This window comes from Blastomonas sp. (assembly GCF_046294995.1).
GTDB lineage: Bacteria > Pseudomonadota > Alphaproteobacteria > Sphingomonadales > Sphingomonadaceae > Blastomonas.
In genome coordinates, this window is record NZ_JBKBOG010000006.1 from 110,094 (window position 1) to 163,694 (window position 53,601).

The 53,601-nt window shown below is 61.8% G+C and carries 45 protein-coding genes and 1 tRNA gene (1 of these 46 cut by a window edge); 24 read left to right on the top strand and 22 right to left on the bottom strand.

Annotated elements, in window-relative coordinates; all coding sequences use genetic code 11:
- Nucleotides 1-118 carry the 3' portion of a 3-hydroxybutyrate dehydrogenase gene (locus ACK4R0_RS09445; RefSeq protein WP_409673571.1) on the top strand. The gene continues 665 nt to the left of window position 1, outside the view, so the window shows 118 of its 783 coding nt (coding positions 666-783); the start codon falls outside the window, past its left edge; its stop codon occupies nt 116-118.
- A 73-nt stretch (nt 119-191) separates the two neighbouring features.
- Here the strand turns inward: ACK4R0_RS09445 and ACK4R0_RS09450 are convergent.
- A tRNA-Leu gene (locus ACK4R0_RS09450) sits at nt 192-274 on the bottom strand.
- A 410-nt stretch (nt 275-684) separates the two neighbouring features.
- Here ACK4R0_RS09450 and tig point away from each other — a divergent pair.
- The 4 genes from tig to ACK4R0_RS09470 all read left to right on the top strand — a co-directional run bounded on the left by tig (nt 685) and on the right by ACK4R0_RS09470 (nt 8,413).
- Nucleotides 685-2,316, top strand: coding sequence for a trigger factor (gene tig, locus ACK4R0_RS09455; protein WP_409673573.1), 1,632 nt, complete (start codon nt 685-687; stop codon nt 2,314-2,316).
- A 293-nt stretch (nt 2,317-2,609) separates the two neighbouring features.
- Nucleotides 2,610-3,236 (top strand): ATP-dependent Clp endopeptidase proteolytic subunit ClpP, encoded by a 627-nt coding sequence (clpP, locus tag ACK4R0_RS09460; protein WP_409673575.1) that lies wholly within the window; start codon nt 2,610-2,612, stop codon nt 3,234-3,236.
- A gap of 164 nt (nt 3,237-3,400) precedes the next feature.
- On the top strand, nt 3,401-4,678 hold the full coding sequence (gene clpX, locus ACK4R0_RS09465; protein ID WP_409673577.1) for an ATP-dependent Clp protease ATP-binding subunit ClpX: 1,278 nt from the start codon (nt 3,401-3,403) through the stop codon (nt 4,676-4,678).
- 432 nt (nt 4,679-5,110) lie between these two features.
- Nucleotides 5,111-8,413, top strand: coding sequence for a carboxypeptidase regulatory-like domain-containing protein (locus ACK4R0_RS09470; RefSeq protein WP_409673578.1), 3,303 nt, complete (start codon nt 5,111-5,113; stop codon nt 8,411-8,413).
- Nucleotides 8,414-8,560: 147 nt separating this feature from the next.
- Here ACK4R0_RS09470 and thrS read toward each other — a convergent pair whose 3' ends face one another.
- Nucleotides 8,561-10,573, bottom strand: coding sequence for a threonine--tRNA ligase (gene thrS, locus ACK4R0_RS09475; protein WP_409673579.1), 2,013 nt, complete (start codon nt 10,571-10,573; stop codon nt 8,561-8,563).
- A gap of 521 nt (nt 10,574-11,094) precedes the next feature.
- Between thrS and ACK4R0_RS09480 the strand changes: the two genes are divergently transcribed.
- From ACK4R0_RS09480 to ACK4R0_RS09500, 5 genes are all read left to right on the top strand, one after another.
- Nucleotides 11,095-11,271, top strand: a complete 177-nt coding sequence (locus ACK4R0_RS09480) for a hypothetical protein (protein ID WP_409673581.1) — start codon at nt 11,095-11,097, stop codon at nt 11,269-11,271.
- 3 nt (nt 11,272-11,274) lie between these two features.
- Nucleotides 11,275-11,694 carry a hypothetical protein gene (locus ACK4R0_RS09485; RefSeq protein ID WP_409673582.1) on the top strand — a complete coding sequence of 140 codons (420 nt, stop codon included), beginning with the start codon at nt 11,275-11,277 and terminating at the stop codon, nt 11,692-11,694.
- Entirely contained in the window at nt 11,694-11,885 is a 192-nt protein-coding gene (locus ACK4R0_RS09490; protein WP_409673583.1) for a helix-turn-helix transcriptional regulator, read from the top strand. Before ACK4R0_RS09485 ends, ACK4R0_RS09490 begins: the two co-directional genes overlap by 1 nt.
- Nucleotides 11,886-12,233: 348 nt before the next feature.
- Complete coding sequence (locus tag ACK4R0_RS09495) at nt 12,234-13,037, top strand: class I mannose-6-phosphate isomerase (protein WP_409673585.1); 804 nt, start codon at nt 12,234-12,236, stop codon at nt 13,035-13,037.
- Nucleotides 13,038-13,052: 15 nt separating this feature from the next.
- Complete coding sequence (locus tag ACK4R0_RS09500) at nt 13,053-14,135, top strand: mannose-1-phosphate guanylyltransferase/mannose-6-phosphate isomerase (protein WP_409673587.1); 1,083 nt, start codon at nt 13,053-13,055, stop codon at nt 14,133-14,135.
- A gap of 48 nt (nt 14,136-14,183) precedes the next feature.
- Here the strand turns inward: ACK4R0_RS09500 and ACK4R0_RS09505 are convergent, their stop codons facing one another.
- From ACK4R0_RS09505 to rfbA, 11 genes are all read right to left on the bottom strand, one after another.
- Entirely contained in the window at nt 14,184-15,647 is a 1,464-nt protein-coding gene (locus ACK4R0_RS09505) for a sugar transferase (RefSeq protein WP_409673589.1), read from the bottom strand.
- A gap of 207 nt (nt 15,648-15,854) precedes the next feature.
- On the bottom strand, nt 15,855-16,487 hold the full coding sequence (locus tag ACK4R0_RS09510; protein WP_409673591.1) for a class I SAM-dependent methyltransferase: 633 nt from the start codon (nt 16,485-16,487) through the stop codon (nt 15,855-15,857).
- 67 nt (nt 16,488-16,554) lie between these two features.
- Nucleotides 16,555-17,397 carry a GDP-mannose 4,6-dehydratase gene (locus ACK4R0_RS09515; RefSeq protein ID WP_409673593.1) on the bottom strand — a complete coding sequence of 281 codons (843 nt, stop codon included), beginning with the start codon at nt 17,395-17,397 and terminating at the stop codon, nt 16,555-16,557.
- Nucleotides 17,397-18,428, bottom strand: coding sequence for a GDP-mannose 4,6-dehydratase (gmd, locus tag ACK4R0_RS09520; RefSeq protein WP_409673594.1), 1,032 nt, complete (start codon nt 18,426-18,428; stop codon nt 17,397-17,399). The genes ACK4R0_RS09515 and gmd overlap by 1 nt, the downstream gene beginning before the upstream one ends.
- A gap of 38 nt (nt 18,429-18,466) precedes the next feature.
- The gene (locus ACK4R0_RS09525; RefSeq protein ID WP_409673596.1) at nt 18,467-19,621 is read right to left on the bottom strand and encodes a glycosyltransferase family 4 protein; all 1,155 of its coding nucleotides are present in this window, start codon (nt 19,619-19,621) and stop codon (nt 18,467-18,469) included.
- A gap of 4 nt (nt 19,622-19,625) precedes the next feature.
- A complete protein-coding gene (locus tag ACK4R0_RS09530) occupies nt 19,626-20,669 on the bottom strand; it encodes a glycosyltransferase family 2 protein (RefSeq protein WP_409673597.1) in 1,044 nt (347 codons plus the stop codon).
- 16 nt (nt 20,670-20,685) lie between these two features.
- Nucleotides 20,686-21,840, bottom strand: coding sequence for a DUF1972 domain-containing protein (locus tag ACK4R0_RS09535; RefSeq protein ID WP_409673599.1), 1,155 nt, complete (start codon nt 21,838-21,840; stop codon nt 20,686-20,688).
- A gap of 20 nt (nt 21,841-21,860) precedes the next feature.
- On the bottom strand, nt 21,861-22,934 hold the full coding sequence (gene rfbB / locus ACK4R0_RS09540; RefSeq protein WP_409673601.1) for a dTDP-glucose 4,6-dehydratase: 1,074 nt from the start codon (nt 22,932-22,934) through the stop codon (nt 21,861-21,863).
- Nucleotides 22,935-23,090: 156 nt separating this feature from the next.
- Nucleotides 23,091-23,948, bottom strand: a complete 858-nt coding sequence (gene rfbD / locus ACK4R0_RS09545; protein WP_409673602.1) for a dTDP-4-dehydrorhamnose reductase — start codon at nt 23,946-23,948, stop codon at nt 23,091-23,093.
- Nucleotides 23,945-24,487: a dTDP-4-dehydrorhamnose 3,5-epimerase gene (gene rfbC, locus ACK4R0_RS09550; RefSeq protein WP_409673661.1), complete on the bottom strand. Its 543-nt coding sequence runs from the start codon at nt 24,485-24,487 to the stop codon at nt 23,945-23,947. The genes rfbD and rfbC overlap by 4 nt, the downstream gene beginning before the upstream one ends.
- On the bottom strand, nt 24,487-25,386 hold the full coding sequence (gene rfbA / locus ACK4R0_RS09555) for a glucose-1-phosphate thymidylyltransferase RfbA (protein WP_409673604.1): 900 nt from the start codon (nt 25,384-25,386) through the stop codon (nt 24,487-24,489). The genes rfbC and rfbA overlap by 1 nt, the downstream gene beginning before the upstream one ends.
- A gap of 311 nt (nt 25,387-25,697) precedes the next feature.
- Here rfbA and ACK4R0_RS09560 point away from each other — a divergent pair, with 311 nt between their 5' ends.
- Nucleotides 25,698-26,408, top strand: a complete 711-nt coding sequence (locus tag ACK4R0_RS09560; protein WP_409673606.1) for a class I SAM-dependent methyltransferase — start codon at nt 25,698-25,700, stop codon at nt 26,406-26,408.
- Between the two features lie 63 nt (nt 26,409-26,471).
- On the opposite strand, the gene ACK4R0_RS09565 is transcribed toward ACK4R0_RS09560, so the two are convergent.
- The gene (locus ACK4R0_RS09565; RefSeq protein WP_409673608.1) at nt 26,472-27,935 is read right to left on the bottom strand and encodes a flippase; all 1,464 of its coding nucleotides are present in this window, start codon (nt 27,933-27,935) and stop codon (nt 26,472-26,474) included.
- 261 nt (nt 27,936-28,196) lie between these two features.
- On the opposite strand from ACK4R0_RS09565, the gene ACK4R0_RS09570 reads away from it, so the two are divergent.
- Nucleotides 28,197-29,534, top strand: a complete 1,338-nt coding sequence (locus ACK4R0_RS09570; RefSeq protein WP_409673610.1) for an O-antigen ligase family protein — start codon at nt 28,197-28,199, stop codon at nt 29,532-29,534.
- A gap of 148 nt (nt 29,535-29,682) precedes the next feature.
- Here ACK4R0_RS09570 and ACK4R0_RS09575 read toward each other — a convergent pair whose 3' ends face one another.
- The 7 genes from ACK4R0_RS09575 to ACK4R0_RS09605 all read right to left on the bottom strand — a co-directional run bounded on the left by ACK4R0_RS09575 (nt 29,683) and on the right by ACK4R0_RS09605 (nt 40,412).
- Nucleotides 29,683-30,729 (bottom strand): acyltransferase family protein, encoded by a 1,047-nt coding sequence (locus tag ACK4R0_RS09575; protein WP_409673612.1) that lies wholly within the window; start codon nt 30,727-30,729, stop codon nt 29,683-29,685.
- A gap of 82 nt (nt 30,730-30,811) precedes the next feature.
- A complete protein-coding gene (locus ACK4R0_RS09580; RefSeq protein ID WP_409673614.1) occupies nt 30,812-32,026 on the bottom strand; it encodes a tetratricopeptide repeat protein in 1,215 nt (404 codons plus the stop codon).
- 13 nt (nt 32,027-32,039) lie between these two features.
- Nucleotides 32,040-34,241, bottom strand: a complete 2,202-nt coding sequence (locus tag ACK4R0_RS09585; RefSeq protein WP_409673616.1) for a GumC family protein — start codon at nt 34,239-34,241, stop codon at nt 32,040-32,042.
- A 19-nt stretch (nt 34,242-34,260) separates the two neighbouring features.
- Nucleotides 34,261-34,977 (bottom strand): polysaccharide biosynthesis/export family protein, encoded by a 717-nt coding sequence (locus ACK4R0_RS09590; protein WP_409673618.1) that lies wholly within the window; start codon nt 34,975-34,977, stop codon nt 34,261-34,263.
- A gap of 10 nt (nt 34,978-34,987) precedes the next feature.
- Nucleotides 34,988-36,445, bottom strand: a complete 1,458-nt coding sequence (locus ACK4R0_RS09595) for an O-antigen ligase family protein (protein WP_409673620.1) — start codon at nt 36,443-36,445, stop codon at nt 34,988-34,990.
- A gap of 291 nt (nt 36,446-36,736) precedes the next feature.
- Entirely contained in the window at nt 36,737-38,524 is a 1,788-nt protein-coding gene (locus ACK4R0_RS09600) for a hypothetical protein (RefSeq protein ID WP_409673622.1), read from the bottom strand.
- Between the two features lie 235 nt (nt 38,525-38,759).
- Nucleotides 38,760-40,412 carry a glycosyltransferase family 39 protein gene (locus tag ACK4R0_RS09605; protein ID WP_409673624.1) on the bottom strand — a complete coding sequence of 551 codons (1,653 nt, stop codon included), beginning with the start codon at nt 40,410-40,412 and terminating at the stop codon, nt 38,760-38,762.
- 233 nt (nt 40,413-40,645) lie between these two features.
- Between ACK4R0_RS09605 and ACK4R0_RS09610 the strand changes: the two genes are divergently transcribed.
- The 8 genes from ACK4R0_RS09610 to ACK4R0_RS09645 all read left to right on the top strand — a co-directional run bounded on the left by ACK4R0_RS09610 (nt 40,646) and on the right by ACK4R0_RS09645 (nt 47,832).
- On the top strand, nt 40,646-41,581 hold the full coding sequence (locus tag ACK4R0_RS09610; RefSeq protein ID WP_409673626.1) for an NAD-dependent epimerase/dehydratase family protein: 936 nt from the start codon (nt 40,646-40,648) through the stop codon (nt 41,579-41,581).
- Between the two features lie 70 nt (nt 41,582-41,651).
- The gene (locus tag ACK4R0_RS09615; protein WP_409673628.1) at nt 41,652-42,941 is read left to right on the top strand and encodes an NAD(P)/FAD-dependent oxidoreductase; all 1,290 of its coding nucleotides are present in this window, start codon (nt 41,652-41,654) and stop codon (nt 42,939-42,941) included.
- Complete coding sequence (locus tag ACK4R0_RS09620) at nt 42,938-43,408, top strand: GtrA family protein (protein ID WP_409673630.1); 471 nt, start codon at nt 42,938-42,940, stop codon at nt 43,406-43,408. The genes ACK4R0_RS09615 and ACK4R0_RS09620 overlap by 4 nt, the downstream gene beginning before the upstream one ends.
- Nucleotides 43,405-44,856 carry a UbiA family prenyltransferase gene (locus ACK4R0_RS09625; RefSeq protein ID WP_409673632.1) on the top strand — a complete coding sequence of 484 codons (1,452 nt, stop codon included), beginning with the start codon at nt 43,405-43,407 and terminating at the stop codon, nt 44,854-44,856. The genes ACK4R0_RS09620 and ACK4R0_RS09625 overlap by 4 nt, the downstream gene beginning before the upstream one ends.
- Nucleotides 44,856-46,190, top strand: coding sequence for an FAD-binding protein (locus tag ACK4R0_RS09630; protein WP_409673634.1), 1,335 nt, complete (start codon nt 44,856-44,858; stop codon nt 46,188-46,190). The genes ACK4R0_RS09625 and ACK4R0_RS09630 overlap by 1 nt, the downstream gene beginning before the upstream one ends.
- Nucleotides 46,191-46,919, top strand: coding sequence for an SDR family oxidoreductase (locus ACK4R0_RS09635; RefSeq protein ID WP_409673636.1), 729 nt, complete (start codon nt 46,191-46,193; stop codon nt 46,917-46,919).
- A gap of 12 nt (nt 46,920-46,931) precedes the next feature.
- Nucleotides 46,932-47,558 (top strand): DedA family protein, encoded by a 627-nt coding sequence (locus tag ACK4R0_RS09640; protein WP_409673638.1) that lies wholly within the window; start codon nt 46,932-46,934, stop codon nt 47,556-47,558.
- An 82-nt stretch (nt 47,559-47,640) separates the two neighbouring features.
- A complete protein-coding gene (locus ACK4R0_RS09645; RefSeq protein ID WP_409673640.1) occupies nt 47,641-47,832 on the top strand; it encodes a hypothetical protein in 192 nt (63 codons plus the stop codon).
- A 100-nt stretch (nt 47,833-47,932) separates the two neighbouring features.
- On the opposite strand, the gene ACK4R0_RS09650 is transcribed toward ACK4R0_RS09645, so the two are convergent.
- On the bottom strand, nt 47,933-50,854 hold the full coding sequence (locus ACK4R0_RS09650; protein WP_409673642.1) for a M16 family metallopeptidase: 2,922 nt from the start codon (nt 50,852-50,854) through the stop codon (nt 47,933-47,935).
- A gap of 171 nt (nt 50,855-51,025) precedes the next feature.
- Here ACK4R0_RS09650 and ACK4R0_RS09655 point away from each other — a divergent pair, with 171 nt between their 5' ends.
- From ACK4R0_RS09655 to ACK4R0_RS09670, 4 genes are all read left to right on the top strand, one after another.
- Nucleotides 51,026-51,601 carry a NifU family protein gene (locus ACK4R0_RS09655; protein ID WP_409673644.1) on the top strand — a complete coding sequence of 192 codons (576 nt, stop codon included), beginning with the start codon at nt 51,026-51,028 and terminating at the stop codon, nt 51,599-51,601.
- Nucleotides 51,602-51,666: 65 nt separating this feature from the next.
- Complete coding sequence (locus ACK4R0_RS09660; RefSeq protein ID WP_409673646.1) at nt 51,667-52,266, top strand: malonic semialdehyde reductase; 600 nt, start codon at nt 51,667-51,669, stop codon at nt 52,264-52,266.
- A gap of 12 nt (nt 52,267-52,278) precedes the next feature.
- Nucleotides 52,279-52,944 (top strand): tRNA (adenosine(37)-N6)-threonylcarbamoyltransferase complex dimerization subunit type 1 TsaB, encoded by a 666-nt coding sequence (gene tsaB / locus ACK4R0_RS09665; protein ID WP_409673648.1) that lies wholly within the window; start codon nt 52,279-52,281, stop codon nt 52,942-52,944.
- Nucleotides 52,945-52,949: 5 nt separating this feature from the next.
- A complete protein-coding gene (locus ACK4R0_RS09670) occupies nt 52,950-53,471 on the top strand; it encodes a GNAT family N-acetyltransferase (RefSeq protein ID WP_409673650.1) in 522 nt (173 codons plus the stop codon).
- Nucleotides 53,472-53,601: the final 130 nt, after the last annotated feature.

Here is a 53,601-nt window from a genome sequence, read left to right on the forward strand (position 1 = left end):
GGGCCAGTTCGTCACCCCCGAACAGATCGGCGAGCTTGCAGCGTTCCTGTGCAGCGATGCTGCCGCCCAGATCACCGGCATCGCGCTGCCGATCGATGGCGGCTGGACGGCGCAATAGGCGGGCGGCCCTTGGCGGCCTCGGCCCAGGGCGGGCAGATGGGTGCGCGTTTGTCCGTGCATGCGAGGGGGTGTGGTGCGGCTAGAGGGACTCGAACCCCCACGGTCTCCCGCTTGGACCTAAACCAAGTGCGTCTACCAATTTCGCCATAGCCGCGAAGGGTGCAGCCTATAGCGGCCAGGATTTGGCGAGCAAGCAAATCGTTCGGGTCTTTGCCGAGCACTGCCAGCCAGGCGCTGCGCATGACGCCCTGCCGCGCTGCTCAAACTTTGCCGCCAGACATTTCATGGCTGGTCATGAGCGGCCGCGTTGACTATGTGGCTCAATTTTAAGATTAGGCGTGTCCGTTTGTGACCAGAGCGTGTCCGGACAGAAGTGGATCGCCGCCGAACAGAACGCGTTGATAACATATCGACTTTTGGGTGATCCGTCACCGATATGCTGGATTTGGGTTCTGGTATCGCAAGATGTGGGGGTTTTAGGTCCTTCGACCGCACCATCGCTCCGATGGCCGGGCAAGGGATCGATTACCCTTTCAAAACATGGAAAGACAAGAGTTTAAGCCGATGCAGATTGTCGAGACGCTGAACGAGGGCCTCAAGCGGGCCTATACCATCACCATCGCTGCCAAGGATCTGGAAGCGCGGGTGGATGCCGAAGTGAAAAAGATTGCGCCGCAGGTGCGCATGCCCGGCTTCCGCCCCGGCAAGGTGCCCGCCAATCTGATTCGCAAGATGCACGGCGAATCGATCCATGCCGATGCCCTCAACGCATCGATCCAGGAAAGCGTCGACAAGGCGATCCGCGACAACGGCCTGCGCCCCGCGATCCAGCCCTCGATCGATCTCAACGACGATTACGCCGCGGGCAGCGATGCGCAAGTGACGATGTCGCTCGAAGTTCTGCCCCAGGTTCCTGCTCCCGCGATCGATGCGATCACGCTCGAGCGCCTGATCGTCGAGCCCGGCGATGAAGCCGTCAACGAAGCGCTGCAGCGCATCGCCGACGGCCAGAAGAGCTATGAAACCGCCGCCAAGAGCTACAAGGCCAAGGAAGGCGATCAGGTCCTGATCGACTTCGAAGGCAAGGTTGATGGCGTTCCGTTCGAAGGCGGCAAGGGCGAAGGCATGGCCGTCGTCATCGGTTCGGGCCAGCTGATCCCCGGTTTCGAGGACCAGCTCATCGGGCTGAAGGCCAATGACGAAGCCGTCATCAAGGTCACCTTCCCCGCCGAATACGGCGCCAAGGACCTGGCCGGCAAGGACGCTACCTTCGACATCGTCGTCGGCGAAGTAAAGAAGCCTGCCGAAACCAAGCTTGACGATGATTTCGCCAAGTCGCTCGGCCTCGAAAGCCTCGAGCAGCTCACCGGTCTCATCAAGGGCCAGCTCGAGCAGGAGCTGGGTGGCCTGACCCGCACCCATATGAAGCGCCGCCTGCTCGATCAGCTCGCAGCTGCTCATGATTTCGAGGTTCCCCCCTCGATGGTGGAAGCCGAGTTCGAGCAGATCTGGGCCCAGCTTCAGCAGGAAGCATCGCAGGAAGAAGACGTCGAAGCCGCAAAGGCCGAGATGGAAAAGGACCGCGAAGAATATCGCTCGATCGCCGTGCGCCGCGTGCGCCTTGGCCTGCTGCTTTCCGAGATCGGCCAGACCAATGGCGTGGAAGTCTCGCAGCAGGAAATGAGCATGCTGGTCGCGCAGGCCGCGCAGCAGTATCGCCAGGAAGATCGCCAGCGCTTTGCCGAATACATCCAGAAGGACCCGATGGCCGCAGCCCAGCTGCGCGCGCCGCTGTATGAAGACAAGGTCGTCGATTTCCTGTTCGACAAGGCGACGATCACCGAGCGCACCGTGACCCGCGAAGAGCTCGAAGCTGCGATCGAAGCTGAGGAAGACGGCGCCGTCGGTGGTAGCGGCGGTCATGTTCATGGCCCCGATTGCGATCATGACCATGACCACGCGCACGACGAAAAGCCCAAGGCCAAGAAGGCCGCTCCCAAAAAGGCAGCGGTGAAGAAGGACGCCGAAGCTGCGCCTGAAGCTGAAGCTGCTCCGGAAGCGGCTGAAAAGCCCGCCAAGAAGGCGCCTGCCAAGAAGGCTGCTGCCAAGACCGAAGAGCCTGCTGCGGACACTGCCGAAGCCAAGCCAACTGCAAAGAAGGCCGCTCCGAAAAAGGCTGCCGCCAAGAAGGCCTGATCATCACGTTTTGCCCAACCCTCTCCCTTGATGGGAGAGGGTTGGGCAGACTTGGCAGCTTGCTGCCTAGTCGAAGCTGGGTGAGGGTGTCAGCGACGCTGGCGTTTTCCCATCACCCTCATCCAACTGCGCCTAGCCGCGCTTGGCACGGCAAGGCTGCGTATCCTTCTCCCATCAAGGGAGAAGGCTGGCCCGCTGCCAAATCAGCACCGCGCCGCCATCGGGGCTTGAACTCTTGCACAAACAGGCCGATTTAGACGGCTGATATACAAGAGCAGAAAGAAGGCCCGTTTATGTACGATACCGTCCGCGATGCTTTGGTTCCGATTGTCATCGAGCAGTCGAACCGCGGAGAGCGCAGCTTTGACATTTTCTCGCGGCTGCTGCGTGAGCGTATCGTGTTCGTCACCGGCGAGGTCGAGGACAACATGGCCTCGCTGATCGTGGCGCAGCTGCTGTTCCTCGAATCGGAGAATCCCAAGAAGGATATCTCGATGTACATCAACTCGCCCGGCGGCGTGGTGACGGCGGGCATGGCGATCTACGATACCATGCAGTACATCCGGCCCCGCGTGGCGACGGTGTGCATCGGCCAGGCCGCATCGATGGGCAGCTTCCTGCTCGCTGCGGGTGAACCCGGCATGCGCACCGCGCTGTCGAACGCGCGGATCATGGTGCACCAGCCTTCGGGCGGCGCGCGCGGCATGGCGTCGGACATCGAGATCCAGGCGCGCGAGATTCTGCGCATTCGCAAGCGGATGAACGACCTTTACGTGCAGTTCACGGGCAAGAAGCTGGAAGACATCGAGCGCGCGATGGACCGCGACACCTTCCTTGAAGCGCACGAGGCCAAGGAGTTTGGCCTGGTCGATCATGTGATGGAAAAGCGGCCCACTCCGGCGGATGATTCAGGGAAATAACAGGTTTTGCCACCTATATCAGGGCGGCGATATGCCTTTGCGGCAACAGGTTGGCACGCAACGCCCTCTATATTGTGGGTGTTGCGTGTTGAATTCTGCGTTTTTGGCACTAGGCTGAAACGTCACGTTCCGGGCACGCAAGCGCCGGAACAGAAGGAAGAGCTATGACCAAGCTGAGCGGTTCCGATTCGAAGAGCACCCTGTACTGCTCTTTCTGCGGAAAATCGCAGCATGAAGTGCGCAAGCTGATTGCTGGGCCCACCGTGTTCATCTGCGATGAATGCGTCGAGTTGTGCAACGACATCATCCGGGAGGAATCCAAGGCTGGCCTGGCCGGCAAGAAGGATGGTGGCGTGCCCACCCCGCAGGAAATCTGCGACGTGCTCAACGATTACGTCATCGGCCAGAACCGCGCCAAGCGGGTGCTGTCGGTTGCGGTGCACAATCACTACAAGCGCCTGAACCATTCGGGCAAGGGCGGCGGCGAGGTCGAACTCGCCAAGTCGAACATCCTGCTGGTCGGCCCCACCGGCTGCGGCAAGACTTTGCTCGCGCAGACGCTGGCGAAGACCTTCGACGTGCCGTTCACCATGGCCGATGCGACGACGCTGACCGAGGCCGGCTATGTCGGCGAGGATGTCGAGAACATCATCCTCAAGCTGCTCCAGGCATCGGACTATAATGTCGAGAAGGCGCAGCGCGGCATCGTCTATATCGACGAGATCGACAAGATCAGCCGCAAGGCCGAAAACCCCTCGATCACCCGCGACGTGTCGGGCGAGGGCGTTCAGCAGGCGCTGCTCAAGCTGATGGAAGGCACCACCGCGAGCGTGCCGCCGCAGGGCGGTCGCAAGCATCCGCAGCAGGAGTTCCTGCAGGTCGACACCACCAACATCCTGTTCATCTGCGGCGGGGCGTTTGCGGGTCTGGAAAAGATCATCGGTGATCGTCTGCAGGGCAAGTCGATCGGCTTTGGCGCGCATGTCGCCGCGCCCGAGGAACGCAAGACCGGCGAGATGCTGACCAAGACCGAGCCTGAGGATCTGCTCAAGTTCGGCCTGATCCCCGAATTCGTCGGCCGCCTGCCCGTCATCGCGACGCTGGAAGACCTCGACATCACCGCATTGGTCCAGATTCTCAAGGAACCCAAGAACGCGCTGATCAAGCAGTATCAGAAATTGTTCGAGCTCGAGGACGTCGAGCTGAGCTTCACCGAGGACGCGCTCGAGGCGATCGCCAAGAAGGCCATCGAGCGCAAGACCGGCGCGCGCGGCCTGCGCTCGATCGTCGAGGCGATGCTGCTCGACACGATGTTCGAGCTGCCCGGGATGAAGGGCGTGGCCGAGATCGTCGTCGACAAGGACGTGGTCGAGGGCCGCAAGGACCCGATCCAGGTGTTTGCCGCCAAGGAAAAGGTCGGCGCGGGCGGCGACGCCGCCTGACGGCACTGGTTGCGGCGATGATCTAAAAAGGGCGCAGGGTTCAACCCCTGCGCCCTTTTTTGTGCGTGTCGTCACGAGTCGGGCCGGTGCGTACAGGATCGGCGACCTTGATGCCGGAGCACCGCCGCAAGGCGTGTCATTTATGCCGCAGTTGCGAACTAATCGTCAGAATGGCGACATCACACGGCGATCGCACCGGCTGCGAGCAATGCTGCAACACAGCATTTAATCATGTTTTTCCAAGGCTTAGGTGGGGCCACTGCCTGCATGCTGCAGTGTGTCATATCGCGACTTATAAATGTCACATATCCTTCACATAGCTTTCGCTTTTCTGTCCTTAGCGCCGACTAGTGCGCCGCTCATCTCTTGATTGTGAGAGCGCTTTCATCGCTGCCGGTGTCGACAGGGCAGCAAGAAACTGGGGAAAGACACATGCAAATTCGCTATTATCTCGCAGCGAGCGCTGCGGCGCTCTCGCTGGCCACCGTCATGGCGGCTCCAGCGCATGCACAGGAAACCAGCTCTTCGGTCCGCGGAACCGTCACCGGTGACGGTGCTCCTCTCGCTGGCGCAGAAGTCCGGGTGATCCACACCCCTTCGGGCACCGTCGCTTCGACCGTGACCGATTCGACAGGCTCTTTCAGCACGTCGGGTCTGCGTCTGGGCGGCCCGTTCACCATCGAAGTGAACGCTCCGGGCTTTGAACAGTCGTCGGTCACCGACATCTTCCTGCAGGCAGGCCAGCCTTTCCGCGTTCCCATCGAGCTGCAGTCACAGGCCGTCATCGTCGTGACGGCATCGTCGATCGGTACGGGCCGCACGCTGGATTCGGGCGCAGGAACGGTTCTGACCGCGCGCGATATCGCAGGCGTCTCGAATGCCAACCGCGACATCCGTAACCTCGCCGCTCGCGACCCGCGCGTGAACCTTGACCCGACCAACGGCGGCGCGATCTCGATCGCAGGACAGAACAACCGCTTCAACCGCTTCACCGTCGATGGCGTGGCCTTCGGCGATCCCTTCGGCCTCGAAGCCGGCGGCCTGGTGTCGACCCGTGGTCCGGTTCCGCTCGATGCGATCGGTGAATTCTCGGTCGAAGTCGCTCCTGTCGATATTCAGCAGGGCTTCTTCCAGGGCGGTGCGATCAACACCCAGCTCAAGTCGGGAACGAACGACTTTGGCGGCCTCGTCGGCTTCTACTACAGCGACGACAAGCTGCGCGGCGACAAGGCGCGCGGCGTGACCCGCACCGGCGCGTTCGAATCGAAGATCTACACCGCGCAGATCACCGGCCCGATCATCAAGGACAAATTGTTCTTCGCAGTCACCTATGAACGGACCCGCGAATCGGTGCCTTCGGCGATTTCGCCGGCCGCACTTGGCATCACCGATGCCCAGATCTCGCAGATTCAGCAGATCGGTACCAGCGTATATAACTTCGATACGCTCGGCGCGGCCGATGGGGTGGTTGAAAAGGACGACAAGGTCGTCGCCAAGATCGACTGGAACATTGCCGACGGTCACCGTGCTGCGGTTACCTATATCTATAACAAGGGCAATATCCTCGCTGGCCAGACTGCCATCGGCGCGCTCAATGCAACCAACCCGAACTTCTCGCTGCAGTCGAACAACTACAACCAGGGTGCTGAGAACCACTTCGGCGTTTTCCAGTTGAACGATCAGTGGACCGACAGTTTCTCGACCCAGCTGCGTGTTTCCTATGCAGACTATGTCCGCCTGCAGCAGCCGTTCGGTGACACCAGCTTCGGCGAGTTCCGCACCTGTCTTGACCCGGTAGCACCCGGACCGGTCGGAACGCAGACCCCAGTCCAGGCGGCGCTCGCCTGCACGCCCGGCAGCCGTCAGTTGACCTTCGGCCCGGACATCAGCCGTCAGGCCAACGAACTGGAATCGCAGTCGCTGAACATCGAGTTCCAGGCGACGCTGCAGCTCGCCAACCATACGGTGAAGATGATCGCCGAGCGCCGCACGCAGGACATCCGCAACCTGTTCGCACAGCGCGTTTCGGGTGCATGGTATTTCGACTCGGTTGCCGATCTGCAGAACCGTCGTGCCAACGAACTCGATATTGCTGTGCCACTGCGCGGTGGAATCGACACCGTGACCGCGCTGTTCGAAAACAACAGCTGGACCTTCGGCATGCAGGATACGATCGACGTATCCGACACGCTGGTGGTGACCGCCGGTTTCCGCTGGGACCTGTTCGACACGCCTGACCGTCCGTTCGTCAACGATGCGTTCTTCAACCGTTTCGGCTTTACCAACGCAGAAAGCCTGAATGGTCGCCAGCTGTTCCAGCCGCGCTTTGGCTTCAACTACAAGCCGACCGACCGCCTGACCATGCGCGGTTCGGCTGGTCTGTTTGGTGGCGGCAGCCCGAACGTCTGGATTTCGAACAGCTATTCGAACCCTGGTCCGACGCTGGGCCGCGTTCAGGTGCGTCGTGTTCCGGGTGTGGGCGGTGCAGCCGATACCTTCACGATCAGCGGTGTGGGCGGTCTTACTGCGGCGCAGCAGAATGCCATTGGCGCGGCCACGCTCAACGGCGTGTCTGGCGGCACGGGCGTTCCGGCCGAACTGCTTGCTGCGGTCCGCACCACCGGTACCGCCGCATCGCCGACCAACGCACTCGACCCGAACTTCAAGGTGCCCTCGCAGTGGCGCGTTTCGGGCAGCTTCGACTATATCGCCAACCTGGGCTTCCTGGGTGACGACTGGAACTTTGGTGCCGATGTGGTCTGGTCGAGGGTGAAGGATGGTCTTGAGTGGACCGATCTGCGTTCGGTCGTCACCGGTACCTTGCCCGATGGTCGCCCGCGCTACAGCGTGCTGCCTGGTCAGGGTACGACCACCAACACCGACATCCTGCTGACAAATACCGACCAGGGTTACAGCTGGAACATCGTTGGCCGGTTCGACAAGCGCTGGAACAACGGCTTCCGCCTCGCGGGCGCCTACACCTACCAGCGCGCCAAGGACACCAACCCCGGCACCTCGTCGGTGGCGTTCTCGAACTACACCAACACGGCGGTGATTGATCCCAACTTCGCAGCTTATGGTACGTCGAACTACCAGCGTGACGATGCCTTCCGTCTGACGGCAGGTTATGATGCGCAGCTGTTCGGGGACAACACCACCCGCTTCGAGCTGTTCTTCAACAGCCTTTCGGGCCAGCGGTACAGCTACACCTTCGCAGACCAAGCCTCGGGCAACAACCGTTCGAGCGTCTTCGGCGTGACCGGCAGCAACACGCGTTACAGCATGTACGTGCCTAACGTATCGTCGCCGACCGCCGATCCGCTGGTGACCTATGCGCCGGGCTTCGACTTTGCGGGCTTCCAAAACTTCGTTCAGAACTCGCCGCTGAACAAGCACCAGGGCTCGATTGCACCCAAGAACATCGGCAAGAGCCCGCGCTTCAACAAGCTCGATCTCGCGGTCCGTCAGGAAGTGCCGTTCGTGTTTGGTGGCAAGATCGAACTGTCGATGGACATGGAAAATGTGCTCAACCTGATCGACTCGGATTGGGGCACCATCCGCCAGGTCGGCTTCCCGTATCTGGGCACGCTGGTGAACGTGACCTGCGGCAACGCGCCTTGCACGCAGTACCAGTATTCCAACCGGTCGGGCACCACCTTCCAGGCACCCAACGAGGCGGTTAACCTCAACGGTTCGCTGTGGGCGATCCGCTTCGGTGCGCGGATCGTGTTCTGATCGCACAGGCATAACCGCCTAAAGACGAGGGCGCGGTGGCTTTGGTCACCGCGCCTTTTTCTTTGCGCGATCCGGGCGACGCATACAAAAAAGCCCCCTGCGGCGTTATGCAGCAGGGGGCTTTGTGCGTTCGGGTGGTGCCGGCGGTCAGCCCTTGAGATCGGGCGGCAGCGCTTCGTCCTTCAGCATCGCCACCACTTCGTCGAGCGAGAGGAACTGCTGTTGCTGCTCACCAAGGCGGCGCAGCGCCACGGTGCGCTTTTCGGCCTCCTGTTTGCCGACGACCAGGATGTTGGGGACGCGGCCGACCGAGTGCTCGCGCACCTTGTAGTTGATCTTCTCGTTGCGCGTATCGGTCTCGACGCGGATGCCCGCCGCCTGCAGCGCGGCGACCACTTCATGCGCATAATCGTCGGCGTCCGAGACGATGGTCGCGACCACCGCCTGCACCGGCGCGAGCCACAGCGGGAACTTGCCCGCATAATGCTCGATCAGGATGCCGATGAAGCGTTCGTAGCTGCCCAGGATCGCGCGGTGGAGCATGATCGGGCGGTGGCGGTTGCCATCCTCGGCGATGTAGCTGGCATCGAGCCGCTCGGGCAGCACGGTATCGGTCTGGATCGTGCCGACCTGCCAGGTCCGCCCGATCGCGTCGGTCAGGTGGAACTCGAGCTTGGGCGCATAGAACGCGCCTTCGCCGGGCAGCTCTTCCCAGCCCCATTCGGGCGTGTTGCGCCCCGTGGCGGCGACCGCATCGCGCATCGACTGTTCGGACCAGTCCCACATTTCATCGGTGCCGAAGCGGTTTTCGGGGCGCAGCGCCAGCTTGATGGCATAGTCGCCAAAGCCCAGGTCCTTGTAGACGACATCGAGCAGGTCGCAGAACTTGGCAATCTCGTCGACCAACTGGTCCTCGCGGCAGAAGATATGCGCATCGTCCTGCGTGAACTGCCGCACCCGCATCAGCCCGTGCAGCGCGCCGTGCGGCTCGTTGCGGTGGCAGCAGCCCATCTCGGCAAGCCGCAAGGGGAGATCGCGATAGCTCTTGATGCCCTGGCGGAAGATCAGCACGTGCGCCGGGCAGTTCATCGGCTTCAAGGCCATCCACGCGGCATCGTTCGACACCACCGGTCCCTCGTCCTCGGTGTTGGGGACCTCGTCGGGGATCACGAACATGTTTTCGCGGTACTTGCCCCAGTGCCCGGACTGCTCCCACTGGCGCGCGTCCATCACCTGCGGGGTTTTTACTTCCAGATAACCGGCGGCATCGAGCCGGCGGCGCATATAGGCCTCGAGCGCGCGATAGATTACAAACCCGCGCGGGTGCCAGAACACCGACCCGTGCGCTTCGGCCTGGAGGTGGAACAGGTCCATCTCCGCGCCGATCTTGCGGTGGTCGCGCTTGGCGGCTTCCTCGAGCCGCACCAGATGCGCGTCGAGCTGCTTCTTGTTGAGCCATCCAGTGCCATAGATGCGCGACAATTGCGGGTTACGCTGGTCGCCGCGCCAGTACGCGCCCGATACCCGCGTCAGCTTGAACGCATTGGGGTCGAGCTTGCCGGTGGAAGCCAGATGCGGGCCACGGCACATGTCCATCCACGCGCCCGGACGGCCAGGTTCGCCCGACCAGTACACCGTCAGCTCCTCGTCATCGGGAAGCTCGGCGGCCCATTCGGCCTTGAAGCTCTCGCCCGCCGCCTGCCAGCGCGCGATCAGGTCGCTGCGGCTCCACACCTCGCGCACCAGCGGCAGATCGGCGGCGATGATGCGGCGCATCTCGGCCTCGATCGCGGGCAGGTCCTCGTCGGTGAACGGGCGCTCGGCAGGCGCGAAATCGTAATAGAAACCGTCGTCGGTCGAAGGGCCGAAGGTGATCTGCGTTCCCGGGAACAGGCTCTGCACCGCTTCGGCCAGCACATGCGCAAAATCGTGCCGCGCCAGCTCGAGCGCATCGGCCTCGTCGCGCGCGGTGACCAGCGCCAGTTGCGCATCGCCCTCGAACGGGCGCATGATGTCGCGCAGCTCGCCATCGACGCGGGCAGCAATCGCCGCCTTGGCAAGGCCCGGGCCGATCGCGGCGGCGACATCTGCCGGGGTCGAACCCTCGGGCATTTCGCGCACCGAACCATCGGGCAGGCTGATCTTCAGAAGCTGGGACATATCATCTGTCTTTCTTGTCGCTCGTTGCAGCGCCATGGCACAAACCGGCGCAGCCCAAAAGGGGCCATGTTTTCAGCGCCGATGGTGAGAGGAAATGCGGGGAGCCGACGCCAGAGCCACCCGCACCCGGGCAGCTGGCAATCGCGAAAGTCAGCCCGCGCCTGCCCGCCCCCGGTTGCCCGGAGTGGTGGTAGTCGCAAGGGTGGTGCGGATGCTCGCCATGCGCCGGGATATAGCGGCGAATGTTGAAGGAGTCACTATCCTCTCCCGTCAAAAGCCCTCCCCCTTGATGGGGGAGGGTTGGGTGGGGGTGATCTGTCCGGATTGCGCCAACCCAGCCCAGACACACCATCACCCTTACCGCTGCGACTAAGGCAGCAAGCTGCCAAGTCTCGCTGCCTCTCCCATCAAGGGAGAGGCACGGGCGCGCGACAAGCACCCCAAACCTTTTATCAAGGACACTTGACAATATACGCCCCAAAAGACAATGTTCCTTTACATCGAATCAAGGGAGCTTGACCATGAATGCCTATCTTCATGCCCTGTGCTGGGCGTTTGCCATCCTGGGTCTGGCAGTGTTGAACGTGCTGGAGGTGATCTCCGATGGCGCGGCCCAGACGCTGTTCACCACGCTACCGATCCTCGCCGTCATCTCGGTCACCCAGCGCGGCCGGTGCGCGCGCCGCAGGGGCTGTTGACCAATGCAGGCCAAGCATCATCCGGCGATCCGCAGGTACGGCAGGCGTATCATCCCGATCACTTTCGCCTATGTCGGCGCGATTGCGCTCGCCACCGCGCTGGTGCCCGATAACGCGCCTGCCAGCGCGCTGACGATTGGGCTGGCATTGCTTCCGGGCATGGCCGCTCTCGGCTGGCTCTGGGCGATGGGACGGTTGCTGATCGAGCTCGACGACGAATATCTGCGGATGCTCGAGGTCCGCAAGTTTCTGGTCGCCACCGGCATTACGCTGGCGATCACCAGCGTGTGGGGCGTGCTCGAGCTTTATTCGCCGCAGGTGCCCAAGCTTGCCGTGTTCTTCGTCTTCCCGATGTGGTGCATTGGCCTGGCGTTGGGGCAACTGGTCAACCGCTTTGCCTTTGGCGACCGGGGGCCGTGCTGATGAAGAACCGGCTCAAGGTGCTGCGCGCCGAGCGTGACTGGACGCAGGGCGATCTGGCCGATGCGCTGGCGATCTCGCGGCAGAGCATCAACGCGATCGAGACCGGCAAATACGATCCATCGCTGCCGCTGGCCTTCCGCATTGCCGATCTGTTCGGCCTGCCGATCGAGGCGATCTTCCTGCGCGATTGAGCTTCAGCCCCGTGCTTTGCGGCGCGTATGTAACGGACGTGGAATGTGCGCTGGTCTGCGCAATGCCAGCATTTGCGGACCGCAGAAACGGCCCGGTCCGGCCCGCCGAACGCGCACTTAGCCAATTGAGTATGGTGAAATTTTCCGTTAGTGCCTGCCGTGCTGTATTCCCCGCAAACCCGGTGGTCCTTTTTCCTTACACCTTGGGAAATTTGCTTTCATGCTTAACCCGTTACACACATTGATCGGTGGCACGACTTGCGCAGCCATGAGTGCACGCAGGGACCAGCTGGCCGTGTACGATGCCGTCTGCCGGGCAGACATGCAGCGCATCAAACAGGAACGTCGATGAAGCTCGCGACGCGCCAGATCGCGAAACCCTGGGGCCGGGCCGACCTGCCGGCACCGTTCGTCAATCGCGGTGCAGACAAGGTCGGCGAGATATGGTTCGAGCCACCAAGCGGACCCGCGCTCGCGCTGATGGTCAAATATCTGTTCACGAGCGCCAAGCTTTCTATCCAGGTGCATCCCAACGAGACTCAGGCGCGGTCTCTCGGGCTGCCTGGCGGAAAAGAGGAATGCTGGCTGGTGATCGACGCCGAACCGGACGCCGTGCTGGGGATCGGCACGGTTCGGGAGCTGTCGCACGAGGAACTGCGTGCCGCCGCTACCGACGGAAGCATCGAAGGCCTGGTCGATTGGAAGCCTGTGCAGCGCGGCGATTTTTTCTACATACCGGCAGGCACGGTGCATGCGATCGGGGCAGGAATCAGCCTGATCGAGATTCAGCAGAACGCCGATGTGACCTTCAGGCTGTTCGATTACGGTCGGCCGCGTGAACTGCACCTCGATGACGGCATTCCGGTGGCCAGGGCCGTGCCGTACAGCAGCGCCCTGCACCAGCGGGTCGATTTTGGCGAAGACCGGATACTCGTCGATGGCCCCTGGTTTCGGCTGGCTCTGACCGGAGATGCCGGGATGCAACTGGCCGGTACCGGGCCGTTGACCATTATCCCGATCGAAGGGGATGTGTCCGTGGAAACAGCAGATGGCCTGGTCACCGCTGCGGCGGGCGAATGCCTCGCTATCGATCCGGGTGCCCATGTCGAAGCCAGCAGTGGCGCCCGTTTACTGATTGCCCGTGCAAGCTAGGACCGAACAACCCGCATGACCCATATCATCCCTGTCATTCTGTCCGGAGGTTCAGGCACCCGGCTGTGGCCGCTGTCGGTCGAGCAGCGGCCGAAGCAGTTCCTGTCGCTGGTATCGGACAGGTCGATGTTTGCCGACACGCTGGCCCGCGCGATCGATGCAAGCCGGTTCGGCCCCGCGCTGATCATCGGCGCGGAACGGCACACGGCGCTGATGGAAGCGGAAATCAGCGACGCAGCGCTGGCCGATGCCCGGATCATCCTGGAACCGGTGGCCCGCAACACCGCGCCCGCCATAGCGCTTGCCGCCGTCGCGGCAGGGGGCAGCGAGGCGGTGATGCTGGTCATGCCGAGCGACCATGTCATCGCAGACATTCCTGCGTTTCTCGCAGCCATCGACACGGCATTGCCGGCGGCCCAGCAAGGCTGGCTGGTCACCTTCGGCATCAACCCGACGGGCCCGGAGACCGGGTTCGGCTATATCCGCATGGGCAAGCCTCTGGACGAGGCGCCCGGTGTCTGGGCGGTCGATCGGTTCATTGAAAAGCCCGTGCGCGAAAAGGCCGAAGCCATGCTGGCCGAGGGCGAGCATTGCTGGAATGCAGGCATCTTTATGCTGCGCGCCGATCGCTATCTCGAAGAACTGGAGAAACATGCGCCCGATATCTGCCGTGCGGTGCACCACGCGCTCGACGGCGTCGCTCTGAATGAACGGCTGATTCGGCCAGAGCCCGGCCGGTTTGCGGCCTGTCCTTCCGATTCGATCGATTATGCAGTCATGGAACGCGCCACCCGCGTCGGCATCGTGCCGGTGTCGTGTGGCTGGTCCGACGTCGGCAGCTGGGATGCACTGGCTCAGATCGGCGTATCGGACGACGATGGCAACACGGTGTCGGGCGACGTCATCGCGCTGGATAGCCAGAACAGCTTCATCTACGCCGACGGCATCACCGTGACGGCGTCAGGGATCAGCGACCTGATCGTCATCGCCAATGGCTCGCATGTCATGATCGTGCCCAAGGGGCGTTCGCAGGACGTCAAACGGATCGCTGAAACGCTCAAAGCCGCCAGCAAGCCCAAGGCATCCCCTCCGGGCTGAGCGGCGGCTTGCCGACGCTCAAGCCAATCAGGCCGACGCTCAAGCCAATCAGAATGCGTTCTTGTGAAACACCACCATCGCGGTGCTGATCAGGATGCGGATGTCCGACAGCAGGCTCCAGTGCGAAACGTATTCGAGATCGGACTGCAGACGCATGGTCAAATCCCGCTTTTGCTCGGTCGCACCGCGAAAACCACGGATCTGCGCAAGGCCGGTCAGACCCGGTTTGACCACATGGCGCTGCCAGTAACGCTGGTCGATATCCCAGAACAAGGCGTTCTCCGCGCGTGATCCCAAGGCATGCGGACGCGGGCCAACCAGGCTCATGTCACCGCTGATGACGTTCAGGATCTGCGGCAGTTCGTCGATGCTGGTCTTCCGGAGGATACGACCCACCCGGGTGATGCGGTCATCATCCCGCGATGTCGAACGGTTGCCATTGGCGTCGCACGCTTCGGTCCGCATCGACCGGAACTTCCAGATCATGAACGGACGATTGCCCAGCCCGATTCGTTCCTGCCGGAAGAACACCGGACCACGGCTGTCCAGCTTGATCGCGATGCCCACCAAAGCGAAGAACGGGAGCAGGAGAGGAAGCGTTGCGAGCGATATCGCCAGATCGAACGCGCGCTTCATCATCTGGTGATTCCAGGCGAGCCGCCCGCTGTTGAGCAGCAGGCTGGTGTGCCCGGAACGCTCCGAAATGCTGAGCGCACCAAATTCGTCGAGCTCGGGAACGACGATTTCGCAGCGCACATCGAGCGTTTTCAAGGCCATCGCCCACGCTGCGCGGGCCTGGGGGGCACAATGAATGACGACTCGGTCCATGCCCTTGGCGAGGGTGCCCAGGCGGTTGACCCCGACAGCGCTCGCCAGATCGGGGTGAAGCCCCATCGCGCGCGCCTCGATAGCGCCCGGACCTGCGTTGGCAGACAGCGGGACGCCATCATAAATGCAAAGGATCGCATAGGCGCCCTCGTCGATCCGCTTGCGGAACACGGCGCGCGTAATCGTGCGGGTGATGACGATCGTGATCAGGCTGAAGGCGACCCCCAGAAAGAACACGCCGCGCGAGAATTCAGCGCCGATCTTCATGAAGAAAGCGATCAGCAACAGGCAACCGGCGGCAAGCAGAAGCGCGCCTGCGGCCGAAGCGATTCCCGCCGCGAGATTGCTGACCTTGCGGGTGTTGTGCGCGTTGTTGTTGAGCGAAAACATCAGGAACAGCGGGATCGAGATCGCCACCATGTTGGTCGCGTGCTCGTTGTCCAGATCGCCCAGATACACCAGGCTCGCCAGAAAAAATCCGGTCAGGATCGAGGCGACGTCGGTCGTGATCGAGAGCAGCGAAAGCAGCCCGCGCAACCGCTTGCGGCCCTTGAGCCCATCGAGTCGCACCAGGGTATCGAAATCCACGTGCCCGGAGTTGCCGGTCTGGATCGGAGAGGGATCAAGGTCCTGCCCGGTAAGGGACGCAGGCGTGACCAGCGCTGGGGTCTTGGCTGTACGCATATTATGGTTTTAGCTCCGATGAATCAGATCATGGCGCGCCCGTTGGGACTCCAATACAGCATTCTGCTGCATTGCACAACAGACCGGGATCGGCCCATACTACGCCTGGCGGTGCGCAGGCACGGGCCGTCGCATCCCCAAAGCTACGGCAGACCGTTGATTTCCCGGCTCCCCAGATTTTCCCGAGACCTGAGTCGCGGGCTCCGATCAATCGGTGCGTCTGACCCGGATAAGGTATTGCAGGTTGGTGAAGCTGTTCAGCGCGCCGAAGCTGAGCGCGCGGGCGAGCTTGACCTTTGTCCCGCCAGGAGCGTTGCCCCGTATCTCCTCGAGCTTCAGACCCGAGCAGGTCATCAGTTCGATGGCGGTATTGCGCACAAAGAAGCGCAGATGGGTACGGTCGAGAATGCCGTCATCGGCCAGATCCCAGCTGTTGCGGAATGCCAGCGGGAGAAAGGCGGAATAATGCCTTACATTGGGTACGCTGGCGACGATGACGCCGCCTGGGACCAGTGCTTTGTGAAGCCGGGCCACGATCTTCCAGGGATCGACCAGATGCTCGAGCACGTCGAGGCACAGGATCGTTTGGAAAGGCCCTTCGGCTGCCAGCACCGAATCAAGGAACTCCGGCTGCTCGATGTTGCCGCTGTAGCTGAAGTCCTTGGTCACACCCTCGATGGTCGAATCGATCAGGTCGATCACGCCGACCCGGTCTGCCTTGCCGAGCTGCTTGAGTCGCACCGCCGTCGCGCCAACCCCGCCACCGACATCGAGCAGCGTGCCACCGCCGTTAGGCACCAGTGGTATGATCTCCTCGCGGATATGCTTGTGATAATCCATTCGGGATGGATCGATGGTATTGGCCTGTGTCATCAACTACCCCAAATAGGTGCTTTAAGGATTGGTATCATAGCTTCAGCATCCACTCCAATGTCTGTTCCAGGCTGCGCGGTTGCCAGTCGGGGAGCAGCGCGTGGAGCAGTCCGGCGTCGCCTGCCAGGATCTCGACCTCGTTGGGCCGCATGAATGCCGGGTTGGTCTCGACCCGAATCTCGTGACCGGTCAGCCGTGTCGCCATCGCGATGATCTGGCGGATGTTCCACACCTTGCCGGTGGCGACATTGACCACCGGCGCCGCAGGTGGCGCGAGGCTGAGTCCGGCATAGGCGTCAACCACTGAGCGGACATCGCCGAAATCGCGGCTGACATCGATGTTGCCCAGCGTGATCACCGGATCACGCCTGCGGAAATGCGCGACGATCTTGGGGATCAGATACTGCTCCTCCTGTCCGACCCCGGTATAGTTGAAGGGCCTAACGATCGTCGTGTGCAGCCGGTCGGCCCATATTCTGGCGCCCAGCTCCATCGCCCATTTGCTGACCGCATAATGGTTGGCAGGATTGGGTGGGGTCGCTTCGTCGAGATAGCCGCCCGTCGCGTTGCCGTAGATATTGGCGCTGCTGGCGATGAGCGCGTGCGCTTGGGGCGCATGCCGGGCGAGGGCATCGAGCAGGTGATAGGTGCCGAGCTGGTTGACCTGATAGAAGGGATCGACCGCATTGGAACCGACGAACGCGATCGCGGCAAGGTGGATAACCCGGTCGGGCCGCACCCGTGCCACTTCCGCATCGACCGCCGCAGCGTCGGTGATGTCGCTTGTAAATGCAATCGGCTCGCAACCGCGCGCGCGCAATTCCGCCACCAGATAGGTGCCGGTAAAGCCGTCAGCGCCGGTTACGAGAACCCGCATCAGAAAGACGCGCCCCGCGTGTTGCGCTCGATGTCCGCAGCCACCATCAGGCGGCACAGCTCCTCGAGCGGGGTGCTGCTCTTCCAGCCGAGCAGGCGCTCGGCCTTGCCTGCGTCCCCGATCAGCAGATCAACCTCGGCCGGGCGATAATAGCGCGGATTGATCCGCACCAGCTGGCGGCCGGTGGCAGGATCGGTGCCGACCTCGTTCTCGTCCTTGCCGCTCCACTCGATCGAAACACCGGTTTCGGCGAACGCCAGCGTGACGAAATCGCGCACGGTGACGGTTCGGTTCGTGGCGAGCACGAAGGTCTCCGGTTCGTCATGTTGCAGCATCAGGCGCATGCCCTCGACATAATCGCGGGCAAAACCCCAGTCGCGCTTGGCATCGATGTTGCCCAGTTCGAGCACGTCGGTCTGGCCCAGATGGATCTTGGCGACGGTATCGGTAATCTTGCGGGTCACGAACTCGCGGCCGCGCAGTGGCGATTCATGGTTGAACAGGATGCCGCTGGTACCGAAAAGGCCATAGCTCTCGCGATAGTTGATCGTCATCCAGTGCGCGTACAGCTTGGCGACGCCATAGGGGCTGCGCGGATAGAACGGGGTATCTTCTGCCTGCGGGATCGCCTGCACCTTGCCGAACATCTCCGAGGTCGACGCCTGGTAGAAGCGGATCTTGGGGTTCACGATGCGGATCGCCTCGAGCAGATTGGTGACCCCAAGCCCGGTGATCGCGCCGGTGGTCATCGGCTGGTCGAACGAGACGCCGACGAAGCTTTGCGCGGCAAGATTGTAGACCTCGGTGACACCGGTGCTTTCGAGCAGGCGGATGGCCGAGCCCTGATCGGTGAGGTCGTATTCGACCAGATGCAGATCGGGGTGCTTGTCGACTCCCAGCTCTTCCAGGCGCCAGAAGTTGACCGAGCTGGTCCGGCGATAGGTGCCATAGACGGTATAGCCGCGGCCCAGCAGATTTTCCGCCAGATAGGCGCCGTCCTGCCCGGTAACGCCAGTGATAAGTGCCTTCATAAGTCCTCCCTGGGGGGTCTGCTGCACCCGCAAACGGGTCAAAATGATTCAGCGGCGGCAGATAGCATCCTGCCAGTCACATCCCAATGGCGGTCATGCGCGGCATAATGCGCCGCGCGTTCCGCCAATGAAGCAAGCCGGGCAGGATCAGCCACCAGTTCGCCGATCCGTGATGACAGCGATTGCGCATCACTTGCCGCAAAAAGCAAGCCGCGCGCATCATCGCCGATGACATCCCGCATCGGCGGCAGGTCGCTGGCCAGGACTGGCCGCTCAAGGCTCATCGCCATCAACGCCACCGCGCTTTCGTAAATCCGCAGATAGGGCAGGGCCACGATGTCGGGCGCGCGATAATAGGAAGGCACATCGGCATCATCGACATGGCCGATGTCGAACCGAACCTGCGCATCCAGCCCGTGATCGCGGACGAACGTGCGATATTCCGCCTCTTCCTCCGGCTTCATCTTGCCGGCGACGAGCAACAGCAGCCGCGCGTCGTCGCGATGCGCCACCATCGCTTCGAGCAGCACGTGCAGCCCCTTTTCGCGGCGCGGATTGCCGAAGAACAGGATGATCAGCCTGTCGTGCGGCAGACCCAGCCGATCGCGGGCCTGCGCCCTGGAGGGCGGATCGGGGAACTGGGCCATGTAATTGCCCGAAGGGATCACGGTCACCCTGGCCGGTGCGCCATCCAGCGCCGCCAGCAGCGCGTTTTGCGAAAAGCCGTTATGGGTGATCAGCAGGTCGCAGGCAGCCGCGATGCGCGCCAGCTGCGGCCGGTCATTGGCCTGATCGAGTCGCGCCACATCGTGGACGATCGCCATCGATTTCATGCCCAGCAGCTTGCACAGCCGAACCGCGTACAGTTCGAAGACATCCATCTTGAACAGATGGAAGATGCAGACCTTGGCACCCGATGCCCTGGCCGACTGCAAGGATGTGGTCAGGTCGCGGATCAGGCGCAGCCCGCGAATCGCCTTGGGATCGGAGCCGTAGATCGCCTTGAACGTGTCGACTTTCCTGTAGCGCGCGCCCGCATCGGTCGATGCTGGCAGCGAATACAGGGTCGTGGCATGGCCCTGGTTCACCAGCGCGTGCGCCTGATTGTCGGTGTAATAATGCATGCCGCCATGCGAGCCGATCGTCTCGATGATCGCGATGGCAGGCTTGGAGCTTGAGGCGGAGGAGGTCATCGGTTCAGCGTGTCCCGTTCTGGGCTGGGGCGGCGCGGTTGGCCGAAAGCCAGGCGCCGGTGCGATAGCGACCGCCGAAAAAATCGCCAAGCGCATGCAGGGCGATGCGCGCTGCGCGCCGGTCACCGCTCAGCAGATATTTCATCGCAATCGCACCCAGCCGGGCGACATTGACCGGCACCGAACCGGGCGCAAAGCGCCGGGCGATACGCAGCCGGTTGACGAGGTTGTAATAGAGCGACAGGTCACTTGGCCGACTGCGGCCATCGGTACCGATCGAGCCGCCCTCCTTGTGGAACACCACCGATTCCGGCGCCCAGCCCACGGTAAAGTCGGGCTTGCCGCGCAACGTCCAGTCGAGCTCCTCGAAATAGAGGAAATAGCTCTCCTCCATCAGCCCGACCGAATCGATGAATTGGCGCGAGGCCAGCATCGAGGCGCCGGGGGGATAGGACATCTCGGCCTCGACCTGGCCACGCGGCGGCAATGTTGCAAGCGTCGATCCCTGGCCGATTTCGCCGCCCGCACCGCGCGCAATGTCGTAGCGGCCCGCCACCGCCTGCACCGTGGTCTTGTCGTGATGATAGACCAGGGTGGACCCGCAGATACCGATTCGCGCATCCTCGGCCATGCGCGCGCGCAAGGCGGCCAGCGATCCGGGCAGCACCTCGGTATCGTTGTTGAGCAGCCACACGCCCTCGATGCCAGGATCGGCAAGCGCCAGCCGGATGCACAGATTGTTGCCCCCGGCAAAGCCCAGGTTCTGTGCGCCGGCGATGATGTTGAGATAATCGCGTGGCGGCGCGGCAGGCAGTTCGCCATCCTGCCACAGCCGAAAACTCCGGCCCCACCCAGCAAGCGTCCCGTTTGCCCAGGCGACGAGCTTGTCCACCGATCCGTCGCCCGATCCGTTGTCGCAGACCACGATCATCACGTCGTCATCGGCCAGATGGTGCAGGGATTCGAGGCAGGCGATCGTGTCTGCCGCATTGCGCCAGTTGACGATGGCAATGGCGATCTTCGCCGGAGGGAAGGGGCCTGCCCTCATGGCAGCAGCCGGGACATCAATAGGCATCGCGCACGGGCGCACCGTCCGCGACGTCTTCGAGCAGCATGCGATACTGGCCCAGCACCTTTTCCCATTCGAAATCGCGGGCATAGCGCGCGCGGGCGGCGGCCCGTGCGGCGTCGGCTGCGGCAGGATCGGCGAGAAGGTGCTCCATATGGCCAGCGCACTCCTCGACGGTCGAAAAATAGAACTGGCCTTCGCCTGCGGTCCACAGGTTGAAGCGGTTGTTGTGCGCGATCACCGGGTTGCCCGCGCCCAGCGCCTCGACCAGCGAAGGGTTAGTACCGCCCACCTGATGGCCGTGCATATAGCCGAGCGTGTAGAAGCGCAGCGCCGCCAGCCGGTCGGCGTCATAGATCGCGCCGGGAAAATCGACTTCGGCGCTGGCAGCGGCCTTGACCTTCTGGTGATAGGCATTGCCGTCCTCGAGCTTGCCCAGCACCACCAGCCGCGCATTGCGGGGCTTGAGCGAAAACGCCTCGACGATCTCTAGGATCGAGTTTTCGGGCTCGATCCGCGCGATCGAGACGAAATACCGGTTGGGAACCACCCCGAGGGGCTCGAGCAGGCTGGAATCGGCACCGGTGATCAGATCGGCGCCATAGGGGATCACCACCGACTGGATGCCGCTGGCCGAGCGCAGGTGATCTGCGATCGAGGGGTGATCGGCGATCGCAACCTGGCTGAGGTACGATCCGGCGCGCTCGTTGAGATAGAACCACGCCTTGGCCACGGCCGACCATTTGGCGCGCTTCCATTCGATCCCGTCCATGTTCATCACCACCTTGCGGCGCTTGATCCGGTTGAGCGCGGCAAACACGGCGGTGTTGTAGCCCAGCACCAGATCGACCCCGGGCTGCGACAGCACGTCGCGCGTCGCCTTGAGATCGAAGCTGATCGTGCCGACGGGCCCCGACCGCGCGATCGGGATGTGGCGGCGGTGGACGCCCTGCCAGTGATCGTCATGCATGGCCATGTCGGCACCGGGCTGGACGTCGTCCTGGCAATAGACGGTCACGTCCCAGCCGTGCTCGACCAGATACGGCGCGAGGCGCGCAGCGAAGGTCTCGAACCCGCCATGCGCGGCGGGAACGCCCCGGCAGCCCAGAATGTTGACGCAGCGGCGCGAACCGGGGACGGATTGGGTCACGATTGCCTCCTGCTGCGCCATCAACCCTTGTTCAGCTTTGCGCGTTCGAGCAGCGGCTGCCACCAGCCCTCATTGGCCAGATACCAGGCAAGCGTCTCGGCAAAGCCCTGCGGGAAGTCGCGCGCGGGCTCATAGCCCAACTCGCTGCGGATCTTGGTCTCGTCGATCGCATAGCGCCGGTCGTGGCCCTTGCGGTCCTCGACATAGGTCTTGAGGCTGGCGGTCGGCTGGCCCTTGGCAGCAGGCGCATCGGGGAAGCGCTCAGCCAGCGACGGATCGGCGGCGAACGCGGCATCGACACCCGCACAGATTTCCTCGACCACGCGGATGTTGGGCAGTTCCTGCCCGCCGCCCACGTTATACACTTCGCCGATGCGGCCGTTCTTGAGGATCAATTCAATCCCCAGGCAATGGTCCTCGACATGCAGCCAGTCGCGCACGTTCATGCCATCGCCGTAGATCGGCAGGCTGCGGCCCGACAGCGCGTTGAGCACGAACAGCGGGATCAGCTTCTCGGGAAACTGGTACGGCCCGTAATTGTTCGAGCAGTTGCTGGTCGTGGTCTCGAGCCCGAAGGTGTGATGATAGGCGCGCACCAGATGATCCGAGCCTGCCTTGGACGCCGAGTAAGGCGAATTGGGTGCATAGGCTGTGGTTTCGCTGAACGCGGGATCATCGAACCCGAGCGATCCATAGACCTCGTCGGTCGAGACATGGTGGAACCGGTGCGGCATGCCGCTGCCCTTGTCGAGCCAGGCGGTCTTGGCGGCCTTGAGCAGGCTGTGTGTGCCGATGACGTTGGTGGTCACGAACGCATCGGGCCCGGTGATCGAACGGTCGACATGGCTCTCTGCGGCAAAGTGTACGATGGTATCCACGGCATGGTCGGCGATCAGCTTCGACACCAGATCGGTATCGCAGATATCGCCGACGACCAGTTCCACGCCATCAAGCCCGTCCAGATTGGCGCGGTTGCCGGCATAGGTCAGCGCATCGAGCACCACGATCGAATCGCCCGGCGCGACCCGCCGCCAGCGATGCACGAAATTGGCGCCGATAAATCCGGCTCCGCCCGTTACAATCAGATTTGCCATCAGTTGTTATCCTTAGTCACTCTAGGCCGAGTAGAAGACACCTGCGCTGGGCGGAAGACCATCAACTTTGCTGCATTGCAACATGGTTGTGTCGCTAGCATGTCCCCAGAACGTGCTCAACACCCCGTTTACAAATTGTACGTGGCTGCCACCGGGTCAGCCGTTGGTGGCGATTTCGCGCAGCATCACGCGCAGGTTGCTGCGCCAGTGCGGGGCTGGGGCGCCCAGGGCAGCGAAGGTCGAGCTCTTGTCGAGCACCGAATAGTGCGGACGCCGCGCCGGGGTCGGGAAATCGGCCGTGGCGATCGGGATCACCGGAACCGGCTTGTCGAGCAGTCCTATGGCCAGCGCCTCTTCCTGGATCGCGACGGCAAAATCGTACCAGCTGGCAGCACCGCTGTCGGTGTAATGGTGGATGCCGGTGACGCCATTGGCCGCCAGCGTCCAAAGCGCCCTGGCAAGGCCCGGCGCGTAGGTCGGCGTGCCGATCTGGTCGGCGACCACCCGCACCTCTGGCCGCTCGCCCATCAGCCGCAGCATCGTGCGGACGAAATTGCCGCCCGTCGGGGCATAGACCCATGCTGTGCGCACGATCAGCGCGTCATCGCCTGCTGCCCGTTCGCCCGCCAGCTTGGTGCGGCCATAAGCGCTGACCGGATTGGGCCGTGCACCGGGCGCGTAAGGAATGCCTGACGTGCCGTCGAACACGAAATCGGTCGAGACATGCACCAGCCGCGCCCCGAATTCGCGCGCGGCTGCGGCCAGCGCGCCAACCGCCGTGCCGTTGACCGCAAGCGCGACGTCTTCCTCGCTCTCGGCCTTGTCGACCGCGGTATAGGCTGCAGCGTTGAGCAGCAGGTCGGGACGGACATCTGCAACGCAGGCACGCAGCGCGCCGGCATCGGCGATATCGAGCGTATCGATGTCGTGGCTGACGATGTCGGCATCGGCCGGCGCGGTTGCGGCAAGCCCCCGGCCCAACTGGCCTTTGCCGCCGACGATCAGCACTTTCATGAATAGGCCCTTATCTGGTCGAACGGGGTGCCGTTGCGGTCCTTTTGCGACAGCTGCGGTTCGATATCGCCCGTTGGCCAGTCGATGCCGACGGCAGGGTCGTTCCACAACAGCGACTGTTCGGCCGAAGGATCATAGGCCGACGTGCACTTGTAAAGGAAGTCGGTCCCGTCTTCGAGCGTCAGGAAGCCGTGGCCAAAGCCTGGTGGCACCCAGAACATAAGCTTGTTGGCAGCAGACAGCTCGATGCCGAACCACTTGCCGTAATAAGGCGAGGATTTGCGCAGATCGACCGCCACGTCCCAGACGGCGCCCGAGACGACGCGCACCAATTTGCCCTGGGGGTTGGGGTTCTGGAAGTGGACGCCGCGCAGCACGCCCTTGGCCGATCGGCTGTGGTTGTCCTGAACGAAGCTGAGATCGAGCCCGGCGTCCTTGAACTGCGCCGCGTTCCAGCTTTCCATGAAGAACCCGCGTTCGTCGCCGAACACCTTGGGTTCGATGACCAGCGGCCCGGGGATATCGACGGGATTGATGATCACCAGACCTGCCCCTTGTTGGCCAGCAGCTGCAGCAGATAGTCGCCATAGCCGCTCTTGCGCAATGGCGTCGCGATCTTCTCGAGCTGGGCATCGTCGATAAATCCGTTGCGCCAGGCGATTTCCTCGGGGCAGCAGATCTTCAGGCCCTGACGTTCTTCGGTGACGCGGACATACAGCGCCGCATCGAGCAGCGATCCGTGCGTTCCGGTATCGAGCCAGGCATAGCCGCGGCCCATGATCTCGACCGAAAGATCGCCCTGTTCGAGATATATCCGGTTGAGATCGGTGATCTCGAGCTCGCCGCGGGGCGAGGGCTTGAGGTCGCGGGCCAGCTCGACCGCGCGGCCATCGTAGAAATACAGGCCCGTGACCGCGTAGTTCGACTTGGGCTGCGCGGGCTTTTCCTCGATCGTCTCGGCCTTGCCGTTGGCATCGAACGAGACCACGCCATAGGCCTTGGCATCGCTGACGTGATAGCCGAACACGGTCGCGCCATCGGTGCGCGCATCGGCAGCGGTGAGCAGTTCGACCAGCCCATGTCCGTAGAAGATGTTGTCGCCGAGCACGAGCACCGACGGATCGCTGCCGACGAAATCCGCGCCGATGTGATAGGCCTGCGCCAAGCCGCCGGGATCGGGCTGGATCGCGTAGGTCAGTTCGATGCCCCAGTCACTGCCATCGCCGAGCAGCGCCTTGAACGACGCCTGGTCGTGCGGGGTGGTGATGATCATGATCTCGCGGATACCCGCCAGCATCAGCGTGGAGAGCGGGTAATAGATCATCGGCTTGTCATAGACCGGCATCAGCTGCTTGGAGGCGGCCCGGGTCAGCGGATGCAGGCGGGTGCCTGCGCCTCCGGCCAGAATGATGCCTTTTCTGTTGCTCAGCGTGCCCACACTTCCGTCTCCTTGTCGCAATGTTTGCTCTCGCATTGCAGGCAAGCATGAAGCCCCGGGTCGATGCCCCGTTGTGCCGTGCGTGCCGATGTCCGATATCCTCGCCTCTCGGCCAAGTCCCTTTGATCGCGCGGTGCCGTCGCGCCCGCAGTCTGCTCCCTGCTTTATCGACGGTGCTATACAACGATGGCAGGGCCTTGCAAGTCCGCCACGGTGCCGAGGTTCGCAAAGCTGCCATCATTCTGGGGTAGGACCACTCTGAAAGACATCGCGAATGCAGTAAGTCTTGACGAAAAACGACCTGTCAGACTATGGTCAAGCCCGATGTCAGCTTTAAAAGTTTGATAAATTCAACTTTCCATGGAGATAAATGGCCGATGTCGAAATGGTACAAACTCCTAAAGCCGATCTTGCAAAAATTCCGGACGTCTCGTGCGCTGCTTATAAAGTCACATTTTGAAGATATCGAAAACTTCAAAGTCCTTGATCTGGGTGGGTCGATCCATTTCTGGCAAGAGGTTGGCCACATACTGAAACCCAAGCAGCTCGTCATACTCAATATTGCTGCGGATCACCAATCGGTGGGAAGCAACGCCAGCATCAGCGACCACGAAGCCATCGTGCTTTATGATGGCAAGAAAATTCCGTTTGGCGACAAGGAATTCGACCTCGTCATTTGCAATTCGGTGATGGAGCATGTGCCGCCGAGTGAACGAGCTGGCCTTGCTGCAGAGATCGATCGCGTAGCCAAGCGGTTTGTAGTGCAAACGCCTGCCCAATCATTCCCGATCGAGCCGCATTTCGTGTCTCCGATTGTTCACTGGGTGCCCCGGTCCATAGGCCGGATGATGAGCACCTTGACCCCTTTGTCCCTGTTCAACGGACCAGGCTATGCGCGCAGCATGTTCGACGAAGTCGTGCTGCTCAATGAAAAGGAAATGCGTCAGCTCTTCCCGAAATCGAACATCGTTCGGGAAAAATCCATGGGGATGACAAAGTCCTATATGGCTTTTTCTGGCTGACATCGTCAGGTCGCCGGGCGCGGTCTGACGATCAGCGCCCGGCCGTCAGTGCAGGCCGCATCGTCATCGGGCGCTGGCGATGGACTGCCTGGCCCACGCAAAGACCCTCGAAATCATCTGGCGGAGCTGGTCTGGCGCAATCATCAAGCCAACGCCTGCGGCGACCAGCGCCATCACTGCGCCTATCGCGAGGTTGGCGGCCAGCGAAATTGTCGCGAGCTCGGAGATTGCCAGGCCGCACAGCAGCAGGGCTGCGCAGCCAAGCGTTGCCCAGGGCGCAGCGATTCGCCCTGCCACGAGCGAGAGAAGCACATGATCCACGGCGAGGCGCAGGCTGAAGGTGGTGGCTGCGCCGATCAGGCCGAAGGTGGTGACTGCATAATACAGCACCGGCAGATAAACTGGCAGTTCGGCCATCAGCACCTTGGTCACACGGTCTGGATGGCCGGTCGCTTGCAGACGCGCATACGGCACCAGCGCCAGAGAATTTACCCAGTATCCGATCAGCAGGATCTTGCCGACAAAGCCGACTTCCTGAGCGATATCGGCGCCTACCCAGAGTGACAGGAAAGGGTCGAGGATAAAGATGCCCACCATCATGATGGGCGTCATGATGCAAAGCACCGCTGCCACGGCAGCAGAGGTCATTCGGGTCGCGTCCTCTCCGGTCATGGTGGCAAGTCGCGGAAACATCGCGTTGGTGAGCGCTTGTGGCACAACGGTAATCCGCTCGGCGAGCTGGAACACCACCGCATAATGCCCGACGACCACCGCGCCCAGAATCGCGCCGATCAGGAACCGGTCGGACACGACGAGCAGCGGCCCGATCATCGAGGTGAGCATGACCCAGCCACCATAGCTGAGCAGCGGCCTGATCAGCTTGCGGTCGGGCCGCACCGGCTGGCCGCGCACCAGATCGGTCTGGCAGCGAAGCCACAACACCCCCAGCGCCAGCACGCGTGCGCCCAGCGCGGAGAGCAGCACGACGGGCAGATACGGTCCATAAAGCCACGCGACGGCCAGCGGTAGCAGCTGGAACAGGGTCGTGGACAGAACCGAGATCACATTGACCTCGAGAAAACGCTCGCGCCCCTGCAAGGCGCCGGTGAGCACGCCGGTCGTCGTCGCGATCGGCACCGCCAGCGCCAGCAGCGGGGCTGCCGCAATCACTTCGGGGCGCAGCGCCTCATCGACGCGAAAGAAGTTGCCGAACAGGTAATAGGACACAGGCCAGAACAGCAGCGCGCCGACAGCGCCCATCACCACATTGACGCTCAGCGCCGTCCAGAACGTTGCCGCGCGCTCCGATGCGGGCGCATCCCTGAGCGCGGCAATCCGCTGCGACGTTGCCCGGCCCAGCCCCAGATCGAACAGCCCGAAATAGCCCAGCAACAGCCACGCGATCGCCAGCACGCCATAGCGGTCCGGCCCCACGAGATTGAGATAGACCGGCACCGTCGCCAGCGCGAGCACGATCGGCAACGCGGCACCGACAAGATTGTATGCGGAATTTCGCGAGACGCTCATTGCAGATGGCCCTGAATATTGATGAGGTAGTCGAGGCTCCGCGTGCCTGCCCTGCATTGCAAACGTGGTATCCCTACCAACCCGCCAGCGCTCGGTTTCGTCCGGCGTTATGCTGGCGCATAGGCGCAAAGCTGGTTATCCGACAAGCTCCGAATGGGGGCAGAACCATTTTCGACAGGCCTGCGCGAGACACGTTTGCGTTGTGCGCCGCTCACATGGTAAGCCGCGCGCGTCATTGCCTAGAATTTCAGGAAACACGCATTGTACGGAACGACCCAGCCCTATCGCGGCTATACACCCCAGGCGGCTCCTGGCAGGCCGAATTCCTTGTTCGCCATCGGCGGAATGGGGAACGCCTATCTGGCCTTTGCGGCTATAACGACTTCCCTCGTCTTTTATGCGTTTATTGCTGACTTGATGGGGCCAGCAGGTGAAAGTGTCAGGCTTGGGGCGATTGTGGTCGCGGCGGCCCTGGCGGTGACGGGTGCTGCTATCTGTCTTTGGCGTGGCCTTCTACTGCCTGCATTCGTATCTGTGGCAGGCTTGCTATCAATATTTACATCGCTGTATGTTTTCTCAATGAACTCAGGCGTACCATTCACGTTCAACTCTGGTGGCGAGTATGTCGGCATTGGCTTTACCGGCCTTTTTGCCCTTACCCTTCAAGATCGAACTTATGGCAGATTGATGCGATGGTTCTTTTATCTCTGCTGTATTTATGTCGTTTTCTATGTTGCAGCCAGTTTGGCGCTGCGCCTTGGTTTAGTCGGCACTGGCGGAGTTTCCCGCGCGATTGCAAGTGCCGACGATGCTGGGCGAGGTGACCGCTTGCATGCTGCAGCATTGCTTATGGTCTATGGCACCGCATATTCCGTTTTGAGGGTGCGCTCAGACTTCCGAATGATCTACCTCGCGTGGGCGATAATGTTTTTGGTTGGGTGGTTTTTAACTGGTTCACGGACAATTGTGGTAGTGATTATACCTGTGCTCTTAGCGTACTTGGTCTGGAAAAACCCGAAAGCATTAGGAAAGCTAGGTTTTTTAGCATTCATGACGGGTATAGTTCTATCGATGATGATAATTATAAACCCGGAATTGAATCCGTTTTTGTATTTCGGTGACCAATCAGCGTCCGTCCGTACAAACTCAATTGATATAGCCTCTCAGAAGATTGGGGACTTTCTGATTACCGGCGCTGGAATATCATTCGGCATTGAAAATTATAAGCCTATTTCGGGAATTACGTACTTTTTTCCAGGAGATATCGGAATGATAGGTATCTTCTTCGTTTACGGATTGCCGGGATTGCTATTGTACATACTCATTTGCTATTTGGGTTGTACCAGTTATGCTAGGATAGTTGCGAAGGGCTATTCTTCAGATATCGCAACATCTGTCATGCTAACTGCTGTAATATTGAGTCTCTACAGCCTGCAGGCGCCAATGTTTAATGGCGGCTCCTCCGGCGTACTGTTTGCCACCATGTTCATCGCACTTGCTCTCGACAAAACTGCCATTGGTCGTGCGTCACAAAGGCGGGCGGGTACGCCGAGCGGTGTTCATCCATCCAGTGGGAATTTCTACCGGCTTCGGCGCTAGAACGTTAGCTCAGTGCTTGAGTTACAGGCAAGGCTCATACGCATATCGCGGCCGTTGGGATTGTTATCTGTGAGCCAGGTTAGCCAGCCTGTGATCCCATGTGACACGTACACTTGCGACGGCAAGCATTCGCAAACCCAATGCAAATCTAAAATCGTTTGGACAAGGCGAGAGCCGGCTTCTCTACCCAGTGCCATGACGCAATAGCGAGCACAATTGTAATGGGAAGTGCTAAGGCGACGTTTTCGATCGGCGTCAGCGGGCCGAAAAGATGGACCATCAGTCCTTGTATCGGAAACGCGTAAATATATATTCCGTAGGAATAGTCGCCCAAAAGATTGTACTTTTCAGCTACTGTTGAACGCATATAGGCCACGGTAAAGATAGAATATGTGAGCGCGAAAGACATTAACGCGTGATAAATCGGTAGATTCCGTAGGCTTATTGCTACAGTTGTGATTATCACTGCTGCAAGTGGCGACAGCAATATATTTTTACGCCAAACATAAAACGCCATTCCGATAACAAAAGGCAATGAGAAGTTTATTAGTGCATGTAGTCTAGCATGCACAGGTATGTCTAATATCTGGAACCATACTATGCATACTATTAGCGATGATAACGCTATTTTTATTACTAAATGTCTGTCGAAAAAACCTAAAAGACCAAGTCCTAAGACTCCAACATAACAAGCCACTTCATAAGCCAGAGTCCAGATCGACCCTTCGATATTTGGAATGGGGTTGTCCTCAAATACCCCCGGGAGTTGAAACTGAGGCCAAATTAAGGTTACGTTACGAATTATGAATTCGTATACGCCCTGATGGGTCAGATACCGAGAAATCCCGAGGCTGGTGACGAACGGTCCAATCAGGAACGCTACAAATACGACCGATACAAATAGGCCTGGAATCAGTCTTGCCGTGCGGGCGATGACGTATCGTCTTGGCGATCTAGATCGATCGTAGCTCGCTGATATCAAAAACCCAGATATTGCAAAAAAAACAAGTACAGCAATCTCACCGAGAGTATAGCCTATTAACGGTTGGAACGGTTCAACCGAATTGTATCCCAATGAAATTGGCCAGGCATGGGATAATAAGACCGCAGTGGCTGCAATGGCACGAATTAGATTTAGATGATTTGCTTTAGTCGCGGCGGCTTCTGCAAGAGAGATGCCTGACAATATATTCATAGCTGACTTGCCCCCGCCTCAATCTTTTGCCCACTACAAGTCGGGGTATGTTTGTTCATAAGCCGAATTTGGATATTCCGAACTAAGTCGAAAGCTTTATGGAATGTAGAATCAGCTCGGACTGAGACCCTGAATCTGAACCTAAAACTACCGCTGTAAGGCGCAGTAGATGGCAGTTCTGGGACACACTGATCTCTGCGCTGAAGCTAGCCGAAGGCCTGGCTGATTGGTTTTCCAGTGCCACGGCAGATGCTGCGCGGCCTGTTATGCAACTGGCGGTCCACTTCAGTTGTTCTCCGCCAGTCGACGGTCCGTCCGAAACCGCATGGCTGAACCGATACGTCGATCCCGGGTTCACGATGAAGTCTCTGGTGGCCACCTCTCCCGTGGCAAGCGGTGACGCCGAAATGGCGAGCCGATTGCCGGGTTCAATCGAGACACTGAAATTCGCATCGTCTTTAAACGACCAAGCCAGTTGTCCCATGCGGCGGTCCGTTGTCGCATCGTTCCAGCCTGTTTCGCTGAACTGCTGAGCATTGAAATCCGGTATTGTATCCTTCGCGAGCGCCAGTGCCTTCGGGCTATCGCCCTTCTCTGCCAGCCAGTGGATGACACGCGCGGTGGCGGGGTGAAACTCCGCCGTTGCCATTGAACGGGTGATCGGGTTGATCATCCGATACGTGTTTTCCAAATCGCCGTTGGACGACGCGGCCGTCCCAACAAAGGAATAGGTCCAGCTGGCCTTGCGCACGATATACGGGCGTACGGCCGCGCGGAAATCCTCTTGCGCCAGTGCCGGCACCATCTGCGGGAACAGTGCCTTTTGCAGATCGGGACGCACCAGCATGGCGGCGTCGTAGTGCACCAGGGCCTTGACGGGTTCGTTGTTGCGGCGGTGGTATTCTGCCAGCCACAGTTCGGTGATGCTGTCGCGGCGGGAAACGCGGCTTGCCATCTGCATGGCTCGATAGGCGTCCTGCTGCCTGCCGGTGATCTCGGCGCGCACGCCTAGCGTCCTCAGCAGCACGCGGTTGAGCGGATCCTCGCCCAGGCCGGCCCGGGCGTTGGCGGCATCATCGGCATCGGCCTCGAACGTGCTGCGCGCGACCATACGGTCGTTCATCGCTGCTGCGACAGCCCCCGGATCGGTCGGGCGGGCACGGTAGGCGGCTTCCGGATTGGCGCGCCGCATATTGCTCGCCAGCGAGTAATCGAACGCCCAATAGGCCAGCACCACCGCTGCAAACCCCAAAGGCCAGCGTGCGGCACGCGCAGCGGGCGTGGCAGCCATGATCACAGGCCCGCCCTCCTTACTGCTCAAGGTCCTTGCGGTCGGAGCCATAGCCATAGCCGTAGCCATAACCATAGCCATAACCATAGTTCATCGAACCTTCGCCGACCTTGGTCAGCACCACGCCGGACAGGCGCGCATTGGCCATGACCAGACGCTGGATCGAGCTGCGGATGCCGCGGACGGCGGGGCCGACCGATTCGACCACATAGACCACGCTTTCGACCGCCTTGGCGATCAACGGCGCATCGGTCATGCCCAGCACCGGCGGCGCATCGATCACGATATTGTCGTAATGCGTCAAGGCCTGCGCGATCAGGGTGGCCAGACGGTCGCCGCTGAGCAGCTCGGCCGCGCTCGGGGGCGAGCGTCCGGTCGAGATGATCGAGACGTTCTTGAGCTCGGTCGGCTGAATGAAGCTCTGCCAGTCGTCCTCACCCGCCAGATAGTTGCTCAACCCCTTGTCGTTGGCCATGCCCAGCATGCCGTGGATCGAAGGCGAGCGAAGATCGCCATCGATCAGCAGCACGTTCTTGCCGGTACGGCCGAGTACGACCGCCAGCGCCATCGAGGTCGAGCTCTTGCCCTCGCTCGGACGCGTGCTGGTCACTGCCAGCGATTTGGGGAAGCCGTGGCTGGTGGAGAACGACAGGTTGGAGTGGATGGAGAAATAGGCGTCGTAAAGCGCGGACTTCACGTCGGTCATTTCTTCGGTGGCGTTCCTTTCCACCTGCGGTGTGATGCCCAGCAACGGCAAGCCGAGCAGTGCATCGACCTGGGTCGGATCGCGGATGCCTTCATCGATCTGCTCGAGACCGAACGCGGTCGCACCAGCCAGGGCAACGCCCAGGAAGCTCGCGATCAGCAGGTTGAGCAGAAGGTTGGGCGAGGATGGGGTGTCGGGAACATTCGCGGGTTCGACCACGCTGATGTTGTTCACACCGACCTGGCCCGCGACACCGATTTCCTTGTAGCGCTGCAGCAGCGCATCGTAGATTTGCCGATTGGTGTCAGCATCGCGCAGGAAGGCGGCATACTGGATGTTCGCCTGGTTCTCGGTATCGAGACCCCGTTTGAGCAGCTCCACCCGGGCGCGCAGTTCGGATTCACGCCGGGCGGCTTCGCGATATTCGGACTGGCGCGCCCGCGAAATCCGCTGCGTTTCCAGAGCGATGGCGTTTTCGGCGGATGACAGCTGCTGCTTGAGTTCCTGGACGGTAGGATGTCCGTCTTCCAGCTGCACGCGCCGCTTGGCGTATTCCGCCGCAATCGTGGCGCGCTGCGCACGCAGGCTGGACAGCGTGACGCTGGTCACCGATTCGGTCGTCGATTCGCCCGCAGAGGCGCTGCGCGCTTCCGCAGCGATCCGCGCAGCGGTGGCGTCGTTCAGGGCAGAGGCCATTTCGGCCAGCTGCGTCCCCGCCAGCGTCTGGTTGGAAACGGTGCGGCCTTCGCTGTCCCGCGTTTCGCCCAACGTGATGATGCCGTTGCGCGAGGCATAATTGACGGCGAGCTTTTCTGATTCGTCGAGCCGCTGACGCAGCGTGACGAGCCGTCCTTCGAGGAACTTGCGGGCATCTGCGGTGGATGCATATTGCCGGTCCATGCTGGTGGCGATGAACGCGGCAGCCCATTCATTGGCGATCCGCGCGGACAGGGCCGGGTCGCGGCTGGTATAGGTGACGTTGACCAGCTTGGAGTTGCGGATCGGCGAGACATCGACGTTATCCAGCAGCAGCCGGACGATCATCTGACGGTTTTTGTCCTTGATCTGCTGTGCCGACAGGCCGGGTGCCTTTTCGGTCAGCACATCGCCATCGATGCCATGGGCCGCAAGGAAAGTCTCGTTGTCGTACAGCGCCAGCGCTGCAGCGACGCGCTCGGCCAACGGCCGGGCCTTGAGCAGCGTGTACTGCGTCGCATAGAACTCCTGGTCCTGCGGCGTGGTCTGGGCCTCGATGCCCTCCACCATGGTGATCTGCTTTTGCTGACGGTCGATCTGAATCTGGACCTGCGCGGTGTACTGCGGCGACATGAACAATGTCACCATCACGCTCAGGATGATGCATCCCAGAATGATGCCCAGCATCAGCCACCGCCAGCGCATGACGGTGTACCAATATTGCAGCAGCATCGGCGGCACGGTGGATCCAGCGCCTACGCCCGGGGTCGGATAGCCCCGATCCATGTCTGCCGCGCTCAAATGTTCTGTGTTTTGCATGTTGTATCCAGCGCTTGCGTCAGTTGTTGCCGAGCAGGAAAATCAGCGGGCCGACAATCGGGGGCACCACCGTGAAGATATCCTTCAGGTTGCGCCGGGCCTGCGAATCGCCCACCACGACCGTGTCGTTGGGGTAAAGTTCCGGATCCGCGTACTGGCCGAGTTCGATCGCCTTGGCGTCATAAAGGGCGGCGTACTGCTGGCCTCCGACCTTGCGGAACACCAGTACCTCGCGCTTCTTGGAGAATTCCGTCCAACCCTCGGCGCGCGCAATCGCCTTCAGCAGCGTCATTTCGCCGACGATCGGATAGATCCCGGGCCGCTTGATCTCGCCACTGATGGCGACGACCTGGCTCGAGGTTTCCTTGAGGTTGACGGTGACCTGCGGGTTGCGCAGGAACCGGCCCTTGAGCATGGATTCCATGGTGCCGGCGATTTCGCCGGGGGTCTTGCCCGCCACCTCGACCGTTCCGATCAGCGGAAAGGTGATCCGGCCACCGGCATCGACCTGGATCTCGTTCTGCCGCAGATCCTCGTTGCCGAACACCTCGATGCTCAGCACATCATAAGGTCCGACGATGAACGGCCGGGCCGACGCGGCATAGTCTGCCGATGTCGGGGCCGGCAGCGAATCGGCCTGCACCATCGTCAGGTTGGGTGCCCCGCCGACCTGGACCGGGCCACTGGTCGCGCACGCCGCGCAGACGAAAGCAGCAAGTGCCGGGATGAAAACCATACGCGCACGTTTAAACATTGGCTTCCTTGCCCTTAACTTCGCGAAATGCATGATTCGGCCGACAACACCATACTGTTGCCAATGCAAAAACCGCCGCCATTATAGGCGTCCTTAGCGGATAATCGACGCCGCTCGCAATGGCCAAAACCAGCACCATTATCAGTCCGAGGCGGTTTAACCTGTTTGGTTTTCCGTTGATAGCGCGACACCGCCATACCGCAACTGCGAACATGACTACCGCTGCAATCAACAGCACACCTCCGGGCAGTCCGGCAGTCATCACCACCTCGAGCCAGTCGTTATGGGCATGGTTGGAATAGCTGGCGCTGAGCAACGCATTGGGCTCGTGGATCTGGTAGACCTCGGCATAGCTCCCGACGCCCGAACCCCAGGGAAGATAGCCGGGCAGGAATGCCAGCACGTTTTCCCAGACCGAATAGCGCAAATCCTCGTTCACCATCGACAAGCGATCGACCGCGACATTGCGCGATGACATCGTGAACCCGATGGTGACGATGCCTGCAATCGCGGCCGCTGCCCCCCCTGCCAGAACCAGCCAGCGCCGCGATCCGCCTTTCAGCCAATGGGCTGGCAGCAGATCGGCGCGCATGGTCGCGATGCCAAGGATGGCCACGCCGCAGACCACCAGGCCCATGCGCGATCCGGTCACGAAGACGAGCGGGATCACTGCCAGTGCCAGGGCGGCGGCCAGAATGCGCAGAAAACCGCCGTCCAGGCCAAAGCGTTCACCCGTGGCAGCGATGTACGCCAGCATCGGGAACAGCAGGGCCAGCAGTGCGGCCTGATGGTTGCGGTTGGCAAGCAGGCCCGGCGGCGTATCCGACATGATGGCGTAAAGCTGGATATCGATCCCGGCGGCCTGCATCACCCCGACAAGCCCGCTGAGCAAGGCCAGCCCGGCCACTGCGACGAGCAGCCAGAACGTGTCGCGATCATCAAGCTGGATCGCCAGAAAGAACACGGCGATGGGCGCAAAAAGCGCGAAGAACGCGTTCCATGCGCCGATTGGCACCATCGACAGCGGCAGCCATATGTCGGGCTGTCCTGCCAGCCTTTCGACATCCAGGATGATGTCGCGACCGGCCAGCGAATGCCACAGCGCAGGCGGCAGCGGTATCAGATGCGCGATCACCAAGGTGACTATCGCGCCGATCATCACCAACGGCGCACGATAGGTCCGCCATTGTTCTGCGGTGGAGGTGGCGATCGCATAAAAGGCCAGCAGCACCGAAACCGGCCGCAGGAACAGCAAGGTCGGGATTTCCTTGCGCGAGCTTCCGCCGACCAGGAAGACGAACACCAGAAACGCCAGCAGAATCCAGAACTGGCGGCTTCTGCGGATGCCGCGCTGGGGAACTCTGGCGCGTGACTGGGATTTCGAACGATAGCGACGACCATCGGCACCGATCTTGGTTTTCGGCGCTTGCTTGCGAAAACTGTATGTCATTAAACGCGGTTCCGACGCAGGTGGGCATTCGTCAGGCCGGGCGGTCCAGCTATCGGACCGCGTACCATGGGCTGCGCGGCGCTGGCGGGAGCAGGCCGCAGCGTTGCAAACAGGCCGCGCCGGTGTTGAAGCTCGATTGCCACTGTGTGATAAACTCTCTCAACCAGACTTTGCCACCCGTTAACCGGCTCGCGCCGGACGCCAAGCCCCATGGCTTTGCTAGGTGGAAAAGATTTGCGCAAGACATTTGTCTTCAATCCTGCTGCGCCCAAAAGCGCGGCCCGGCCCTAATCACACCCCGCCCAAATCAACCTTCGCAAATCGACAGGCCGTTTTTCTATCGGGATCAAGCGTATAAAGGCTCACCGTGCCCGACCCCAGGCGAGCATTGATATGGCCCTGCCAGCCGGGGTTGTTGTTCAGCATCGCTTCGCCAAACGACCGCCCCGGGCTGCGCATCGCATAGCCTGCGACAACGCCCGTCGCGTTTACCGCAACGATATGGTCCATATTCTCAGTCGGGCTCCGCAAGGTGCCGGAGATTCTCCAGCCCCCGTCGGGCAGTCTGACCGGGGTCGCTGCCGTCCCCGCGCAGGATGTAGTCCGCGCATCGAAATTCGCCGGAACCGGCTTGCCGAGCAGCGAGGCCCAGCGATGCTGGAACGGTGCCAGCCCGCGCTGGCGCAACTCATCAAACGCTGCAAGCGAACTGGCATCGGGCTCGAGCATGATCACCCGCAGCGCGGCGACGTCCAAGGTGCTCGAAAGCATGGCGGTGCGCGCACCGACCCGGTCGGCCTGATGGCCTCCGCCCAGAAACTGCTCATCCGATTTGCCAGTGGCGATCGGTGACAGGCCGGGGCTGACGATCATCGCTTTGACGATGAAGGGCTGACTCGCGGCGATGACCAACCCGAACAGGAGCGTGCCAATCGCTGGCACGGTCCGCGCCCAGGCACGATCGGCCAGCGGAAGGGCGCCCACCAGCAGCACGGTGGTCATCCAGAACATGTCGGCAGACGTGCCGTAGCGGCTGGTGGCGGCCGAGTAGACCGGGCACTCGACACCGCGGCCATAGGCGGTCACCGCTGCCGTCCCCACCAGAAACGCCAGCAGCGCCATCAGGAAGCCGACAATCGGCCGCCAGCGCTGCTCGGGATCGAACAGCGCCCGCAGCGACAGGAATGCGGCGGTCAGCAGCCCGATATAGCCGAGCACTCCGGTGACCATCAGCGTCGTCTCGGTGAAGCTGGCGGTGCGGAACACGATCCGCGCAACCGGCGCGCCAAGATAGACGCCCAGATAACCCAGCATCGAGCCGATGCTCTGCAGCGACAGATAGCTCTGCGCCTTCTGGGTGTCGTAGACATCGGTGCACAGCACGTCCTCGCTGCCGGTGGCGAGCAGCAGATACACGCCGACGATCGCGACCCCGGCGATGGCGGCGGTGACGATGTCTTTTGCGGGGCGCCCCAGCGCCCAGGCCAGCGGCGCCAGCAGGAATCCTGCCAGAATACCGTTGGCCATCGTGACGCCAGCGGTGGCCGCGATCGCGATCGACAGCCACAGGCCCCGGCTGCCTTTGCCGAACGCCATCGCCGCAAAGGCAAAGGTCGCCAAAACGAACACGCCCACGATCTGGACGTTGAACGCGCTCATGAAATTGGCCACCGGATAGGCCCACAAAAGCACGATGATCGCAAAGCCCTGATAAACCCACGACAGTCCGGACTTGCGGCAGACCCAGACGATCAGCGCGGCATCGGCCACGAGCAACAGCACCGTGATCGTCATGCTCAGCGCCGATGATCCCGATGCCAGCCAGATGTCGGCAGCATAGATCAGGCGGGGCACCATGCTCACATGCCCGTTCAGCGAATCGAAGAACCCGCCGAAGATTTCCTGGTAGGTGACAAGGCCCCAACTATCCCAATGCGGCACGCCGATAAAAGTGCGCGCGATCATCACAACCAGCAGCAGCCCGGTCAGTGCACCCAGTCCGAACCAGGCAGTGCGGGCGAGCGATACCACGCCCCTGCCGCGCGAAGGTCCAGGGCTTTCGGAGAATTGGGTCATCATGCTTCCTGCTGCGTGGGTTGCAAATCTGGATGGCCTGCGAAGGTTAGCCTCGGGCGGTGACTAACGGGCTGTATTGCGTTCCGGTCCCCCAGATTGGCGCTGCGGTATCGTTGGTCCTTATGGCCGCAGGCGCTCCAGGCGTGGCGACGGAGCATCCAGCGTCTAATGAAGTCTGTGCCCGATGACCATACTGTAGCGAACGCAAGGTCAATCATGCCGCGCCAGGGTCGTGCGATCAGTTCGCCGAACACAGGCCCAGTGTCTCTTGCGGTGCCTTCTGGGTTTTGGCCAGCCAAATCTGGGTTTCGCCGGAGCTTGCGACGGGGCGGTAGCGGGAAGCCAGATATTCATCCAGAATCTTCACCCCGCTCGAACGGCTGCTCTTGTTCGGTTCTTTTATGTCATCGAAGCTGAAATCGCGCACCACCCAATTGACCTTGTTCCGCTGCAGATCTGCAACGATCTGTGTTTGAATGTCGGCGCGGGTCTGCAGCCCAGGGTCAAAATGATGCCAGTGGGTACCGGGAAGGCGGTCTGTCGAGAAGTACAGGTAAACCGGGTTGACGAATATTTTGTCGTGGCGGCCAAGCGCCGCAAAAATCCGCTCTTCGGCCAGGCTGTGCTGCCTGATATAGTTGGACACCCGCAGATAATCAGACCCGAGACGAATTGCCGACGCCGATTGCAGCGGCGTGCAATCATCCTGCTCTGCAGGTTGCAGGCCCATCGCCCAACCCAATACGGTACGGTCCGGCTTGATTACGTCTATCAGCAATTCCCTGGCCACCACCAATCCCGGCGCCAGCCCCAGCACAGCGATCATCGTCCAGGCGGTCTTGAGGTTGGCCCTTGCCGCAAGGCGATCCGCCAGCAGTCCACATAGCACCGTCGCAGGAACGATCGACATCAGCATGTGCGACGTACCAACGCGTACGACCCCCTTGTAATACAGGATCACCGTCATCGTCATCATTATGACCATGAGTGGAAATTGCAGTGAATCGCTCTTGCTGGTTCTTCTCCAGAGTTTGGTTGCGAGCATGTCCCATCCTGCGACTGCCATCACCAAAACAGGAAAATAGACGGCCAATTCCTCGGGATGGCTGATCAGCCGTTTGGGCCCCGGAAACGGAAGGCCGCGCATTTCTGCATAATAGTTGATCGGAAATTCGATGATATCACCGTAGAAATCATTGAAGTCTGCGACGCTTAAGTAGCTCAATGCAAACGGAAAGAATGTCGCCGCCGAGGCTATCCCATAGACGGTGACCTGGATCGAAGCTTTCGTCATCCGTTCAGAAAGGGTCTGGCCCTGTGCAATGATGATCAGCGCAAGACATTGAGCGGCGAGGATAAAAAATCCGCTGTCATAGCGGAACAGCGCGGCTACACCTGCCAGTGCGCCAGCAATCGCAACTCCGGTGATGTTGTAGCCGGGATTTCCATTAAGCAAAAACAGCGAGCCTGTCATCGATAGCAGAATTACAGGAAATACCGGATAAAGATGGAACTGAGAGCCGACGAAAAATGCAAGGCAAAATACCGGCGGTATCAGAGCGAAGATCCAGCTAACGCGTTTGGCAGACAAGCCGTAAACGACTACCACGGCTGCTGCCATGGTCAAAATACTATATACTCGCGCATACAAAATATCATGACCAAAAAACTTCATGATAAATGCCAGGATGTAATTCTGTCCCGGACCATACGTCGAATAATAGTCTCGATGCGGAATATCTCCCGCAAGAGTTCTTAGGCCTCCCGTCAGCACAATACCTTCGTCATAGATATTGATGTCGCGGTTCATCAAAAGGAAAAGAGCGAGCAGGGCCCCCAGAAAAACCATCAAGCTGAAGCGAACTGGCGTACGTTCAAACAGACTCAGCATAAACGTTCCTGTGGGGCAAGCATTGCTTCGTTTCTCTGGTTGAACCTAAGTATGGCCAGAAGCAACCGACTCATAGCGGGTTCGTGGAAAGGCCCCGCTACAACGTAAGGGAGCAGGATGAAACGATATTTACCTCTCCCATCGACCCCTTCCGCTTCGTTGTTGCACTGCAACGAATCCACCCCTAATAGTCCGCCGCGGCTCGAAGCCGCGACAGCGCCGGGAGTATGGGCATGGTGGCCAAGAAGATCGTAATCACCGGTGGGGCAGGGCTGGTCGGCCAGAACCTTGTCGCCAAGCTCAAGCAGCGCGGCTATACCCGGATCGTCTCCATCGACAAGGCCGCCGCCAACTCGGCCATCCTGCGCGAACAGCATCCCGATATCGAGGTCATCGTCGCCGATCTGGCGCGCGAGGATGGCTGGCAGCATGCGCTGGCCGATTGCGACGCGCTGGTTCACGGCCATGCGCAGATCGGCGGGCTGGTGCCGCAGGAGTTCGTCGACAACAACATCCTGGCCAGCGAGCGCGTGATGGCAGCAGCGGTGCAGCACGCCGTTCCCTATGTCGTGAACATCTCGTCGTCAGTGGTCAATTCGCTTGCCGTGGACGATTACACCGAAACCAAGAAGGCGCAGGAAAAGCTGGTTGCCGAAACCGGCCTCACCCAGATCGTGCTGCGCCCGACGCTGATGTTCGGCTGGTTCGACCGCAAGCATGTCGGCTGGCTCGCCCGCTTCATGGAGAAGGTTCCGGTGTTCCCGATCCCCGGCGACGGCAAATATCTGCGCCAGCCGCTGTATGTCGGCGATTTCTGCGATGTCATCGTCTCGGCGATCGAGAAGAAGATGACCGGCGCGTACAACATCACCGGGCAGGAGCGGATCGACTATATCGATCTCATCCGCGCGATGAAGCGCGCGACGGGCGCCGACGCTGTGATCGTAAAAATCCCTTATGGCCTGTTCGCGATGCTGCTGCGCACCTACGCATTGTTCAGCAAGAACCCGCCGTTCACCGAAAAGCAGCTCAAGGCGCTGTCGACCCCGGACGTGTTCGAGATCATCGACTGGCCGGGAATCTTCGGTGTGCGCGCCACACCGCTGGACGAAGCCTTGAAAGAGACCTTCGGCCACCCTGTCTACTCGAAGATTGCGCTGCAGTTCTGATAGGCTATTCGCCGGACCTGGGTAACTGGATCATGTTGGGGCTTGCGATGCGGCAGGCCGGGAGAATTGAATGTCACGTGTCGTCGTCATCGGTGCCGGAGCCATGGGGCTGGCCGCGGGCTATCATGCCGCAAAGGCGGGCCATCAGGTCGAGGTGATCGAGGCCTCGCCCGATGCAGGCGGGATGGCGGCGCATTTCGATTTCGCCGGAATGTCGATCGAGCGCTTCTATCACTTCGTCTGCAAGACCGACCAGCCGACCTTCGACCTGATGGCCGAGATCGGGCTGGGCGATGCGATGCGCTGGCGCGATACCTCGATGGGCTATTTTTCGGGCGGCAAGCTGCACAAGTTCGGCGATCCGGTGTCGCTGCTGACCTATCCGCAGCTCAACCTGATCGAGAAGTTCCGCTATGGGCTGCTCGCCTTCATCTCGACCAAGCGCGATCGCTGGGATGCGATCGAGACGCAGAGCGCACGCGAATGGATTACGCGCTGGTCGGGCAAGAGCGTCTACGACAAGATGTGGAAGCCGCTGTTCGATCTCAAGTTCTTCCAGTACGCCGACAATGTCTCGGCCGCATGGATCTGGACGCGGGTGAAGCGCACGGGTCGCTCGCGCAAGTCGATCTTCCAGGAGCAATTGGGCTATATCGAGGGCGGCAGCCAGACCCTCGTCGACCGGCTGGTCGAACGCATCGAGGCATTGGGCGGCAAGGTCATCCTCGGTAATCCGGCGAGCAAGGTCGTCACCGAGGACGGCAAGGTCACCGGCGTCGAGGCCGCTGATGGCTTCCACCCGGCTGATTACGTCATCTCCACGGTGCCGACACCTTTGGTGTCCGACATGATCCCCGACATGCCCGCCGACTGGAAGGCCAAGTACGACGCGATCGAGAACATCGGCGTGTGCTGCCTGCTGTTCCGCCTCAAGAAATCGGTCACACCCAATTTCTGGCTCAACATCATCGAGCCCGATATCGAGATTCCCGGCATCATCGAGTTTTCCAACCTTCGCCCCGTGCCCGGCGGCGAGACCGTGGTGTACGTGCCGTATTACATGCCCGTCACCCACCCCAAGTTCGCGTGGGACGACCAGAAGCTGCTCGACGAGGCGTTTTCGTACATCCAGCGGATCAACCCTGCGATCACCCGCGACGACATCGTCGCGACCAAGGTCGGCCGGCTGCGTCATGCCCAGCCGATCTGCGAGCCGGGTTTTGCCGCCAAGATCCCGCCGGTGCAGACCCCGATCGCCGGGCTCCAGGTCGCCGATACCTGCTTCTATTATCCCGAGGACCGCGGCATTTCCGAGAGCGCGCGGCTCGCCAAGGAAATGGTGGAGAGCATCCCGGCATGACCAGCCTGTCGGACAAGGTTGCCGAACCGGCGACCCCTGACGGCGGCCTGGGTGACGGCACCGGTGAAGGCAAGCGCTTTGCCAGCTTCATCGTCACCGGCGGCATCGCAGCGGTGGTCAACCTGGGCTCGCGCTGGCTGCTCAGCCATGTGATGCCGTATGAGGCGGCGGTATCGGTCGCCTATCTGATCGGCATGACCACCGCATTCCTGCTCGCACGGATGTTCGTGTTCAACGCCAGCGGCGACAGCTGGCTGGCCGAATATGGCCGCTTTGCCGTGGTCAACGCGTTCAGCTTCCTCGTCGTGCTCGGCGTCAGCGCAGGCATGCTGCGGCTGGTGCTGCCGTTCATCGGCTGGGACTGGCATGCCGAGGAGATCGCGCATCTGGTCGGCGTGGTCAGCCCGATCGTGCTGAGCTATTACGCGCACAAGCATTATTCCTTTGGCGAGAAGAAGAAGCCGTGATCGACCACAACATCCAACCGGGCGGCGCGGCCGACACCACCCCGCTGGTCGTCGATGTCGATGGCACGCTGATCCGCAGCGACCTGCTGTTCGAAGCGGCGCTGCAGCTTGTCGCCACCCAGCCATGGAACAGCTGGAAGCTGGTGACCTGGCTGGCGGGCGGGAAGGCATCGCTCAAGAAGAACCTTGTCGATACCGTCGATCCGCATATCGCCAGCATGCCGCTGCGTGCCGAGACGGTGGCTGCGATTGCGGCTGCCAAGGCACAAGGCCGCCCTGTCTGGCTGGCGTCGGCATCCGATCACCGCTGGGTCGAGCAGATCGCCGCGCGGATTGACGGTGTCGATGGCGTGATGGGATCGGACGGCATCACCAATCTGGCCGGTCCCAACAAGGCCGCAGCATTGGTCGAGCGTTTCGGCCACAAGCAGTTCGACTATATCGGCGATCACATGGTCGACATGCCGGTGTGGGATGCCGCGCGGCGCGCGATCCTGATCGCGCACACCGACGGGCTCGAGCGCGCGGTCAAGCGGCGCTTCCCGGAGGTCGAGGTCATCGCCCGGCCCCGGACCCCGATCCGGCCCTATTTCAAGGCGATGCGCCCCTATCAATGGGCGAAGAACGCGCTGGTGTTCCTGCCCGCGATCGCCGGGCACAGCATCGGCGACATCGCCGTGCTGATCGCCGCGTTCATGGCCTTCTGGGCGTTCAGCCTGGCGGCCTCGAGCGCCTATATCATCAACGACCTGCTCGACCTGCCGGGCGATCGCGACCATCACCGCAAGTCCAGGCGTCCGTTCGCCGCCGCCGACATATCGATCCCGCGCGGGATACTCATGGCGATCGGGCTGATGGCGGCAGCGATCTTCATCGCCGCATTGCTGCCGCTCGAGTTTCTCGCGATCCTGCTGGGCTATGTTGTGCTGACGCTTGGTTATTCGCTGTTTCTCAAACGGCAGATGCTGGTGGACGTCATCATCCTGGGCGGACTCTACACCATCCGCGTGCTGGGCGGGATTGCAGCAACTGGCGAGGAAAAGTCGCAATGGCTGCTGATGTTCTGCCTGTTCTTCTTCCTCAGCCTCGCGATCGTCAAGCGCTGCTCGGAGCTGGTGGCGCGGCGCGACGCGGGCAAATCTTCGCCCCCGGGACGCGGCTATGCGATCAACGATCTGGCGATGCTGCTGCCCTTGGGCGCGGCGGCGGGCTATGCCTCGGTGATGGTGGTGATGCTGTATCTGAGCAGCCCGCGGATGCTCTCGCTTTACGCGCACCCGTTGCGGATGTGGCTGATCTGCCCGCTGCTGATCTACTGGATCAGCCGTGCGCTGATGCTGGCCAATCGCAACCAGATGCATGACGACCCGATCATCTTTGCGATGACCGACAAGGTCAGCTGGCTGACCGGCGTGGCCGCCGCCGTGATCATCGCGATCGCGATCTGATGCCGTATCAGGCGCCTCTCGCCGGGTGGGGCCGCTATCCGGTGCGCGAGTGCACCGTGTGGCAGCCGACCACGCCGCAGGCGCTGCACGACACGCTGGCACCATTGCCCAGCAGCATCGCGCGGGGCAATGGCCGGTCGTACGGCGATGCCAGCATGAACCCGGCCGCTACCATCGACATGCGCAGGCTCGACCGGCTGATCGCGTTCGACGAAGTGACAGGGACGCTGGAATGCGAGGCAGGCGTGCTGCTGTCCGATCTGGTCGCGGCGTTCGTCCCGCGCGGCTGGTTCCCGCCGGTGACCCCGGGCACCCGCATGGTCACCATCGGCGGGATGATCGCCAGCGACGTCCACGGCAAGAACCACCATGTTGCAGGGTCGTTCTGCGACCATGTCGACTGGTTCGATCTCGATCTTGGCGATGGCCGGGTGGTGCGTTGTTCGCCGTCCGAGAATTCCGATCTGTTCGCCGCGACCTGCGGCGGCATGGGGCTCACCGGCATCGTCGTGCGTGCCTCGTTCCGCATGCTCAAGGTCGAAAGCGCGTTCATGCGCCAGCGCACGATTCGCGTGCCCGATCTCGAACAGGCGCTCGCCGTGTTCGAGCAATCGCACGGCTCGACCTATTCGGTGGCGTGGATCGATTGCATGGCCACCGGCAAGAGCCTGGGCCGCTCGGCGATCCTGCTGGGCGAACATGCGAAGCTCGACGAGCTCGACCCCGCGCGCCGCGCCGCGCCGCTCGCGCGACCGATCCGCAAGCCCAAGACGATCCCGATCGACTTTCCGAACTTTGCCTTGAGCGGCTTCAACGTGCGGATGTTCAACCATCTCTATTACGCGATGCAGCGCCCGGGCGACGCGGTGGTCGATCTCGACCCCTATTTCTACCCGCTCGATGCGATCTTCGAGTGGAACCGGATCTACGGCCGCCAGGGCTTTCTGCAGTATCAGTCCGTCCTTCCGCTCGCGACAAGCGAACAGGGCATGCGCCGCCTGCTCGAGGCGATTTCCGCTGCCGGCGCCGGATCATTCCTCGCGGTGTTGAAGCGCATGGGGCCGGGCTCGTTCGGAATGCTGAGCTTCCCGATGGAAGGCTATACGCTGGCGCTCGATTTCCCCGCGACCCCTGACAATTTCGCGCTGCTCGAGCGGCTCGATGCGATCACCGCCGATCATGGCGGGCGTGTGTATCTCACCAAGGATGCGCGGGTTTCGCCCGAGCGTTTTGCCGCCGGCTATCCCAGGCTTGACGAATTTCGTAACCTTCGTGCGCAATATGGCCTCGACCGGCGCTTCTCCTCGCTGCTTTCACAAAGATTGGGTCTGTAAATGCTCGCTTCTCCCGTCCTCATCATCGGTGCCCGTTCGGACATCGGCCGCGCGCTCGCCAAGGGCTATGCCGCGAAGGGCTGCGAGGTCATTCTGGCGGCGCGCGGCGACATCAGCGCGGATGCGACCGACCTTGCCCTGCGCACCCAGGCCAAGGTGCGCGCGGTCAGCGTCGACATCACCGATGGCGCGGCGGACGCGTTCTTCGATTCGCTGGGCGTGGTGCCGGGCACCGTGGTGATGGTCGCAGGGCTGCTCGGCGACCAGGCCGAATCGGCCGCGCATGACGAGATCGCCGCCAAGGTGATGGACAGCAACTATAACGGCCCCGCGCGCTATCTGCTCGCCGCTGCACGCCGCATGGCGAATGTGCCCGGTGCCTGCATTATCGGCATCAGCTCGGTCGCGGGCGAGCGCGGGCGCGCGTCGAACTTCATCTACGGATCGGCCAAGGCCGGGTTCACCGCGTTCCTCTCTGGCCTGCGCAATGCGCACGCCAAGACCGGGCTCCACGTGATGACGGTCAAGCCCGGCTTCGTCCGCACCCAGATGACCGCGGGCATGAAGCTCTCCCCGGTGATGACCGCCGAGCCCGAGCAGGTCGCCGATGCCATTCTCAAGGCGCAGGACAAGAAGGCCGACGTCATCTACACGCTCGGCCGCTGGCGGATGGTCATGGCCGTCATCCGCGCGATCCCCGAGCCGATCTTCAAGAAGCTCTCGCTCTAGGCTCATCGGGCCATGAACGGACTGCTCGATCAGCTCGCCGATTTCATGGTCACGCACCGCTGGCTCGCCGGTCCCGCCTTCGGGCTCATCGCGTTTGGCGAATCGCTCGCGGTCGTCGGGGTTTTCATCCCTGCGACACCGATCCTGTTCATGGTCGGCGTCCTTGCAGGCAGTGGCCGGGTCGATGCGGCCTCGGTCGTGCTGTTCGGGATTGCGGGCGCCATCGCAGGATACTGGGCATCATGGAGCGCCGGCGACCGGCTCGGCCACCGGGTCTGGCATCATTCTGCGCTCGTCCGCCACCGCCGCGGCGTCGCTCGCGCGCGATTGTTCTTCCGGCGCTGGGGCGGGCTGTCGCTGGTCGCCGGGCGCTATGTGCTGGGGCCGTTCCAGTCGATGCTGCCGCTGGTCGCCGGCGTGGCGCGGATGGATGCGCACCGCTTCCACCGCTGGAACGTGCTGTCGGGCGTGCTGTGGATCTGCCTCGTGCTGACGCCGGGTTTCCTCGTCGGCCGGGGAATCGAGATCGCCGGGTTCGACAAAGCCTGGCAGGATCAGATCGTCGCGGTGCTGATGGCGATCAGCTGCGGCCTTATCGTCATCGGACTGATGGGCGCGGTCAGCAAAGCCCGCCGTTGAGAATAAAGCGTCGGAGCGACTTTGCAGCGGCGCAACCGGGTGATCCGGCGGGCGTAGATGGTTCAAGGAAAGGAACCTCATCATGGCTACACGTCCCGAAGATCCTGCAATTCCCGCGCCCGACCGTATCGAGCCGCAATCCCCGACCGAGCTTCCGGTCAACGATCCGCCAATGGAAGACCCGGTGCGCGAACCGCCCGAGATGGACCCGGTGCAGCCCGACATCATCGAGCCCTCGCGTGGCCCCGACGAAATGCCGGGCCAGATGGACTGATCCACATTTTCGCGCCCAAGCGGGCCTAACACAGCAAAACGCCCCGGCGGGATCATCCTGCCGGGGCGTTTTGCTGTTCGGTCCGTCGATGTCACCGGCGCTATGGGGCTTCGGCTTCCTGAGGCAGGACAATGAACGACCACGCCTTGTCCTTCACCAGATACTTCGCCGCCAGCGCCTGCATCCGTTCGGGCGTGGTGACTGTGTAATCGGGCAGGATGGTGCGCAGCGCCGAGATGCGGCGCGGATCGCGCGATGCACCCTGCAGCTGGTTGAGCCAGAAGTTGTTGCCGGTGCTGGCGCGCGAGACCAATTGTCGCAGCGGTTCGGTTGCCCGCGAAAGTTCATCGGCGCTGACCGGGGTGGCAGCAAGGTCCGCTGCAATCGAATTGGCGATGTCGAAGAACTTGCCGACGTTCTCAGGCGCAAGCTGCCCGATCACCCCGACAAAGCCGCCCTTGTCGAACGCGATCGGCCAGTTGTTGAGCACCTGCGGAGCATAGCTGGCACCTGCCTCGGCGCGCAGCTGGTCGAACAGGCGGCTGTTGAAGATCGCGGTCAGGATTTCGAGCTGGCGGCTTTCCTGCACATCGGTGATGCCGCCGCCGGTGGGCCAGCCCAGGAACGCCGCCGCCTGGTCGGGCGCGCCTTCATGCCGCACCACGACCGGCTCGGCATTGGGGGCAGGGAAGGACATCGTGTCGGCACCACTCACCACGGGAACGGGCGCGCGCGGCGGCAATGCACCAAAGGTCTTTTCCAGCGCCGCGACCGCCTCGGCCTTGTCGAAATCACCGAACAGCAGCACCTCGATCGGCCCCTGCGCCAGCAATGGCTCCCAGGTTGCGCGGAACGATTCGGGGGTCAGCGCGGCGGCATCTTCGGGCGAGGGCACCTTCCAGCGCGGATCGCGATTGCGGGTGAGGTAGCTGAGGTCGCGCTCGAGCACCGTCTGCGGCGACATCGAGAAGCTGCGATAGGCAAGCTCGGTCCCCGCCTTGGCGCGGCGCACCGGGTTGGGGTCCCAGCGCGGCTGGGCAAGCTTGGCGGCAAACAGCTTGAGCTGGTCCGCCAGGTCGCTGCGGCGGGTGTCGGCGGAGAACGTGAACGCATCGTTCTCGACCTCGAAGCCGAAACCGATGCGGCGGCCGTTGGTCAGCCGGTCGAGCCCTTCCTGACCGATCTCGCCGACGCCGCTGGCGACCAGCGCGGTCTGGCCCGACCAGACCAGGGACGGCCTGTCCGCCGGGAATGCCTGATAGCCGTTGCCAAAGCGCACCTTGACCATGATCTTGGAAACTTCGGCATCGTTGGGATAGAGGATCGCCTTCACCCCGTTCGACAGTTCGACCATTTCTATGCCCAGCAGCCGGATGTCGGTGGTAGAGACCACCGTTCCGGGCGTGCCCAGATCAGGCAGGTCATCGAACGTCACCGCAGCCGCTGCCAGCCGCGCGCTGGCATCGGCGGTCACGTCCTTGGTGAGCGCAGTGGTCAGCAGCGTCGTGGCATCGGGCACCGGTTGGGGTGAAATGAGGATCGCGCGGGTGGTCACTCCGGTGAACAGCCGCCGGGTGGATTCGAGCAGCCGTTCGGGCGTGTACATTTCCGTCATCCCGCGAAACACGTTGAGCGCCGTCTCGGGGGCGGCGATAGTCTCGCGGATATCGACCGCACCGACGATGTCGTCGGCCTGCTTGGCGCCGGCCTCGGTAGCGGCGCTTTCCATCCGCACGGCAAGGGCAGCGTCGAACTCGGCCATTTCGCGGGCGATCTCTTCGGGCGTGGGCGCGGTGGTGGTGGCATCGGCGAGCACGCCGCGCACATCGGCGAGCGCGGCCTGCCAGTCATCGCCGATCGGCACGATCGAGACGAAGGTGCCATCGACCGAACGGCTGACGTCCTCGGCGTTGACCTGCGCCTGCAGGAAGCTGCCGCCGCCACGCGCGCGGCCTTCGAGCCGGCGGTTGATCAGCTGGGTCGCGACCAGATCGATCAGCAATTGCTGATTATAGGCGATGGTGTCGTTGACCGGATACCAGGGGCGCAGAATGCCCATGCTGATCAGATAGGGAAAGCCGGGCTCGACCAGCGCTTGCGCGACCGGCTTGGAGGCGTCGGGCTCGCCGAAGCCGGGATAAGGCGCCTGCTTGCCCTTGACCTTCCAGTCGCCGTAATGCGTCTTGATCAGCGCTTCGAGCGTCGCCGGTTCGACATCGCCCGCGATCACGATCACCGTGTTTTCGGGCCGGTACCACCGTTGATGAAAGGCGCGCACGGCATCGGACGTTGCAGCATTGAGCGTTTCGGGCTTGCCGATCGGTGAGCGTTCGGCAAGCTTCTGTCCTGCGAAGAACAGTTGGCGGGTGGCATCGCCGACCCGCACCTGTGCGCCTGAACGTTCGCGCAGTTCGGCCATCACCACCGGCACCTCTGCGGTCACCGCCTCCTTGGTCAGCCCCGGTTCGCGGATCATGCCTGAGAGGATCTTCATGCTCTCGTCGAGCCCGGTGGGAGTCGCTGCGGGCAGGTCGAGCTTGTAGACGGTGTGGGTCGGGGTGGTTTCGGCGTTGGAATCGCTGCCGAAGCTTGCGCCCTGCCGCTGCCAGATGCGGATCGCCTCGCCATCGGGGACGTATTTCGATCCGCGGAAGGTGAGGTGCTCGAGCAGATGGGCAAAGCCCTGCTCGGTGTCGGCTTCCATCATCGACCCGGCATCGATCCGCACGCGGATCGAGACCTGGCCCGGGGGCACGCCGTTGCGGCGCACCGCATAGCGCACGCCGTTGCTGAGTTCGCCGAATGTCCACGCCTTGTCGACGGGCACGTTGCTGCCCTTGTACAGCCAGGGGGTCGGCTCGCCGGCTTCCAGATTGGGGGGACGCAGCGGCTGGCCGTTCTTGTCCTTGCCGCTGGCGACGGGTTCGCCCGGCAGCTGTGCGAGCAAGGGCGCGGTAAGAACCAGGGAAAGCGCCGCCAGTGCAGCGGCCACGCGCGCAGGGCGCATCAGGGGAAAGGTCATACCCGATCTATAGGCAGCGCAAATGTGACTGGCCAGTGAATATGCGGCTGAATATGCGGCGGGGCGTGCGGCAGATGCCCGCCCTGTTCCGGCAAAAAGGCAAAGTCCGGTCCACCCTGCTGAAAGAAAAACTGCCTTGCGAAGCGGCGGGTGCTGGCCCAGATACCAAATATGCTGATAGAAACCGAAACCACCCCGAACCCCTCAACGCTCAAGTTCCTTCCGGGCCGCAAGGTCATGGACATGGGCACCCGCGATTTCGCTTCGCCCGAAGAGGCCGAAGCCTCGCCGCTGGCCGAGGCGCTGTTCGCCCTGGGCGACGTGACGGGGGTATTCTTCGGCCACAACTTCATTTCGGTGACGGCGGGGCCGGGCACTGAATGGTCAGACCTCAAGCCCGATATCCTCTCGGTGCTGCTCGACCATTTTTCGGCGGACATGCCATTGTTCCGCGCGGCGACCGCAGCCGGTATCGCGGTGCCTGCCGATGATGCCGACTGGCCGAGCAACCCCGAGGACGAGGATATCGTCGCGCAGATCAAGGAACTGATCGAGACGCGGGTGCGTCCGGCGGTGGCCAATGATGGCGGTGACATCCTGTATCGCGGCTTCGACAAGGGCGTGGTCTATCTGCAGATGCAGGGCGCCTGCTCGGGTTGCCCATCGTCGAGCGCGACGCTCAAGCACGGCATCGAATCGCTGCTCAAGCATTACGTCCCCGAGGTCATCGAGGTCCGCGCCGCCTGACGCGCGCGACCCCTGGCGGCACCGCCCCCTTCAATCCTGCAGTCCCCATCAAGGATCCCATGTCTATGACCGCTCCCCTGAATGACGGCGCGCTCGATCAGCTGTTCCGTACCGCGCGCACGTATAACGGCTATACCGATCAGCCCGTTTCGACCGAACAGCTGCACGCCATCTGGGACCTCATGAAAATGGGTCCGACATCGGCCAACATGCTGCCATCGCGGCTGGTGTGGTGCGTCAGCGATGAAGCCAAGCAGAAGCTTGCCGATTGCTGCATGGAGGCGAACGCCACCAAGATTCTCGCGGCGCCGGTCTCGGTCGTCATCGGCATGGACCTGGAATTCCACGAGCAGTTGCCCGAGCTTTTCCCGCACACCGATGCGCGCAGCTGGTTCACAGGCGATGACAAGGCCGAGTTCCGCCGCATCTCGGCGCTGCGCAATTCCTCGCTGCAGGGCGCATATCTGATCATGGCAGCGCGCGCGCTTGGTCTCGACACCGGGCCGATGTCGGGCTTCGACAACGCTGCGGTCGACGCCGCGTTCTTTGCCGACCAGCCCAACGTGAAGTCGAACTTCATCTCGACGCTGGGCTATGGCGATCCCTCGACGATTTTCGACCGCAGCCCGCGCCCCGGTTTTGACCGCTTCAACACAATCAGCTAGCGCGGTTCGGGTATGACACCCGAACATGAGACCGAGACCCTGCTGGTCATCGACACCGCGACCGAAGCCTGCTCGGTCGCGCTGTTCGACTGCGGCGTTCTGATCGCGTCGGATCACGCCGTGATGGGCAGGGGCCATGCCGAGCGGCTCGTCCCGATGATCGCGGGTCTGCCCGACAAGGGCCGCGCCGCGCATATCCTCGTCAATTGCGGGCCGGGCAGCTTTACCGGCGTGCGCGTCGGCCTCGCGGCCGCCCGTGCGCTGGGCCTGGCCTGGAGCGCCCCGGTCCGCGGCTATTCGACCCACGCGCTGGTGGCCGCCATGGCACTGGACATGCGCACGGATATGCCGGGGGTCGATGTGGTGATGACCGGGGGGCATGGGGAATATTTCGTCCAGAGCTTCGACCAGACCGGCAAGGCGACAGGTCCGCTGGCCTCGCTCGCGCCCGATGCTGCGGCGCGCGCCTGTCGGCAAATGCTGGTCGCAGGGTCGATGGCGGAATCGGTGATTGCGCTGCGCGGCGACGGAATCGCGCTGGCGCTTCTGCCCGATGCGCGGTCGGCGCCGTTGCTTGCCGCTTCTGCCCGCAGCCTGCCTGCCGACCCCGTTTACGGACGCGGCGCCGATGCCAAGCCTATGGCCGCACCGGCTGCCCGGGCGCTGACGCCGGGGTGAGGGCGATGACCGGCGCATCCGACCGATCGACAGGCGATCTGCCCTTCCAGCTGATCTGCGGTCTGGCGGCGCCCGATGCACTGGAACCGGTCATGCAGGTCATGCAGTCGGCGTTCGATCCGATGTATGGCGAAGCCTGGAACCACAGCCAGACGCGGTCGATGTTAACCATGCCGCTGACCCATACGATCATCGCCGAAGCCGTTCCGAGCGCGGTTGGTCAGGCGACCGGCGAGCCGATCGGTTTTTCGATGTCGCGGCGGGTCGGCGACGAGGAAGAACTTTTGTTGATTGGGGTTAAACCTGAATGGCGTCATTTTGGGGCGGGTTCTTCGATTCTTGCCCAAGTGATCGAAAATGCGCGGGAAGCAGGTGTCATGCGCATTTTTCTGGAAATGCGAAGCAACAACACTGCCACGCACCTTTACCATAAATTCGGCTTCGGTCAGGTCGGCATGCGCAAGAATTACTATAAGGGTGCAGATTCCCAGCTTTATGATGCACTGACGTTCGCTTTGGCATTATAATGCATTATGCGGATGACTGCGGGTTTGTCATATTGGTTGGCGTTAGTCGGTGATAAGGACTAACAACAATGACATTGACGCCTGCTGTCTGTTCTTGCATACCGCGCGCGTTCGGCCAAAGTGCCGGATT

Excerpts from the sequence above, each read along its gene's own strand:
- tig (WP_409673573.1), top strand. The coding sequence starts at position 685 with ATGCAGATTGTCGAGACGCTGAACGAGGGCCTCAAGCGGGCCTATACC.
- clpP (WP_409673575.1), top strand. The coding sequence starts at position 2,610 with ATGTACGATACCGTCCGCGATGCTTTGGTTCCGATTGTCATCGAGCAG.
- clpX (WP_409673577.1), top strand. The coding sequence starts at position 3,401 with ATGACCAAGCTGAGCGGTTCCGATTCGAAGAGCACCCTGTACTGCTCT.
- ACK4R0_RS09470 (WP_409673578.1), top strand. The coding sequence starts at position 5,111 with ATGCAAATTCGCTATTATCTCGCAGCGAGCGCTGCGGCGCTCTCGCTG.
- thrS (WP_409673579.1), bottom strand. The coding sequence starts at position 10,573 with ATGTCCCAGCTTCTGAAGATCAGCCTGCCCGATGGTTCGGTGCGCGAA.
- ACK4R0_RS09480 (WP_409673581.1), top strand. The coding sequence starts at position 11,095 with ATGAATGCCTATCTTCATGCCCTGTGCTGGGCGTTTGCCATCCTGGGT.
- ACK4R0_RS09485 (WP_409673582.1), top strand. The coding sequence starts at position 11,275 with ATGCAGGCCAAGCATCATCCGGCGATCCGCAGGTACGGCAGGCGTATC.
- ACK4R0_RS09490 (WP_409673583.1), top strand. The coding sequence starts at position 11,694 with ATGAAGAACCGGCTCAAGGTGCTGCGCGCCGAGCGTGACTGGACGCAG.
- ACK4R0_RS09495 (WP_409673585.1), top strand. The coding sequence starts at position 12,234 with ATGAAGCTCGCGACGCGCCAGATCGCGAAACCCTGGGGCCGGGCCGAC.
- ACK4R0_RS09500 (WP_409673587.1), top strand. The coding sequence starts at position 13,053 with ATGACCCATATCATCCCTGTCATTCTGTCCGGAGGTTCAGGCACCCGG.
- ACK4R0_RS09505 (WP_409673589.1), bottom strand. The coding sequence starts at position 15,647 with ATGCGTACAGCCAAGACCCCAGCGCTGGTCACGCCTGCGTCCCTTACC.
- ACK4R0_RS09510 (WP_409673591.1), bottom strand. The coding sequence starts at position 16,487 with ATGGATTATCACAAGCATATCCGCGAGGAGATCATACCACTGGTGCCT.
- ACK4R0_RS09515 (WP_409673593.1), bottom strand. The coding sequence starts at position 17,397 with ATGCGGGTTCTCGTAACCGGCGCTGACGGCTTTACCGGCACCTATCTG.
- gmd (WP_409673594.1), bottom strand. The coding sequence starts at position 18,428 with ATGAAGGCACTTATCACTGGCGTTACCGGGCAGGACGGCGCCTATCTG.
- ACK4R0_RS09525 (WP_409673596.1), bottom strand. The coding sequence starts at position 19,621 with ATGACCTCCTCCGCCTCAAGCTCCAAGCCTGCCATCGCGATCATCGAG.
- ACK4R0_RS09530 (WP_409673597.1), bottom strand. The coding sequence starts at position 20,669 with ATGAGGGCAGGCCCCTTCCCTCCGGCGAAGATCGCCATTGCCATCGTC.
- rfbB (WP_409673601.1), bottom strand. The coding sequence starts at position 22,934 with ATGGCAAATCTGATTGTAACGGGCGGAGCCGGATTTATCGGCGCCAAT.
- rfbD (WP_409673602.1), bottom strand. The coding sequence starts at position 23,948 with ATGAAAGTGCTGATCGTCGGCGGCAAAGGCCAGTTGGGCCGGGGGCTT.
- ACK4R0_RS09560 (WP_409673606.1), top strand. The coding sequence starts at position 25,698 with ATGGTCAAGCCCGATGTCAGCTTTAAAAGTTTGATAAATTCAACTTTC.
- ACK4R0_RS09565 (WP_409673608.1), bottom strand. The coding sequence starts at position 27,935 with ATGAGCGTCTCGCGAAATTCCGCATACAATCTTGTCGGTGCCGCGTTG.
- ACK4R0_RS09575 (WP_409673612.1), bottom strand. The coding sequence starts at position 30,729 with ATGAATATATTGTCAGGCATCTCTCTTGCAGAAGCCGCCGCGACTAAA.
- ACK4R0_RS09585 (WP_409673616.1), bottom strand. The coding sequence starts at position 34,241 with ATGCAAAACACAGAACATTTGAGCGCGGCAGACATGGATCGGGGCTAT.
- ACK4R0_RS09590 (WP_409673618.1), bottom strand. The coding sequence starts at position 34,977 with ATGGTTTTCATCCCGGCACTTGCTGCTTTCGTCTGCGCGGCGTGCGCG.
- ACK4R0_RS09595 (WP_409673620.1), bottom strand. The coding sequence starts at position 36,445 with ATGACATACAGTTTTCGCAAGCAAGCGCCGAAAACCAAGATCGGTGCC.
- ACK4R0_RS09600 (WP_409673622.1), bottom strand. The coding sequence starts at position 38,524 with ATGATGACCCAATTCTCCGAAAGCCCTGGACCTTCGCGCGGCAGGGGC.
- ACK4R0_RS09605 (WP_409673624.1), bottom strand. The coding sequence starts at position 40,412 with ATGCTGAGTCTGTTTGAACGTACGCCAGTTCGCTTCAGCTTGATGGTT.
- ACK4R0_RS09610 (WP_409673626.1), top strand. The coding sequence starts at position 40,646 with ATGGTGGCCAAGAAGATCGTAATCACCGGTGGGGCAGGGCTGGTCGGC.
- ACK4R0_RS09615 (WP_409673628.1), top strand. The coding sequence starts at position 41,652 with ATGTCACGTGTCGTCGTCATCGGTGCCGGAGCCATGGGGCTGGCCGCG.
- ACK4R0_RS09620 (WP_409673630.1), top strand. The coding sequence starts at position 42,938 with ATGACCAGCCTGTCGGACAAGGTTGCCGAACCGGCGACCCCTGACGGC.
- ACK4R0_RS09630 (WP_409673634.1), top strand. The coding sequence starts at position 44,856 with ATGCCGTATCAGGCGCCTCTCGCCGGGTGGGGCCGCTATCCGGTGCGC.
- ACK4R0_RS09635 (WP_409673636.1), top strand. The coding sequence starts at position 46,191 with ATGCTCGCTTCTCCCGTCCTCATCATCGGTGCCCGTTCGGACATCGGC.
- ACK4R0_RS09640 (WP_409673638.1), top strand. The coding sequence starts at position 46,932 with ATGAACGGACTGCTCGATCAGCTCGCCGATTTCATGGTCACGCACCGC.
- ACK4R0_RS09645 (WP_409673640.1), top strand. The coding sequence starts at position 47,641 with ATGGCTACACGTCCCGAAGATCCTGCAATTCCCGCGCCCGACCGTATC.
- ACK4R0_RS09650 (WP_409673642.1), bottom strand. The coding sequence starts at position 50,854 with ATGACCTTTCCCCTGATGCGCCCTGCGCGCGTGGCCGCTGCACTGGCG.
- ACK4R0_RS09655 (WP_409673644.1), top strand. The coding sequence starts at position 51,026 with ATGCTGATAGAAACCGAAACCACCCCGAACCCCTCAACGCTCAAGTTC.
- ACK4R0_RS09660 (WP_409673646.1), top strand. The coding sequence starts at position 51,667 with ATGACCGCTCCCCTGAATGACGGCGCGCTCGATCAGCTGTTCCGTACC.
- tsaB (WP_409673648.1), top strand. The coding sequence starts at position 52,279 with ATGACACCCGAACATGAGACCGAGACCCTGCTGGTCATCGACACCGCG.
- ACK4R0_RS09670 (WP_409673650.1), top strand. The coding sequence starts at position 52,950 with ATGACCGGCGCATCCGACCGATCGACAGGCGATCTGCCCTTCCAGCTG.